Source organism: Pandoraea sp. PE-S2R-1 (genome assembly GCF_002179865.1).
Lineage (GTDB): Bacteria > Pseudomonadota > Gammaproteobacteria > Burkholderiales > Burkholderiaceae > Pandoraea.
This window is the reverse complement of record NZ_NGUR01000017.1, coordinates 284324-340855: the sequence shown is the minus strand read 5'-3', so window position 1 is coordinate 340855 and position 56532 is coordinate 284324. Positions and strand designations below refer to the sequence as shown.

Genomic DNA, 56532 nt, shown 5'->3' with positions numbered 1-56532 from the left:
ACGACCTGAATAGTCGGGTAGTCGACTTCCGGCAGTGCCGAGATCGGCAACAGCCGGTAGGCGACAAAACCGGCGAGCAGAATCGCCAGCATCAGCAGCGATGTGGCAACCGGTCGGAGAATAAACGGGCGGGACGGATTCATTGGCAGCGTCGGGGGAGCATCTCTATGGGCGGCGTGCGAGCGGGCACCGGCATTGGCGCGGTGCCCGCGTATTCGATCAGCGGTTTCAGCAGGGTCGGCAAGGGCAGCAGGCTCACGCGCGCCGCACCTTACTGCCCCGGACGGCGATGGCTGCCATTGCTATTGCGCTTCTCGCCCGGCTGGCGCGGTGCGGTGGCCGCCGCACGGCTCTCCGCCGTGATCACTTCGACCTTGGCGCCGTCGCGCAGCTTGTCCATGCCATCGATCACGAGCTTCTCGCCCGGCTCGACACCCGACTCGACCGCGACGTTGGTGCCATCGGTCGGTCCGAGCTTCACCGTCTTGAGCTTGACGGTCTGGTCGGCCTGCACGGCATACACGAAGCTGCCCTGCGTGCCGCGCTGTACCGCCGCGCTCGGCACGAGCGTTGCATCCTTGAGCGTGTCGACCAGCATCTTCACGTTGACGAACTGGTTCGGGAACAGCATGCCTTCGGTATTGGCAAACGCGGCCTTGAGCTTCACGGTGCCCGTCGTCGTATCGATCTGGTTGTCGATGGAAGCGAGCTTGCCGCTGGCCAGCTTGATCTTGCCCGCCCGGTCGAATGCCTCGACCGGCAACGCCTCACCGGCACGCGTGCGCTTGACCACGCGCGGCAGGTTGTCTTCGGGAATCGTGTACACGACCGTGATCGGCGTGACTTCGTTGATGATCACGATGCCGTTGGTATCGGATGCGTGAATGATGTTGCCCGGGTCCACCTGACGCAGGCCGGCCAGCCCCGAGACCGGCGCGGTGACGCTGGCGTAGTTCAATTGCAGGCGGGCGTTGTCCAACTGGCCCTGATCGGACTTGACCGTGCCTTCATATTGTTTGACGAGCGCGCGCTGGGTATCCACGGTCTGCGAGGCAATCGAGTCCTGCTTGAGCAGCGTCTCGTAGCGGGCCAGATCGAGCTGCGCATTCTTGAGCAGCGCCTGATCGTGGGCGAGCTGGCCCTCCTGCTGGGTCACCACCACCTGGAACGGCCGCGGGTCGATCTCGGCGAGCAACTGGCCTTCCTTGACCATGTCGCCTTCCTTGAAGTGCACCTTCATCAACTGACCGTCCACGCGCGAATGCACGATGACGCTGCGCGTCGGGGTCACGGTGCCCAGGCCATTGAGGAACACGGGCAGGTCGCCCTTCTTCGCGTCCACCGCCGTCACCGGCGTGGCCGGCATGCCCCCCGCGCCTGCCATACCGGCGGGCGGGCCGCCGCGACGGCCGCCCTGCTGGGCCGGTCCTTGGGCGTTCTGAGCCTGCAAGCGGTAGTAAACACCGCCCGCGATCAACACCAGAATTAACCCGATCACGCCCGGCACGAGCCAGCGGCGCTTGCGCGAGGCCGGTGGGGTTGCCCCCATGTCGCGGCGCGCCCCGGCTGCGGGGGACGTGGGCGGCACTGACGAACGACCGGAATCGTTCGGTTGGTCGGAACCGTGGGGACCGTGCTCGGTCATGACTTCCTCGTTACAACGGAGTGTTTAGCGGATTCGTCCGGTGCGGACGACGTTTATTTTTTCTGATTGCTGCGGCGCGGCAAGCTGGCCCGGCGGGGTTCCCCGCCCCTATGCCTCGCCGAAATCGGTGGATCAGCATAGCAGACGGACGTGACACCTTTGTGGGGCAGGACCAAAAAGCGCTTTATGCCGTAAGGGACCCGGTACACGGGAGATGGTTCGCGGTCCGGCGATGCTTCGCAGACCTGCTTATTCCCGCGTGCCGCGCCTCGCAGTGCCTGACCGCAGCGTTCTCCTCGCCCACTTGCGAAAGGCCTGCAAGGCGAGAAAGTGCGGTTGGGTGTGCATGGAAGTGGTGATGCGCAGACAGTGCGAAGCTTAAATGATGTTCGCGGAAGTGCGCGGATTTCGTGCGCTGACGGCGCAGGCTCTATTATTACGCATGATTACAGGTGACCAACACTGTAATGCCCGGAAACAAAACGCGTGCAAAGCCGCACGGGGAGGCCACTATCATGACGACACAACCTGTCAGAACGAATATGAAGATTCTTGTTGTCGACGACGATCCCGATCTGCGTGACCTGCTGCGTGAATATCTCAGCCGTCACGGCTTCTCTGTTGCTGTCATGCACGATGGCGACGGGCTGGCTGCGCGCCTCGAACGAGAGCGCCCTGCGCTGATCGTGCTCGACCTGATGATGCCGAAGGTCGACGGGCTGACGGCGCTGCGTGATCTGCGCGCACGCAACGACGACGTGCCGGTCATTCTGCTCACGGCACGCAGCGACGAGATCGACCGCATCGTCGGGCTCGAGATCGGCGCCGACGACTATCTCGGCAAGCCGTTCAGCCCGCGCGAGTTGCTCGCCCGTATCAACGCGGTACTGCGCCGGCGCAAGTCGCCCGATGCTGCGGTGCCAGAGCAGCGCGAGAACTACACGTTCGGTCCGTTCGTACTCGACTTCCGCAGCCGCACGCTCACGCGCGATGCGCAGTTGCTCACGCTCTCCGACGGTGAGTACGGGTTGCTGCGCCTGCTGGTCAATCACGCCATGCAGGTGCTTTCGCGTGAACGCATCATCGAATTGCTTTACGGCGCGGACAGCGACGTGAACGATCGCGGCATCGACGTGCAGATCTGGCGCTTGCGCCGCCTGCTCGACGAAGACGCTCAGAGCCCGCGCTTTATCCAGACCGTGCGCGGGCGCGGTTACATCTTTGTACCCGACGGCCAGCGGGCCGATATGGCAGCCGGCTGATGCGCCGGGGCCCGGGTCGGTTGTTATACCGGCGTCATACGCTTTTTTTCGAAGCCTTTCGTTGGAAGGGCTTCGCTCACCGGTCTGGCAAGGACTCCGGCAATGCTGGCAATGCTGTTAACCCCGGGCCATATGCGGAGCCCCGCATGAAAGGCCGTTTCGACACGCTGTTTGGCCGTCTGGCGCTGCTTATCATTGCCGCGCTGGTCATCAGCCATTTCTCTTATCTGACGATCCTGCGCAGCGATCACGACGATACGCGCGTACAGAACGCCGCCGAGCAGATGGCGTTCATCATCAAGGCGGCCGCCGAAGTCCATGACGGTCACTCGGAGCTCATGCTGCCGGATCTCGTGCAGGTGGTGCCGGCCACGTTTGCCCATGGCGACGTGTTCGAGCCGCCCAGCAAGACCCAGCGCCTGACCACGGAACTGGCGCGCCGCCTGCCGGCCGGCACCCAGTTGCGGGTCGAGCGCACGCCGCCGCCGCGTATCTGGGCGCGTCTGCCGGGTCGCGATTACTGGATTGCCACGCCCGTGCTGTCGGTGCGCAACCCGCCCGGCACCGCCACGATACTGCCGGGTCTGGCGGCCGTCCTCGGTATCACGGTCATCTTTGCGCTCTTTGCCGCCTGGCAATTGCAGCGCCCCGTGCGCGATATGGCGGCGGCAGCCGAACAACTGGCCACCCATCGCATCCGCACGCCGGTGAAGGAGCGCGGTCCGTTGGAAGTTCGCCAGCTCACCGAGCGCTTCAACCGCATGAGTCACGACATCGTGCAGACCGATCGCGAGCGCAATACGATGCTCGCCGGGATTGCCCACGATCTGAAAACACCGCTCGCCCGGCTGAGGCTGCGCGCCGAGATGATCGACGACACCCAGATGAGCGAGGGCATCACGCGCGACGCCGAATCGATGACGCGCATCGTCGATCAGTTCCTGCTGTTTGCACGGGGCATCGAGTCGGATAGCGCCGCGTCGCCGGTGGAAGCCCGCATGCAGTCGCTGATTCAGCCGTTTCTCGATCAGGGCTATGCGATCGAGCTGGATCTTCAGGCTGGCCCGAGCTTCAAGCTCAAGCAGACCTATCTCGAACGTATCGTCAACAACCTGCTCGACAATGCCGTGACTTACGGACGCGCGCCGATGGCGATCCGCACGTCGCAAGACGCGAGCGGCTGGCAACTGGTCATCGAAGATAGCGGGCCCGGCATTCCCAATGAAGACATCAACCGGATCATTCGCCCCTTCGTGCGGCTGGACCCGGCGCGCGGCGGCAATGCGCACTGCGGGCTGGGGCTGGCCATCGTCGACAAGCTGACGCAGCAACTCGGCGGGCGGGTCTCGTTCAGCAATCGCCCGACGGGCGGGCTGCGCGTCACGTTGATGTTCCCGCCGGACGATCCGGGGGCGGCTTAATGTTGCGTAATGTTGTAACGCCCCGCAAGATTCTCCCCGCGCACTGATTTCCCGTTTGAAACACCCATGAAAAAACCCGCCGTCCAGCACTGGACGGCGGGTTTTATTCATTACGGGCACTGCATCACATCAAGCCACAGCCAGGCGATCCGGGATGGGGGGCAATACAACTACTGGGCTGCTGCTTTACTGCTCTCAGGGACACGTTGGAGATGGCTCAGCGCGATGTTTCTTGTAAGACACCGCAATGACGCTTCGCCCCGCCTTCCCTGGCATGTGACCGGCAATGCCAGTCCGGCAATAACGCCGGCGACTTTACTTGATCAGGAACTTCTCTTTGTTCTTGCCAATCCACTTGGGTGCGCGACCGCGACCCGACCACGTTTCGCCGGTTGCCGGATTCGCATACTTGGCAGCGAGCGGCGCGCGTGCGGCGCGGCGACGGCCATCGGTCGTGGCAAGGCCCAGGTCCTTGGCGGTCAACTCGTACTCTTGAATCTTCTGCTTGAGTTCTGCAATGACTTGCGAAACTTCCTTGGCACGAGCTTCGTCCGCTTGCTTTTCAAGCTTCTCGATCTGCGCGCGAATTTCCTTATAGTTTGCCATCTGGCGTGTCCTTACATTGTTAAAATGGATCGCCACTTAAAATAGCACGAGTTTTAACAAATTGAAAACAGCATTTCCGAAGAATGAGTCTGTGCCAGCACAAATCGCATTGAATCTCCCAAGCACAACTTCAGAATATGCACAGAATCAGGGCATGAATCCCAGAATTTCCCCAGCATTCCTCCCTTCATTACCCCCCGCTAATGTGGGTCATTGCCACGCAATCTGGTGAAAATAGCGAAGCGAGTCGTCAGGACTCCGCATTGCCTGAGCCACAGCGCAACATTCGGCAAGACTTCGTAAGGATTCGCAACAAAACCCCATCGACCGCAACACACACCGGCTTCCCCCATAAAACGCAATCCAAAATATACGATCACAAATATTTAAGAGTATGCCGATTAGTCTGTTATCCAAAACACTACTGACATTCGGGGAATTCACATCGGTGTAGCGCAATTTCCGGATAAGCACTACGGTGAATTCGCGCAAGCGATTGGTTCAGATTCAGGCCACGCATGATGGGTGACATGAAAACGGGCTGTGTTCGTTCAACGGAATGAACGCCCGTGCAATATCGGTGGATAGCTTCCATGAATTGCGCAACAACCAATGCTGCGTCGCGCCATCAATAAATCGGGACGGAAATTCTTTCGTTAACGTATACGTCAATTCGCTATTGCGCATCCATGCATCAATGTCATTTCCCCGGCCGAGCCGGTTTCCGTAAGATGAGAATTGCCGTGAATGCCAATTGACCGCAGGAATTCTCCGGAACGCCCATCAGGTAAGGCTCGGCGCCGATTTCGAGGGTCGGCCTTTTCGCGTTTAGAATTAAGCAAATGACGAATTCGCGTCCTTGGTAACTTCGCAACGGATTTCCGCCGCTTTCATTGATTCGCTCGATTCGCATGACGACTTCACCCTCCGCACCGGCGCTGCCCGAGCGCCACGACACGACGCCGGTCACGCTCACGACCGCACGGACCGTACTCCGCCCTTGGCGGACTGACGATTTGGCTGCGTTTGCCGCCCTGAATGCCGACCGGGCAGTCATGCGTCACTTCCCGACGACGCTCGACCGCGCCCAGAGCGATGCCGTCGCACAGCGCCTGCGCAACCATATGGAAACGCACGGCTTCGGCCCGTGGGCGCTCGAGATTCCGGGAGTAACGCCTTTTGCAGGGTTTGTGGGGCTCATGCGCGTCGGATTCGACGCGCCATTCGTCCCTGCCGTGGAAATCGGCTGGCGGCTCGCCCGCCCATGGTGGTCGAACGGCTACGCCAGCGAAGCGGCCCGCGCGGCCGCCCGTTTCGCGTTTGACGTGCTGCAACTCGACGAACTGGTGTCGTTCACCGTACCGGCCAATGTGCGCTCGCGCGGCGTCATGACACGCATCGGCATGCGGCACTGCCCCGACGAGGATTTCCTGCATCCGCTGATTCCACCGGGCCACCGGCTGCGCCGTCACGTGCTGTACCGCCTGAATGCCGGCGAACTGCTTCAAGCCATGCCGCCCGCGTCAACCTGACGTGGCGAGCGCAATCGATCACATCACTCGCGGCTGCCGTATACGCCAAGCAAGCGGTATTTGCCGTCAATTGGCGGCGCACAAGCGATCGGCGTCGTCTTAGCGATTGAAGGCAACGCATGCGTTATGGGACAATCCATCTCTTTGCGCCAGCCGTCCCCCCCATCGTGTCGCGCGCCGTCATTATTCCGCTCATCATCGCTTGCGCCCTGTTCATGGAGAACATCGACGCAACGGTGATCACCACCTCGCTGCCTGCCATGGCACGCGACCTGCACCAGGACCCGATCTCACTGAAGATGGCACTCACGGCCTACGTCGTGGGGCTGGGTATCTTCATTCCGATCTGCGGCTGGGTCTCCGACCGTTTCGGCGCACGAAACGTTTTCCGCACCGCCATCGGCATCTTCATGGCCGGGTCGATCCTGTGTGCGCTGTCGTTCTCGCTGCCGACCTTCGTCTTTGCGCGCTTCCTGCAAGGCGTGGGCGGCGCGATGATGGTGCCGGTCGGCCGGCTCGTCATCTTCCGCGCGGTGCCCAAGCACGATCTGGTCAAGGCGATCGGCTACCTGACGATGCCTGCGCTGCTAGGCCCGGTCATCGGCCCGCCGCTGGGCGGCGCGATCACCGCCTATCTGCACTGGCGCTGGATTTTCTTCATCAATATTCCGGTCAGCCTGCTGGGGATTTATCTCGCGGGCAAGTACATCGATAACGACCGGGGCGGCGACGCCGGCAAGCTCGATACGGTCGGTTTCGTACTGTCGGCGCTCGGCAGCGGCCTGTTGATGCTGGGGCTCGCCATGATCGGCGAACATCAGGTGCCCGACAGCGTCGTCATCGTCATGTGTGTGCTGGGTGCCGTCTTCCTCTATGGCTACTGGTGGCACGCCAATCGCACCGAGACGCCGCTGCTCGATTTCCGGCTGCTGCGCATTCCCACCTTCCACGCGAGTGTGGTCGGGGGCTCGCTGTTTCGCATCGGTCTGGGCGCCGTGCCGTTTCTGCTGCCGCTGGCGTTGCAGGAAGGGCTGCATATGGACCCGTTCGAGTCCGGCATGATTACCTGCGCCTCAGCGTTCGGCGCGATTTTCATGAAGGCCATTGCGCAGCGCGTGCTGGCACGCTTCGGTTTCCGGCGAGTGCTGATCGTCAATGCCGCGTTCGCTGGACTGGCGCTCGCGTCGTACGGTCTTTTCACGCACAACACGCCGGTGCTTGTGATGTTGGGCGTGGTGGCGTTCGGCGGCTTCTTCCCGTCGTTGCAGTTCACCTGCCTGAATTCGATCGTATACGCCGACATTGCGAGCGGTGACGCGAGCCGGGCGACGAGCCTCGCGAGCGTGATTCAGCAGTTGTCGCTGGGGCTGGGCGTGACGATTGCCGGGATGGTCTTGCAGGCGAGCAGCCGGCTCGCGGGGCACGAGCAACTGACGGCCAGCGATTTCCTGCCCGCGTTTCTCGTGATCGGGCTGTTCTCGTGGCTCTCGATTCCGGTCACCCGCCGCCTGCCCGCCGATGCGGGGACCGAACTGGCAAGACGGCACTGACGTTCGCGGACCGGACACGGACGCCCATCCACCCGGTCAGCCCTTGGTCGATCCCATCGATGCCGCGTGTTTGTCTGCCCGTGCGGGCAACATCGCGTGAATCGCCATACCGGCGAGCATTGCCAAGACGAACGTCAGCCCCTTGCCTGAGCCCGCGCCAAGCAACACGAGCGCCGGCCCCGGGCAGATGCCGGCGATCCCCCATCCGATACCGAACAGCAGCGCGCCGAACACCAGACGCTTGTCGATGCCGTGCAGGCTCGGCCATGCGCGCGGCTCGCCCGTCCACGCCATCGGCTGCGCACGCGCCAGTCGGAAGCCGGCCAGACCGACGGCAATGGCACCGCCCATGACAAACGCGAGCGACGGGTCCCAGCGCCCGGCGATATCGAGAAACCCGAGCACCTTCGCCGGGTTGGCCATGCCGGCGAGAATCAGGCCGAGGCCGAAAATCAGCCCGCCAACGAACGCCAGTGCAAACTTCTTCATGCGGCACCTCCGACATGCAGCACATGGCGCACGACGAACACCGTGAGGAAGCCCGTCACCATGAAACACAGCGTGGCGGCCAGCGATCGCCACGACAGTCGCGACAAGCCGCAAACCCCATGGCCGCTCGTGCAGCCCGAGCCGAGCCGTGTGCCGAAGCCGACCAGCAAGCCCGCCCCTATCAGCATGGCGAAACTCGCGTCGATTTGCGCTTCCGGCACGACCGCCAACAGGCGATACGCCCAAGGGGCAACCATCAGCCCGGCGATGAACGCCAGCCGCCAGCCGACGTCACCCGCGCGCGGGCGCAACAAGCCACCGACGATGCCGGAGATGCCGGCGATGCGGCCATTGGCGAGCATGAGCCAGACGGCAGCCACGCCGATCAGCACGCCACCGGCCAGCGCCGTCCACGGCGTGAAGTGAAGGGTATCGAGGGTCATGGGCGGTCGATCCAACAGAGAAAACACAGACGACGGGCAGTGAGAAGGCGCACGGCGAAGGCCTTACCGGTTCATCGCGTCACGGTTTAGGGCAGAACTGATCGTAGAGACAAGACAGCACGGCAAGTACGGTAGCGTCGCCCACCGCGTAATAGATACGCTTGCCGTCGCGGCGCGTGGTGACGAGTTGTTCGGTGCGCAGTACGGCGAGTTGTTGCGACAAGGTCGGCTGCCGGATATCGAGCTGCGATTCCAACTCGCCCACCGATCGTTCGCCCTGCGTGAGCTGACACAGAATCAGCAGCCGATCCTCGTTGGCCAACGCGCGCAGCAGCTTGGTCGCATCGCGCGCGGCCGTGCGCAAGCGCGCCACGTCCAGCGGCGCACCCGTGCCTGTGCCATCCGGATTCACGGATGTCGGCGGTGTCGCGGCAGCCGAAGCACCGAAGGCATCAGAGGCATGGGAGACGTCAGCGATGTTGGCGTGCAGGGGTGACGAAGTGGCACGTGGCATGGCAGGATCGAGGCAATTCGAGGGCGGACGCCGCGCGACGCTATGTCACGCATATCGCGTACACTTTACTCGTTTATAATATATCAATCGATAAACCTTTGCAGGAGCCCGGCCATGTCAGCCACCGCAGCCCACATCGAAGCCTTCTTCGACACCGGCACCTCGACGGTGACCTATGTCGTATTCGATGCGCCGGGCGGTCGCGCGGCGATCATCGACCCCGTGCTGGACTACGACCCGAAGGCGGGCCGCACGCACACGGGTTCCGCAGAGCGCGTGCTTGATTTTCTGAAGGCACAGCAACTGACGGTCGACTGGATTTTGGAAACGCACGCGCACGCCGACCACCTGTCGTCGGCGCGTTGGCTCAAGGAGCGCGTGGGCGGGCGCATCGCCATCGGCGGGCATATCCGCGACGTGCAACATGTTTTCAAGAAGCTGTTCCATCTCGGGGCCGACGTGCCGCCCGATGGCTCGCAGTTCGATCACCTGTTCGACGATGGTGAGACGTTCGCCATCGGCAATCTGCAAGCCGAAGCGATGTTCGTCCCCGGCCATACGCCGGCCGATATGGCATACCGCGTCGGTGATGCGGTGTTTGTCGGCGACACGCTCTTCATGCCCGACGTCGGCACGGCGCGCTGCGATTTCCCCGGTGGCAATGCGCACACGCTCTATCGTTCGATCCGCCGACTGCTGTCGCTGCCTGAAGCCACGCGTCTGTATATGTGCCACGACTATCCGCCGGCGAGCCGCGCGGCGAACTGGCAAACGACGGTCGGCGAACAGCGTCGCGCGAACATCCATGTGCACGACGGCATCGACGAAGACGCCTTCGTCGCGATGCGTGAAGCCCGCGACCGGACGCTCGACATGCCCACACTGATCCTGCCCGCCGTGCAGGTCAACATTCGTGCCGGTGACATGCCCGCGCCCGAGTCCAACGGCACGCGCTATCTGAAGATTCCGATCAACGCGCTGTAACTCGCCCTGTAATTCATGCGCTTAACGCGGCTGGCGCGGCAAGCTGCGACGCCAGCGCCTGGCGCGCCTGCGTGACCCAATCGGGCTCACCCCGGCGCGCGGGCAACAAGTGAAACTCTGCGTCGGGCAGCTTGGGCAAGCGCCGCCGGCTCACCAGCTTCTCGATCCGCATGAGCGACGGCCCCGCCGCCGACGCGTTCAGACACGCCACCCCGAGTCCCGCACTCAACGCCAGTTGCAACCCCGCCACCCCGGACGCCACGTGCGCAATCGTGTACGGCACGTGATGCGTGTCGAGCCATTGCGTGGTGAAGCGATGCAGCGCGCAAGTGTCCGGCAGGACGAGCAGCGGTAACGGCGCGTCGGGATCGAGCACAAAATCGGGGGCGGCCACCCAGTCGAGCGACTCGCGAGACAGCGCGAGCGTACCGGCAACGCCATCGCGGCCGAGCGACTTGCCAAGGATGCGCATCGACACGCCGATATCGAACTCCCCCGTGTCGTAACCCGTTTCGATGACACCGCTCTTGAGAATCGTCACGTGGATGCGCAGCGCCGGGTACACCACCCCGAGATGCCGGAGCATGCGTGCGACTTCGCCGGGGCGGAAGTAGTCGGTAATGGCCAGCCGCAGTTCGCCCGACAGCGAAAAACCCCGCACGTCGTGCCACGCCTGCTCGCTGTGTGCGAGCAACTGCCGCGCGTGCCCCAGCAAGCGGTCGCCCGCCGCCGTCGGCGCCACGCCGAGCTTGCCGCGCGTGAACAGCGACACGCCAGCGCGGGCCTCCAGCTTGCGAATCTGTTCGCTCACCGATGACTGCGAGAGAAAGACCAGCGGTGCCGCCGCCGACAGGCTGCCGGCATCCGCGACCGCGACAAAGGTGCGCAACTGATCGAAATCGAATCCCGGCGCCATCATCTCACCCATTTGATAAACCGATGGATCACATCGTAAATTCCCGCTTTTCCGATGTCAACCGAGACCCTAGACTGAAGTCACGCTTTTCAGACGCCCGGACGGCGCCAACCTAAGGGCCAACCCCGGCGCCGACACTTTCGTCACCACTTCAGGAGTCTCGTCATGCCCCATCTCGTTCTGCAACTCTCCGGCACGCCCAACGACAAGCTCACCCGCGATGCCGTGCGCGCCGTCTCGCAACTCACTGTCGACGTGCTTCACAAGGCACCCGAGGTGATCGCCGTCACCGTCGACTACATTCCGCACGAGCGCTGGTTCATTGGTGGCGCACCGCTCGCCGAGCAGGGGAAAAACGCCTTCCATCTGGATATCAGCGTGACCGACGAGACGAATACGAAAGCCGAGAAAGCGCAGTACATCGCACAGGTGTTCGAGACGCTGTCGGGCTTGCTCGGCAACGTGCACGCGTGCTCGTACATTCACGTGATCGACGCACGCGCCGCCGCATATGGCTACGGTGGCCGCACGCAGGAATTCCGGCATCAGCACACCGCGAAATAAGTGGCGGCTAACATTCACCATCCGTTCACCATCGTGTCGACCGGCGGGAAATCCCGACTGCCCGCCGGTTTCGTAAAAACACGTGAAAGCCGCTGCTCATGCGGCTTTTCGGCCAACAGAACGAAACAATTCCAACACTTTCTTACGACTATTTGCTTCGTTATTCGCCACTTCACCTCGTACGATGAAAGCGCATTCAAAGACATCGCTTTCAAGGGGGCGAATATGAAAAAACTGACTCTTACCATCGCGCTCGTTGCCGCCACGCTTGGCGGTATTGCAGTGGCACCCGCGCAAGCTCAGGTGGGTGTTTCGATCAGCATCGGCGCACCGCCGCCGCCGCGTTACGAAGTGGTGCCGGCGCCGCGTCCCGGCTATGCATGGGCACCGGGCTTCTGGGATTGGGACGGCCATCGCCACGTATGGGTGGGCGGTCACTGGGAACGTGCACGTCCGGGCTACGCCTATCGTGCACCGGTCTGGCATCAGGGCCCGCACGGCTGGGCGCTCGATCGCGGCGGCTGGGACCATGGTCCGGGACCGGATCGTCATGATGACCACGACCGCGATCACGACCATCGTTATGACCACCACGGCTGATCTTCCGGCAGTACGGCGAGCGTGACCATCGGCACGCTCGTATCATTGCCAATCAGCATGAAACACCCCGCACGCCGGCGCTTATCTGCGCCGGCGTTTTGCTAAGAAAAATCGATTGGTTGGGCCCGCATGCGCGCCCCGTTATCGTGTGAAACCCGCTCGCCACTATCCGTGACGAGTTACCGCCGAACCCTGTCCGGAATATCCCCGGCGGTATCGAGTGAAGGTTTTACGCGTCTTAAAAAACGGAGCCCATCAGGCCATGCAAAACAACAATCGCACACCACGCGCCAATCACACCCAGCACACCCAACGCCACCGTCGCGGCCGCACCTCGGTCTTCGCCGCCGCCCTCCTCTCTGCCGTTGCCCTGCTGCCGCTCGCAGCACATGCCGACAAGCTCGACGACATCAAGAAGGCCGGCGTGCTGCGCGTCGCGACGTTCGACAGCAACCCGCCGTTCGGCTACGTCGATGCGAAGTCGCACAAGATCATCGGTCTGGATGTCGACTACGCCAAGGCCATCGCCGACAAGCTGGGCGTGAAGCTCGAACTGCAACCGACGAACCCCGCCAACCGCATTCCGTTCCTGACGTCGAAGAAGGTCGACCTCGTGCTCGCCAACTTCACGATCACGGATGAGCGCGCCAAGCAGGTCGATTTCAGCATCCCGTACTTCTCGTCGGGCCAGCAGTTTCTTGCGAAGAAGGGCACGCTCTCGTCGGCGGATCAACTGAGCAAGCTGCGCGTCGGCGCCGACAAGGGCACCACCAACGAAATCACACTGCGCGAGAAATACCCGAGCACGACCATCGTGGCCTTCGACGACACGCCGTTCGCCTTCGCCGCCCTGCGTGCGGGCACCGTACAGGCGATTACGCAGGACGGCCCGAAGCTGGTCGGCCTGCTCGCCAACGTGCCCGACAAGCAGAACTACGAAATCCCGGCGTTCACGATCTCGAACGACTACATGGGCGTGGGCGTGCCCAAGGGTGAAGAGCGTCTGACAGCGTTCGTGAACGACACGCTGCGTGGTCTGGAAAAAGACGGCACCGCCGTCAACATCTACAACCGCTGGTTCGGCCCGCAAACGTCGCAGCCGCTGCCGCGTCTGTTCAAGATCGGCGACAAGGTCTGAGTCTGATACCGCCAGCCATACCGGCGGTGACCCCGCAGTGACCCGCCCGCCAGCCGGGGTACAGGAGGATGCGTCCTCGTGTACCCCGGCGTTTTTGCTTGGACATCCCCTGTCATGATCGATTGGCTCGCCCCGAAATACCTCAGTTGGCTGATGCACGGCTTCGTCGTCACCGTCGCGTTGGCGGCCGTGGTGAGCGCCGCCGCCACATGGCTCGGCTTCGGGCTCGCGCTGGCACGCAACTCGCAAAGCGCGCTGTTTTCACGCCCTGCGGCGGCATTTGTCGCGCTCATGCGCAACACGCCGCTGCTGGTGCAATTGTTCTTCTGGTACTTCGGCGTTGCCGCGCTGTTGCCTGCGAGCGCCGTGGCATGGCTCTCTCAACCCCACGCGTGGCATCTGGTGCTGTTCGACGTTCGCTGGCCCGCGCTTGAGACGCTTGCCGGTTTCGTCGGCCTCACGCTTTACACCACCGCGTTCATCGGCGAGGAAATTCGCGCCGGACTACGTGGCGTGCCGGCCGGTCAGACGCACGCGGCCGCAGCGCTCGGGCTGAGCCGATATGCCGTCTTTCGACACGTGGTGTTGCCGCAAGCGGTGCGCATTGCGCTGCCGCCGCTGTTCGGCCAGTACATGAATGTGGTGAAGAACTCGTCGCTCACGATGGCCATCGGACTCGCCGAACTGTCGTATGCGTCGCGTCAGGTCGAGACCGAGACGTTCAAGACGTTTCAGGCGTTCGGCATTGCCACCCTGCTCTACGTTGGCGCGATTGCCCTGATCGAAGCGGTCAGCCTCGCGACCACGCACCGCCATGCGGCGGCTCCTTCGCGCTGATCATGAACTTCTCTGCCGTTATCGATAACCTGCCCTACTTGCTGTGGGGCACCTTTCCCGATGGCCCGCTCGCGGGTGCCGCCCTCACGCTGGTGCTCGCCAGTACGAGCGCAGTGGCGTCGGGCCTGCTCGGTCTTGCGGGTGGCATTGCGCTGGCGATGCTCACCGGACCGTCGCGCTGGCTGCTCACGCTGGTCATCGGCTTCTTCCGCGCGATTCCCGTGCTGATGCTGATCTTCTGGACGTATTTCCTGCTGCCGATTCTCTTCGGCGTGGACGTGCCCGGACTCGCCACTGTCGCGTGTGCTCTCTCGCTCATCGGCGGTGCGTATCTCTCGCATACGGTCTACGCCGGTATTCGCGGCGTGGGTACGGCACAGTGGCAGGCCGGCATGTCGCTCGGCCTCACGCGCGTGCAGACGCTGCGGCACGTGGTGCTGCCGCAGGCGCTGCGCATGATGGCGCCATCGTTCGTGAATCAGTGGATTTCGCTCGTGAAAGACACCTCGCTCGCCTACATCGTCGGCGTGGCCGAGCTGTCGTTTCTGGCGACGCAGGTCAACAGCCGGTTGATGGTGTATCCGGCGGAGGTGTTTGCTTTTGTTGCGCTGATCTACTTCGTGATGTGCAGCGCGCTGGAATGGCTTTGCGGGAAGGCGTTCCGTCAATCGGCGCCAACGCGGGGCAGCGGGCAAGCGGAACAAGCTGACCCAACGCAAACGCCCCGGCGCGGCTGGCCACGCATCAGGACGATGCGTGGGTTCAGCTTGCCGGGGCGTTGGCGGACTAACAAGGCTACTGGCGCGTCGGAAGCGGTCGGTAATCCATCTGAATTACCCCCGGCTGCCGGGCGCCGCGTCGACTTCAGTCACGATTGGCCTGGATAACCGTGAGCGCCGTCATGTTGATGATGCGTCGCACGGTCGAGCTCGAAGTCAGCACGTTGACCGGTGCGCCCACCCCCAGCAGGAACGGACCCACGGCGACATTGCTGCCCGCGCCCGTCTTGAGCAGGTTGTAGGCGATGTTGCCCGAGTCCACGTTCGGGCACACCAGCAGGTTGGCGGCACCCTTCAGACGCGAATGCGGCAGGATGCGGCTGCGCAGACCTTCGTCGAGGGCGCAATCGCCGTGCATTTCGCCGTCGATTTCCAGATCGGGCGCCTGTGCCGACACCAGATCCAGCACGCGGCGCATCTTGGTGCCCGAGGCGGCACTTCCCGAGCCGAAGTTCGAACGCGAGAGCAGCGCGACCTTCGGGTTGAGGTTCAACCACGACATCTGCTTGGCAGCGGCGATCGTGAATTCGGCGATTTGCTCGGCCGTCGGGTCGTCGTTGACGTGCGTGTCCACGAGTGCCACGGTGCGCTTGTCGAGCAGCAGGATGTTCATCGCCGCGTAGGTATTCGCGCCCGCCTGCTTGCCGATCACTTCATCGACGAAGCGCAGGTGGTCGTGATACGCGCCCACGGTGCCGCAAATCATGCCGTCGGCGTCGCCCAGACGCACCATCATCGCGCCGATCAGCGTGAGACGGCGGCGCATTTCCACGCGCGCCATTTCCTTCGTAATGCCGTCGCGGCAGCGCAGTTCCCAGTAGCTGGTCCAGTACTGGTGGAAGCGTTCGTCGTAGTACGGGTTGGTCACTTCGACGTCTTCGCCCAGACGCAGGCGCAGACCGAACTTCTCGATGCGGGCCAGCAGCACTTCCGGGCGGCCGACCAGAATCGGGCGGGCCAGCTTCTCGTCGACGATCACCTGAACCGCGCGCAGCACGCGCTCTTCTTCCCCTTCCGCGAACACGATGCGAGCCTTGCCGCCGTCGCGCACGAGTTGCTTGGCCGCCGAGAAGATCGGCTTCATGAACGCGCCCGAGTGGTACACGAACTGTTGCAGCTGGTCGGCGTAGGCGTCGAAGTCGGCGATCGGACGCGTCGCCACACCGTCTTCCATGGCAGCACGGGCCACGGCCGGCGCGATACGCACGATCAGGCGCGAGTCGAACGGCTTCGGAATCAGGTATTCCGGGCCAAACGAGAGGTCATAAGCGCCGTAGGCGGTCGCCACGGAATCGTTCGGCTCTTCCTGCGCCAGCGCGGCAATCGCGTTGACCGCCGCAATTTCCATATTGCGCGTGATGGTGGTCGCACCCACGTCGAGCGCACCGCGGAAGATGTACGGGAAGCACAGAACGTTGTTGACCTGATTCGGGAAGTCCGAACGGCCGGTGGCGAGCACCACGTCGTCGCGGGCAGCGCGGGCGTCTTCGGGGAAGATTTCCGGCGTCGGGTTGGCGAGCGCCAGAATCAGCGGGCGCGGGCCCATGGTCTTCAACATTTCCGGCTTGAGCACGCCACCAGCCGACAGGCCGAGGAACACGTCGGCACCATCGATCACTTCGGCCAGCGTGCGCTTGTCGGTCTTTTGCGCGAAGCGGGCCTTGTCCGGGTCCATGCCGACCGCGCGGCCTTCATAGACGACGCCGTCGATGTCGGTGGCCCACACGTTCTCGATGGGCAGGCCGAGGTCGACCATGAGGTCCAGACATGCCAAGGCAGCCGCACCGGCGCCCGAGGTCACGACCTTCACTTCCTTGATGTCTTTGCCCACGACCTTCAGGCCGTTGATGAACGCGGCCGAAACGGTAATGGCGGTGCCGTGCTGATCGTCGTGGAAGACCGGAATCTTCATGCGTTCGCGCAGCTTGCGCTCGACGGTGAAGCATTCGGGGGCCTTGATGTCTTCAAGGTTGATGCCGCCGAAGGTGGCTTCGAGGCTGGCGATGATCTCGACGAGCTTGTCCGGGTCGCTTTCGGTGATTTCGATGTCGAAGACGTCGATACCGGCAAATTTCTTGAAGAGGACGGCCTTGCCTTCCATCACCGGCTTGGAGGCGAGTGCGCCGATGTTGCCCAGACCCAGCACGGCGGAGCCGTTGGTGATCACGCCCACGAGGTTGCCGCGCGCGGTGTAGTTGAACGCCTTGGCGGGGTCGGCGGCAATTTCCTGACACGGGATGGCAACGCCCGGGGTGTAGGCGAGCGCCAGGTCACGCTGCGTGACGAGCGGCTTGCTGGCCGTCACGGAGATCTTGCCCGGGGTGGGGAACTGGTGATATTCCAGGGCTGCCTGGTGATCGTTGTTGTTGCTCATGGGCGTGTCGTCCTCGTTGGATGTCATCTCTCTCGTGCACCGCCCGGCCGTTCTTCGAGACGGTTGCCGCCCGGTGCACCTGATTGCGAAGCCATTCTAGGCAGCCGCTATTGCGAGGCGATTCTGAATTACTATGGGGCCATCATATTTTCGTTATGAGCGTACTTTCCCTGCCATGCCGGGGATGCCGTGGATATCCGGACGGCGGGACGCTCGCAGGATTTGGGGATTCAGGGGGTAGGAGTGGTGCCTTTCGATACGGGCGAGGTGGTGCGGCGTCTGACGACGCGGCTCAAGATGCGCCATCTGGTGCTGTTGTTGCAGATTCAGCAGCATGGTTCGCTCACGCGCGTGGCCGAGCATATGGCGACGAGCCAGCCGGCCGTGACCAGCGCGCTGGCCGAGCTGGAAAGCATGCTTGGCGGCCCGCTGTTCGACCGCACCCCACGCGGCATGACGCCCACGCCGCTGGGCGAAGTGGTACTCGCCCGGGCGCAGGCGATGGTCCACGATCTCGACCATCTGACGCGCGACATCGAGGCGGTGATGGCCGGGCATGCCGCGCGCCTGCATGTGGGCGTGATTCCCTATATTTCTGGCAAGACGCTCGCTGCCGCGATTCAGCAGACGCTCGCGCAGATGCCGCAACGGCTCACCGTCACGCTGCACGAAGGCACAAGTGAAGCGCTCATGGCGCAGTTGCGCGATCACACGCTGGACGTGGTGATCGGGCGCGCCGCCGCCAGTGTCGACCTGACGCAGGTGCAATTCGAGGTGCTCATGCACCAGATGCCCCGCGTCGTGGCCAGCCGCCGGTTGGCCGCCCGGCTGGGCCGCAGCGCCCCGGTTTGGGCACAACTCGCCGAGCTGGATTGGGTCATGGGCGCCCCCAATACGCCGATGCGCGATCAATTGGCCGACTTGTTCCTGCATGCCGGCGTGGTGCCGCCGGTGCCTGTGGTGGAGAGCTTTTCGTCCCGCCTGACGGGTGAACTGCTCGCCAGCAGCGAGCGCGCCGTGTCGCTGCTGCCGGCCGACATCGCCGAGGAACTGGTACGCGTTGCAGGCGTGGCAGTCGTGCCATGGTCGCTCACGTGGACGTTGCCGCCCGTGGCGATGTTCACCCGCCGGGAAAATCCGCGCGAGACCCATCAGCGGTTTACGCAGGCGTTGCGGGCCCAGTATCAGGCGATGACGGGATCGGTGTGAGCGTGGCGCGGCGGTAGCAACCGTAAGGCGTGGAAAGGGTTTCCCGTCGAAAAACCCGGCAAATTCGCGAAATAACCGCCTTTTGGCATGTTTGTTCGTCGATTGCGATTCGAGCGTCAGACGTAAGGTAACGGCATGAATGATGCCACCCCCTTCGCCCAGTCGCCTCACCAGATTTTTCTCGCTCCCGCCCTGCTGCCGACGCAGGTCGGCCCGGCCGGGTTGCGTTTCGACTTCAACGACGGCGCACGGGTCGTCATCCCCGATTTCGGACAACCGTTGCCGTGGCGCGTGCGGGTCTTCGACACGCGCGACGATGCCACGCTCGTCGAAACCGAGTTGTCCTCGGGGGTTGTGCGCAGCCCCGCGAAGTACTTCGTGCCGTACGGCATCACCATCTGGCTCAACAACGTCGTCGTGTTCGAGCATCGTTACGACGCCCGCGATCAGGACGTGCTCGTCCAGTTCGCGGTGGCCGCCCTCGGCGATGTGCTCGGCTGGCTGCCCTATGCGCTGCGCTTCGCGCGGGAACATGGTTGCCGTCTCGCGTGTGTGGTGACACCTGCGGTCGCGTCGCTGTTTCGCGACACGTATCCCGAGGTGGATTTCGTGGCACAAGAGAACGTCGAGCGCCGCAAGTATTACGCGACCTACAACATCGGACTCTTCTTCGACGACGGGGAGCTGACACAGCAACCGCGCGACTTTCGCGAGACGGGGTTGCATCGGACGGCGGCACATATTCTGGGTGTGGATGACACGGAAACCCCTGCCCGTCTTGGCTTGCCGGATACGTCGCGTCCGTTGGCGGTGCCGTACGTGTGCATCGCCGTGCAGAGTACGGCGCAGTGCAAATACTGGAATCGTCCGGACGGCTGGGAGACGGTAGTCGCGGGGCTACGCGCGCGTGGGCTTCGCGTGATCTGCATCGATCAGAAGCCGCGTCATGGCAAGGGCGACTTCTGGCAGACCATTCCCGAGGGTGCGGAAGATGCGACAGGCGATCTGCCGCTCACGGAGCGCGCACGCTGGCTGATGCACGCGAACGCATTCATCGGGCTATCGAGCGGCTTGTCATGGCTGGCATGGACGGCAGGCACGCCAACGGTGCTGGTGTCGGGTTTCACGCTGCCGCACAACGAGTTCGCCACGCGGTATCGCGTGATTGCGGAGAACGTTTGCACCGGCTGCTGGCACGACCCCACGCTGCGTTATCGGCACGACGACTTCCACTGGTGCCCGCGCCATCACGGCACGTCGCGCGCCTTCGAATGCACTCGCGAGATCACGCCGGAACAGGTGCTGGCGGCGGTGGATCGGATACCGGGGATTGCGGTGAAAGGGGTGTGACTTTGTAGATCAGAAATCGAGTGCTTCGAGATCGGCACTCGTCAGATCGCGCACCCGCCGGGTTTGCTCCCGCAGTTTCAATGCAGTCAATGCGGGGTCCGATTCAGCGTATAGATCCTGGAGTGTTGCGCCGGGGGCGATGGCGTCCAGATAGCGCAGGATTTGCCCGAACGCGAGACCCGGGTCGCCGTGCTCAATGCGATGGATGGTGTTGCGCGAAAGTCCCGCACGCGCCGCTACGTCGGTCTGCTTGAACTGACGCGCCGTGCGCAACCGGGCAAGGAGTTGGCCCAGACGCGTGGCTTCGGCCTGCAATGCCGAGGATATCGATTTGCTTTGGGATATTTTCATGATCGTGAAATCAGGCGTTAAAGCACTAATGTTTGATTTTACGATCATGCGGATTTACGTAGATATCACTCCGGCCGGCGCCGGAATGCCCACCAGCCGGCGGCCGCCGTGCCGGTCGCGACGATGGCGACCAGTACCCAGAACCCATGCGGATGCTCGGCCAGCGGGATACCGCCGACGTTCATGCCGAAAAAACCCGCCACGATGTTGATCGGCAATGCCAGCACCGTCACCACCGTCAGCGTGTAAATCGTGCGGTCCGTGCGCTCGCTGACCATCGCCGCAATTTCTTCCTGCAACAACTTGATGCGCTCGAGCAGCGCCGACAAGTCGTTGAGCACCACCGCAAACTCTTCCGTCGCCTGACGGAATTCCTGCACGTCTTCAGCATGCCCCCACACCGGCGGGCGGCTCAACAATCGGAAGAGCGCCGCCGGCTCCGGTGCCAGCAAGCGTTGCAGCCGCACCAGCACCCGCCGCAGCGAACCCAGATCGGCCCGGTTGCTCTCGATGCGCTGCTGCAACAGCCGGTCTTCCACGGTATCCACACGACGGCTGGTCTCGCGCACGATACGCTCCAGCACGTCCGCCTGATCGCGCAGCAAGTGCACCAGCAACGCCAGCGGCGAGCGAAACGCCTCGCCACGTTTGACCGACGCGCGCAGCTTGTCGATCGATCGCAACGGCTTGACCCGCCCGGTCACCAGCAGCCGCGCATTGGCCGCCACCCGCAACGTGGAAATCTCGGACTGCGCGATGTCGAACGCGAAGATCACATCGTTGATAACCGCCAGCAACCAGTCGTCGGAATGCTCGATGCGTGTGGAGCGCGACCCTTCGGTCAGCGCGTCGAAGAACTCTTCCGGCAGGCTCATGTGCTGTTGCAGCCACTTCTCGCATGCGGCATGCGCGAAGTTGAAATGCAGCCACAGGAACCCGTCGGCGGGCTCGCCGCGTGCGAGCTTCGCCAGCCACGCCAGCGCCTCGCCGGAATCGACCGGCTCAGGCAATGCGCCCTCGGTGAAGTGATAGCCGTAGATCAAACCCGCCTGATCGCAGCCATAAGCATGATGAGCAAGGTCGGCAAACATGCGCACTGTCGGAGTCAAACGTGGGGAAGCCGGTAATGTTGTGACGGCCGGTAAAGGCCAGCACGTCGGGAAAGCCGCGCCAGAATGTGGCGGGACCGGCCATCATGACAATGTCATATGTCTTTTATGTGACAGTCATAAACCCGTTGCAAGCGCGGTGTGCCCCGGTGCGCCGCCCTCGCCAGCGCCATGCGGGTGTCATAGAATCGTCGCATACTCAGTTGCTCAATCCGCCACGCGGGGGTTTTCTCCGCCCCGTACCGAGATCGTCGCCATGACAAAATTCGACTCCGATGCCGACCACGACGCCTCGCTCGCGCGTCGCCTCCAGGATGACCTGATCGACAGCTACGACGAAGAAATCGAGATGGAAATCGACGATCTTCGCCTGCCCGGCCTGAACGATCTGACCGACACCGCACGCAGCGAACGCCTGCAATATTTCCGCGAGCTCTTTCGCCTGCAAGGCGAACTCGTCAAGCTGCAAGACTGGGTGATTCGCAGCCGCCACCGCCTCGTGGTGATCTTCGAAGGCCGCGATGCCGCCGGCAAAGGCGGCGCCATCAAGCGCATTACGCAACGCCTGAACCCGCGTGTGTGCCGCGTCGCCGCCCTGCCCGCCCCCAACGACCGCGAACGCACGCAATGGTATTTCCAACGCTACGTGCAGCACCTGCCCGCTGCCGGCGAAATGGTGCTGTTCGACCGTAGCTGGTACAACCGCGCAGGCGTCGAGCACGTGATGGGCTTCTGCACGGATGACGAGTACGAAGAGTTTTTCCGCTCGGTGCCCGAGTTCGAGAAGATGCTGGTGCGCAGCGGCGTGCAGATCGTCAAATACTGGTTCTCGATTTCAGACGAAGAGCAGGAAGCCCGCTTTCTCGCCCGCATTCAAGACCCGCTCAAGCAGTGGAAGCTCAGCCCGATGGATCTGGAAAGCCGTCGCCGCTGGGAGAGCTACACGCGCGCCAAGGAAGTCATGCTGGAGCGCACCCATATTCCCGAAGCGCCGTGGTGGGTGGTGCAGGCCGACGACAAGAAGCGCGCTCGCCTGAACTGCATTCATCACCTGCTCGCACAAGTGCCCTACCACGACGTGGAACGCACGCCCGTGCTGCTGCCCGAGCGCGCCCGCAGCGAAGACTACATGCGCCACCCGGTGCCCGACACGATGATCGTGCCGGAGATTTATTGAGATTTATCGGGAGAAAGGTTGGCGTGGAACGCGCCAACCGGCTGCGGCCGTGTGACACAAACTCACCACGGCCGCAGTCGAAAATACCGTCGGGAAATTAATGCGAAGTCAGCGGTGCCGGTGCATGGGTGATCGGCAAGCACAACGTGACGCGCAAACCGCCATCCGGTGACGTCGCCAGACGCACCGAGCCGCCCAGCCCTTCGACCAGACGCCCCACCAGCGACAAGCCAAGGCCGCAATGGCCTTCGCCGCCGCGCGAAGCATCGAGCCGCACGAACGGCCGCATCGCCAGCGCCACCTGATCTTCCGGAATCCCCCCGCCGCAGTCGGTCACTTCGATGTAGCCGACATCACCCTCGCGCCACGTCGCCAGCCGCACCGGCGGCTCGCCGTGCTCCAGCGCGTTGTCGACAAGATTCGACATCACGCGATCGAGCAACGTCCGCGGCAACTTGAAATCGGCGCCCGCGCGCAAGTCGCAGGTGAACAACGCCAGATCAGCGCACGACGCGCCCGCCGTACCGCTCACCCCAGCAACGCCGTCAGCCCCATCACTACCTTCACCGCCCTCGCCATCGACATACGCGAGCGCTTCGACAACCATGTCCGTCGTCATGAGCGCCGGGACGGCAGCGTCACACGCGTCTTCGGCCGGAAATTGCTCGCGCAGAAACGCGTCGACACCGACGAGCGGGCTCGTGTCGGCCTCGTCGCGGGCATAGGCGAGAAATTGCTGAACGATGTGATTGATGGAGGCGATGTCGCGCACGAAGCCATCGCGCGAGCCTTCGTTGTCGATCAGATCGGCGCGCAGACGCAGACGCGTGAGCGGCGACTTCAGATCGTGCGCAATCCCGGCGAGCATGATCGCCTGATTGTCTTCCGCCTCGGCCAGACGCTTGGCCATGTCGTTGAACGCGTGCGCCAGGTCACGCAACTCGTGCGGCCCTTGTTCGGGCAGCAACGCCGGGCGGCGTCCCCGGGCGATCACCCGGGCGGCTTGCGCCACGCGCGCAATAGGACGCTGCATCTGCCACGCCATCAACAATGCCAGCAATACCGCCCCAATCAGAATACCGACCGTCTCGCGCACGAAGGGCGGCATCGGCGGCAAATCAAGCGGAATGACAATCCATTGATCGTGGTTCGGCAGCAAGACCCACAAGCTGCTGCGCTTCGGCTCTTCACGCACATGCAACTGCGTGCCGGGCGGCAGCTTCGAGAGCAGTTCGTTACGCAGGTGCGAGGCACGCCCGTCTTCCGACGGATCGGCAAACACGGGGGCCTGCGCAAGCGGCACGCGCCGCAACCCGCGCGGCGGTGCAAGGCTGCCCGGGTCGACGGCTCGCTGATCGACGCTCTGGATGGCGATGAGCAAGCCGCGCGCGAAGCCGTCGACTTGCTGGCGAGGCCGCTGATAGAACACCAGCGCGCTCCACACGATATGCATCACCAGCAAGACGCCGATACCCAGCAATGCCATGCGCCCGAACAGCGTGTCGCGCAGCCGCCAACGCAGTTTCACGCCATCGACTCCCGCCAGCCACGCACCGCACGCTTGACCGCTGGCGCCACCGCTGCGACCGCCGCCACCGGCGGCACCGCAAGCGAGCGGCCATCGTCAGCGCCACCGGCGTCATGCTCGCGCGCGTCCGACGCCGCATCGGCCGACAACTCGCCACCGGGCACAAACACGTAGCCTTTGCCGCGAATCGTCTGGATGTAACGCGGCTCGGACGGATCGGTTTCGATCAGGCGGCGCAGACGCCACACCGGCACGTCGAGACTGCGATCGCGGAACGAGATGCCGTCGCCGTACAGCATGGCGTGCAGCTTCACACGCGGCAGCACTTGCATCGGATGTTGCGTGAACGCCTTGAGCATCGCGAATTCCGTGTCGCGCAGCGGCAGACGCTCGCCCTCGCGCTGCAAGGTGCGCAGCGTGAAATCGAGTTCGAACGGACCGAAGCGGTACGGCGCGCGCGCATCGGGGGCACTGGCCGCCACCGGGCCACGCCGGCGCAGGACCGCATGAATGCGTGCGAGCAATTCGCGCGGATCGAACGGTTTGGCGAGGTAATCGTCGGCCCCCAACTCCAGACCGAGGGCCCGATCGAGCGGCCCGCCGCGTGCCGAGAGCATGATCACGGGAATATCTTCCCCGGCCGCGCGCAAGTCCTGCAAGGCACGCAGGCCGTCACGCTCGGGCATCATGATGTCGAGCAGAATCACCGACGGACGCTCGAGTTCGAGCCGGCGCAGCAACGACGCGCCGTTGTGAAGCACCGAGACCTGCATACCGTTGGCATGCAGCAGCTCACGCAGCAGGTCGCGCACGACGGGATCGTCGTCGACCAGAAGAACATGCAGACTCATGAAGGAATTCTCGCTAATTTAGGCTCGGCCCAGCTCACGCAGGGAGGCCGAACTCTGGACTGCCGCTACGGCAGGGTCTTGCGTCGTAGCCTGTACCGACTGCACCGGCTCGGAGGCAGCAGATTCGCGCACCCCGGAGAGCGATCGCAGCGCATTCGTGAAACGGTCGGGCGATGACGAAGCGCGGCGTGTGCCGACGGTAGCGGCGGTGCCCTGCCCCGGCAAACGCCAGGCCCGATGTAGCGCCGCACCCGGCGCGCCAATGCCTGAGGACATGGTTTGTGCTCCCACGGTGTCGAGATACGCTGAAGTTTGCGCGCCCGTCCAGCCACCCGTTGGCCGAAGCATCCAATAAAATGGCATCCAATCCTTATTTCAGAAAGGATTGGTAAGGCAGCCTGATGCGCAGCCCAGCCGTTCGCAACCACCACTCGACTGAAAAATGCAGAGTTGAGCGACGTTGCGAGCGATAGCGCGAAATTATAGTCATCTTGGCGCATACACGCTGGTTTCACGTGTTGCAGCATTTACCCCGTATGTCTCGTGGGAGGTCGTATGCGCCGTCCAATCTTCACATTGTGCAAACACGCCGCCACGGGGCTGGCCTTGGGGATTGCCATCGCCGCGACGGCCAGCGCCGCCCCAGCGGCCTTGCCGGGCGTGGCTTCCGGCGCAGCGACAGGCCCGTCGGCCGCAAGCGCCCATGACGATCTGCGCAATTTCGGCAACGATCCGTTTCTCCACATTTCCTCTGCGGTGGCCGACTGTCCGGTGCCGTTAGGCCCGTTCATGCGCGAATCCGACTGGATAGCCGATGCCCACCACCGCATCGAGAAAGGCAATCACTGCTGGTTCGAGGGACGCTGCCGCCTCTCCAATAGCTACCGCTACGATGTCGAGATTGCCGAGAGCGCGCAGCGACGGCTGTCTTCGATCGCCGCCGACATCCCGTGGAAAACGCAGACCTCGCTCTGGCTCACTTTCCAGCGGCGCATCATCGTGATGCAGGGCTGCATGGCGCCGGGCTTTCCGCTCGCCAAATTCATCAAGGCGCTCGGCCAGACGGCCGATGTCGAGGCCGTGGTCGATCAGGTCGTCATCCGCCGCCCCGGGGCACCGTTGCCCGCGCTGACCTACCCCACACCGGATCACCCGTCGTTGCCCATCGGTGCGCATCCCTTGCCGTGAGGCACATAACCCAGCCGAATTCGACCGAAAACGACATAAATCCACCGCCGGTCAATTCTGTTCACAAAGTCGCAACAACTGAAAACAGTTTGTCCCGCCCCCTTTGATTAGGATCGCCACATGTCTGCACAACGGTGCGGACGCGGTGCTTATTTCCTGATCAATGACGCTCTCACGCAAGTTTCGCCTCACCCCTCGCCGCAAGACCGCCGCGGCTGTCTTTCTCGCGCTGTGTGCCATCGCGGCGTGGCAATGGCCGCAGGCAAAACCGCCGGCCTATCTCAGCGCCAAGGTCACCCGCAGCAGTTTGGAAGATGCCGTGCTCGCGACGGGCGTGCTTCAGCCGATCAAGCAAGTGGAAGTCGGCTCGCAGGCCAACGGGCAGTTGCGCTCGCTGAAGGTCGTGCTCGGCGACAAGGTCACCAAGGGACAATTGCTCGCGGAGATCGATCCGACACTCAGCGAGAACGATCTTCGCGAAGTGACCGCAGGGCTCACGACGCTCGCCGCCGACCGGCGCGCCAAGGCCATTCGCCATGCGCAAGCCGAGCGCGAACTCGCACGCCAGCGGCAAATGGCCCGCGAGGATGCCACCTCGCCGCGCGACTTTGAAAAGGCGCGCACCGACTATGAAGCACTGAGCGCTGAACTGGCCGCGCTGGACTCGCAAATCAGCCAGCAGAACGTCAAGGTCGACAAGGCCCGCACCAACCTGTCGTATACGCGCATCACCGCGCCGATCTCGGGCAGCGTGACGCTGATCAGCACACAGGAAGGTCAGACCGTCACCGCGATCTATCAGATCCCGACGATTCTCAAGATCGCCGACCTGTCGAAGATGACCGTCAAGGCACAAGTCTCCGAAGCGGACGTGGTGCGCATTCGCGAAGGTCAGCCGGTGTATTTCACGATTCTGGGAGCGCCCCAGACGCGCTATGAAGGCAAGCTGCGCGTGATTCAACCTTCGCCCGAAAAGATCAACAACGCGATCTTCTTCAATGCCCTTTTTGACGTGCCGAACCCGAACGGTGTGCTGCGCCCCGATATGACGGCGCAAGTCTCGATCGTGCGCGAGCGCATCTCGAACGCACTGACGTTCCCGTCGGTCGCGCTCGGCGAGCAACGTGCGGATGGCCGTTACAAGGTGCGCGTACTCGACGCCAAAGATCACGCACAACCCCGCTGGGTCAAGGTCGGTCTCGACAATCGCCTGATGGCGCAAGCGCTCGACGGGCTCGCAGAAGGCGATCGCGTGGTGACCGCCGACCCGACCGATGTGCCCCCGCCCGGCAGCGGTGACACCGGAGGCGGCCTGCTGTGACGCGCGCGCTCCCACCGTCCGATGCAATGCTTCCGGCGTCCGATATGCCCGACGACGTGCGCGACGGCACGTCCGTCTGCGTCCCGCTGTTGCGCTTGTCCGGTGTGGCGCGCTCGTTTGGCGAGGGCGTCGGTGCCGTGACCGTTTTGCGCGACGTCGAACTGGTCATCCAGCGTGGCGAGATGGTGGCCATCATGGGGCCGTCGGGCTCCGGAAAATCCACGCTGATGAACGTGCTCGGGTGTCTCGACCGGGCCAGCAGCGGATGCTACGAAATCGATGGCCGCGATGTGGCCTCGCTCTCCGACGACGACCTCGCCGCGCTGCGCCGCGAGCACTTCGGCTTCATTTTTCAGCGCTATCACCTGATGGGCCACCTCACGGCGCAGGGCAATGTCGAAGTGCCCGCCGTGTATGCCGGCACCACGAAGACGGCGCGAGCGCAACGTTCTGCGGCACTGCTCGGGCGACTGGGCCTCGGCGGACATCTGTCACACCGCCCGTCGCAAATGTCCGGCGGCCAACAGCAACGCGTGAGTATTGCGCGCGCGCTGATGAACGGCGGCGACATCATCCTCGCGGACGAACCCACTGGGGCGCTCGACAGCCGCAGCGGTCTGGAAGTCATGCAGATCCTGTGCGAACTGCACGCACGCGGGCACACGATCATTCTGGTCACGCACGACCCCGGGGTCGCCGCGTGGGCACAACGCGTCATCGAGATTGCCGATGGCCGCATCGTGCGCGATCGCGTGAACGAGACGCCACGTACGGCAGAACTTGCCGCGCTGACGCGTGAACGGACGCAGACGCAGACGCAAATACAAGCACAAACGCAGACAGAGACAAAAGAAGACACTCGCGCTAGTCAGATCGATCACACCCGTGCAGCAGAGGCCCCGACGCCCGATGACATCGCCATACAGAAACCCCCGGCAGTCGAAGTGCGTCGTCGCTGGCTCGCCGGCTGGCCGAAGTTCTCGGAGAGCCTGTCGATGGCGTGGCACGCGCTCGCTTCGCACCGGTTGCGCACGGGACTCACGATGCTCGGCATCGTCATCGGCATCACGTCGGTGGTCTCGCTCTCCGCCATTGGCGAGGGCACCAAACGGCGCGTGCTCAACGATATCGGCAGCATCGCGCCGAACACGATCACGGTGCTACGCGGCAGAGACTTCAATGACGACAAGGCCGCCGAGATTCGCACGCTGCTGCCACGCGACGCCGAACTTCTCGCCGCGCAGCCGTACACCGACAGCGTGTCGCCGCAGGTGAACGCACGCACGGTACGTGTGCGCTTCGGACGCATCGATACCGACGCCCAAGTGCACGGCGAAGGCGCGAATTTCTTGCGGGCCAACGGGCTGAAGCTCGCGCGTGGGCGTGGCTTCGATACCGGCGAGGTCGAACGTCAGGCGCAGGTGGCCGTCATTGGCGAGAACGCGCTGCGCAAGCTGATGCCGAACGGCGGTGACCCGATCGGTCAGATCGTGCTGGCGGGCTCGTTACCGCTGCGGGTGATCGGTGTAGTGCGCGACCGTTCGTCGATGTTCGTCAGTCGCTCGCTCAACCTCTATGTGCCGTGGACCACCGCCGCCAGCCGTCTTGCGGGTCAGCAGCATCTGGAAGCGATTACGGTGCGTATTCTCGATGGCCACCCGCCGTCAGCGGCCGAAGCGGGCATCGTGCGCGTGCTCACACGAGCGCACGGCAACAAGGATTTCTTCACGTTCAACATGGACACGGTCGTGAAGTCGATCTCTCGCACCAGTCAGATGCTCACGCTGCTGCTCTCGTTCGTCGCGCTGATTTCGCTCGTCGTGGGCGGCATCGGTGTGGCGAACATCATGCTGGTGTCGGTCACGGAGCGCACACGCGAGATCGGCATTCGCCGCGCCATCGGTGCGCGGCGACAGGACATCCTGCGCCAGTTTCTGATCGAGGCGGTGCTGGTCTGCCTGATGGGCGGTGCCGTCGGCGTGGTGCTGTCGTACGCCATCGGCCAACTCGTCGCGTTCGTGGTGCCGCAGGTGGCCGTCGTGTTCTCAGTCAACACCTTCGCGGCGGCCGTGTTGTGCGCCAGTGTCATCGGCGTCGCGAGTGGCTGGTGGCCGTCGCGCAGTGCGGCACGGCTCGATCCGGTCGATGCGCTGGCCCGTGAATGAATTGCCCCCCAACCGTCCCGCTGCGCCCCCCCCTCAGGCACGGGATGGATTTATACCCCGCGCGCGATTCGGTGTCGCGCGCGGGGGTCTTTTTGACGATTCGATGACCTGCTCTCTGTTACGTTTCCCGACGGCTTTGTCGTCGCGCCCCCGTCTGCCCGTGCTGTCTGTTCTGAGCCTCGCCTTGCTGCTCGCCGGGTGCGGTCTGATGCGTACCGATTACGCGCGTCCGGTGCTGCCAGTGCCCGCGCAATACCGCACGCCCCTCGATGGCGCCACGGCCTCTGTGGCGAGTGATGCATTGCGTTCTGCCTCACCGAAAACCGACGCACAAAGCGACACGCCCTTCGCCATCGATCCGTGGTGGCACGGCTTCGGTGAGCCGGGTCTCAACACACTCGTGACTCGCGCGTTGGCGGGCAATCCGGGGCTGGCGCTCAAATCGCTTCAGGCGGATCGCGATGCGCTTCAGGCTGGACTGACCGGCGCGAACCGCTGGCCGCAACTCTCCGCCTCAATTGCGGGGGCTAAGTCGCGTTCGCTCGACGGTGGCAACGCGGCCATTGCCGCGATTGGGCAGACGCAGACGACCTCCGGCACCAACGCGAGCATCAGTTACGAAGTGGATCTGTGGAACAAGCTCGCCGCGCAACGCGATGCGGGCAACTGGCAAGCCGCTGCCAGCGCATGGGATCGCCGCGCTGCGGCACTCACCCTGTCGAGCGATGTCGCGTCGCTGTACTGGCGTCTCGCCTATCTGAACGACAACGTGCGCAGCGCGAAGGACGATCTGGCTTCCGCCGACAAGGTCGTCGCACTAGTCGACGCGAGACGCCGCGCCGGGGCCGTGTCAGCGCTTGACCCGGTGCAGGCGCAGCAGGATCGCGACACCGTCGCTGGCGCATTGGCCGACTGGGAACGTCTGCGCGATCTTGCCCGGCATGCACTGGCGAATGCGCTCGGCGAGCCCGCTCAGACCCGTTTTACCGAACGCGAGTCGCTGGCAGACACGACGTTGCCCGAGGTGGCGCCGGGCTTGCCCGCTGAATTGCTCGCCCGCCGCCCCGATCTGGCGGCGGCCGAAACCCGCGTGCGGGCGCGACTGGCCGACGTCGATGCGGCGCGTCTGTCGTTCTACCCGTCGCTCACGCTCACGGGGTCGACGAGTACGGCCAGCGACTCGCTGTCGCGCTTGCTCGCCAATCCGGTCGGCACGCTCGCCGCCACGATTGCCATGCCGTTCCTGCAAATTCAGACGGCACGCTTCACGACGGCACTCGCCCGCAATGACTTCGAACAATCGACCGTCGTGTTTCGCAGCACGCTGCTCACGGCACTCAAGGAAGTGGAAGATGCGCTCTCGACGCGCGAACGCACGTCGGTGCAATACGAGGCGTTGGCGCGGGCGGCAGCGCTCGCGCAACGCGCTTCGGCATTGTCGGGTGCGCGTTATCGTGCTGGTGACATCGACTTGCAGACGTGGCTCGATGCACAACGGCTTGCGCGGCAGGCACGCCGGAACGCCGCGCAATCGCGCCTCGATCAGATCGATGCCACGCTCACGCTAATCAAGGCATTGGGGGGATCGGCGAGCGGCGACGTGTGATGGTGCCCTTCATCAACAACATCGGCGACAACGTCAGCGGCAACATCGGCCGCAGCATCGGCGGCAATGTGCACGGCAACGTCAACGTGGCGCCACAGGCGGATAAGGCTCGCCAAGATCCCAACGCGACTGCCAGTGTGCGGCGTACTGGCGTGCGATGTCGGGCATATTTCGAATGACGATCACGTTCTCGGAATTGCTCGTCTCGGCAGACGGCGCGAAGTTGAACGAGCCAGTTTCCACCGTATTGCCATCGACGATGATGGTCTTGTCGTGATGGATATTGAAGTGGTCGTTGGTGCGCAGTGCCACGCCCTGCCCCGTCACGAAGTCCATCGCCGCCTTGCTGGCTTTGCCGGTATTGCGCTTCTTGTCGATCACTACGCGAACATCCACGCCGCGTTTTTTCGCATCGACCAGCGCCTGCATGATGTCAGGTGCCTGAAACGAATAAGCGAGCATCTGGATGCTGTGCTTTGCGCTGCCGATGGTCTCGAGCACCAGCGTGCGTGCCGAGCCCTCCGGCGAAAACCCCACGCGAATATCGGATTCGGCATGCGCGGCCGACAGTGGCGCAACGCCCGGCAATGCGAGCAGCGCCACGAGTACGAAGTTTCGAAATGTCGTCATGTTTCAAGTGTCGCCAGCAGCGCCGCCACGTCGGGATACGTCAACCGATAACCGAGTTCACGTTTCAGCCGCGTGTTGTCCAGCCGGCGCGATTCCGACATGAACGACAACAGCGTCGGCGGCAGCTCGCGCACCGCCGCTTCGCGCGAGATGCGTGGCGGACGGGCCAGACCGAGCGCATCGGCCACCCGGTCGAAGTACTCGCCCATGCGCCATTCGGTGTCGTCGCTCGCATGCACCACACGCTGCGGCTTGCCGCGCCACATCGCCCGGATCAGAATCGCGGCCAGATCGTCCGCATGGATATGGTTGGTGTACACGTCGTCCGATTCGCGCAATGCGGGCGTGCCACGCTCAAGACGCGCCGTCGGCAGCCGGTCGGCGGCGTAGATCCCGGGAATTCGGACGATGGACGCGCGCCAGCGCACCCGGGCCCGCTCCGCCTGCCGCCAACTGGGGCGCACACCCGCCACGCTCGTCGCGCTGCCCGGCGAAAGCGTGCGTGGCGGCCCGGCCGCCCACTCGCGCCGCGCATTTCGGGCATGCGCGGAGGGCCGCCCAAGCGCGCGCAACGTGCGCTCGGCATCCACGCGCCGCTGCCCGCGCGGCGAGCGCGCCTGCGGCGTACGCGTCTCATCGACCCGCGCCCCGCCGCAATCTCCATACACCCCGCTGGTACTGGCGTAGACGAGGATGCGACGCGAAGCGCGTGCGCCCCCCTCGGGTACAATATTGGGCTTCGAGGGCCGCAAAAGTGCGGCCCGCAAACGGCGCGTGCGCAGGTCCTTCGTGCCGCTGCCGGCAACACCGTCGGGCGGCGCCAGATGCAGCACACGCGGCGCCAGATGGGCGATACGCGCGAGACTCGCGCGGTCGTCCAGATTGGCGGCGACAGGCACCGCACCGGCGGCACGCAGGACGGCATGACGCGCATCGCTGGACGTCACGGCGTAGACGCGAAAACGTTTGACGAGGGCCGGCAGCGCACGCATGCCGACATCGCCGCAGCCCACGACCAGAAGGCGTGGGCGACCGAGGGATTTGGACGGATTTTTCATTTTTCGGATTGTAGTATGGCTTACAACGTTACCCTCGTGCCGAGCGGGCGCGAGTTCCAGGTCGAAGACGGCGAGGCACTGCTCTCGGCCGCGCTACGTCAGGGCATCGGCCTGCCCTACGGCTGCAAGAACGGTGGCTGCGGGTCATGCAAGGCGAAGCTCGTCGAGGGCACCGTCGAGCACGGCGCACACTCGGCGACTGCGCTCACCAAGGACGAGGAAACGCGCGGTTTCGCACTGCTGTGCTGCGCGCACGCCAAGAGCGACGTTGTCGTCGAGAGCCGCGAAGTCAAGGGCATCGGCGACATTCCGGTCAAACGCCTGCCGTGCCGCGTGAATGCGCTGACGCGCCTCGCCGACGACGTCATCGTCATGCGCCTGCAACTGCCGGCCAACGAGCGCTTTCAGTACCTCGCCGGCCAGTACATCGAATTCATCCTGAAAGACGGCCGCCGCCGCAGCTATTCGATGGCCACCGCGCCGCACGAAGAAGGCTTCATCGATCTGCACCTGCGCCATATGCCCGGCGGCGTGTTCACCGATCACGTCTTCAACACGATGAAGGAGCGTGAAATCCTGCGCTTCGAAGGCCCGCTCGGCACATTCTTCCTGCGCGAAGATTCCGAGAAGCCCATCGTGCTGCTCGCCTCGGGCACCGGCTTCGCGCCGATCAAGGCCATCGTCGAGCACGCCGTGCACAAGGGCCTGAATCGCCCGATGACGCTGTACTGGGGCGCCCGCCAGTTGAAGGACATCTACCTGCGCGATCTGGTCGAACAATGGACGCGCGAGATTCCGGGCTTCTCCTTCGTACCGGTACTCTCCGAAGCCGCACCGGAAGACCAGTGGCAAGGCCGCACGGGTTTCGTGCACCGCGCCGTGGTCGAAGACCTGCCGGATCTGTCGGGCTACGAGGTGTACGCCTGCGGGGCGCCGGTGATGGTCGAATCGGCACGCCGCGACTTCATTGCCCACCACCACCTGCCGGAAGATGCGTTCTTTGCCGACGCCTTCACCACCGAGGCCGACAACCCGGGGAGCGGCAACTGATCGACGGGCGCGCGTCATTTGGGGGGATAGGGACAGATGCATGAACGCGACAGTTCACGCATTCCCTTTGACAAGCGCCGCATCATCGCCTTATTCTTGCCGACATGAACCTGATTGCCATCGCCTCGATCCGACGTCGCCGTACGCTGCCCCTCCCGGGATGCCGCGCGGCGCGCTATGGACTGCGATAACAAGCGAGTTCTCAAGCACAGCAAAGCCACGGGCACACCCCGTGGCTTTTTTTATTCCTCGTCTCTTTACCTTTCGTCCTTCGGAGACCGTTATGTCGCTTGCTTCCCAATCCGCCGCATCGTCATCGTCAACTTCGTCGACCTCAAAGACTTCGTCTGACGCGAAGTTTGCCGAGTTCGCCACTCACGCCCTGTTGCCGATCACCTCGCGCCCGGATCTCGTGTTCACCCACGGCAAAGGCGCGTGGCTGTATGACCACGACGGCAAGCGATATCTCGATTTCATTCAGGGCTGGGCCGTGAACAGCCTCGGCCACTGCCATCCGGTCATGCGCGACGCGCTGGCCACGCAGGCCTCGCAACTGCTGAACCCGAGCCCGGCGTACTACAACCTGCCGATGATCGAGCTGGCCGATCTGCTCGCGCGCCTGTCGGGGCTGGGCAAGGTATTCTTCGCGAACAGCGGCGCCGAAGCCAACGAGAGCGCCATCAAGCTCGCCCGCAAGTGGGGCCAGTTGCATCCGAACCCGGCCGGTGGCGCGCGCTTTGAAATCATCACGTTCAAGAACGGTTTCCACGGCCGCACGATCGCTACGATGTCGGCCAGCGGCAAGCCGGGCTGGGACACGATTTTCGCGCCGCAGGTGCCGGGCTTCCCGAAGGCCGATCTCAACGACATCGCTTCGGTCGAGGCACTCATCGGCCCCGATACCGTCGCCGTGATGCTCGAACCGATTCAGGGCGAAGCGGGCGTGGTGCCCGCCACCGAGGCGTTTCTCAAGGAACTGCGTGCGCTCACGAAGGCGCGCGGCCTGCTCCTGATCGTTGACGAAGTGCAGACAGGCTGCGGCCGGACGGGCACGCTCTTCGCTCACCAGCAGGCAGGCATCACGCCCGACATCATGACGCTCGGCAAGGGCATCGGCGGCGGCGTGCCGTTGGCGGCCATGCTCTGCGGCGACGAGTTCGCCGTCTTCCAGCCGGGCGATCAGGGCGGCACGTATAACGGTAATCCGCTCATGTGTGCCGTGGGCCTCGCAGTGATGCGCACGGTCAGCGCCCCGGGTTTCCTCGAATTCGTGCGGGCACAGGCCGATTACCTGAGCGCCGGGCTGGAGCACCTGTCGTCGCGCTACGGCGGTCAGGGCGAGCGTGGCGCCGGCCTGCTGCGCGCGCTGCTGCTCGGGCGCGACATCGGCCCGCAACTGGTGGAAGCGGCGCGCGACATGGGGCCGGACGGCCTGCTGCTCAATTCGGCCCGCCCGAACCTGCTGCGCTTCATGCCGGCGCTCAACGTGAGCCGCGACGAAATCGATCAGATGCTGTCCCTGCTCGACTCGCTGCTCGCCAAGCACGCGTAAGACCCGTCGCCACGTTCCCAGATTCTCAGAGGAGAGACCCACGATGAACGACATGAGCCAGGCGCACGCGACGCCACCGGCCGACGCCATCGTCGAAATATCGCCCGATCCGGCCAGACTGGATATCGGCTTCATTCACAAGGCACTGTCGACGCAGACGCATTGGGCGAAAGACATTCCGCGTGACACGCTCACGCGCGCGATTTCGCACTCGCTGTGCTTTGGCGCGTACGCCACGCACGTCGAAGGCGGGCCGGTGCAGCAGGTCGGCTTTGCACGCGTGATTACCGATCGCGCCACGTTCGCTTATCTGGCGGATGTGTTCGTCGATCCGTCGATGCGCGGCCTGGGCATCGGCAAGCGCCTGTGCGAGAACGTGCTCGCGCACCCGGCGTTGCAGAACCTGCGGCGCTTTCTGCTCGCCACCACCGACGCGGCAAGCCTCTATGCGCGTTACGGCTTCGAGCCGCTGGGCGAACCCAACAAGATGATGCAGATTCACCGGCCGGATATTTATACCGGCAGGGAGAATGCATCGTGATCGCGCTGGCTACCGACATCCATATCCGCACGTTCGACGATACCGATACCGACGCGGTGATCGCGCTCTGGCGGGAGGCATTTCCCGAGTACAACCGCGCGGACAAGCCGCATCGCGAGCCGCGCCGCTCGATCGCCAATAAGGTGGCGATGCACGACGGCCTGTTCTTCGTCGCCGTGCGCGATCGCAAGATTGTCGGCACCGTGATGGCCGGTTACGACGGGCATCGCGGCTGGGTGTATTCGCTCGCGGTCGCGACGACGCTGCGTCGGCGCGGTGTCGCCAGTGCGTTGCTGCGTCACGCAGAAAATGCACTGACCGAGCGCGGCTGTCTGAAGCTCAACTTGCAGGTGCTCACGCAGTCGCGCGACGCCCTCGCCTTCTACGCGGCGCACGGCTATGCCGCTGACGATGTGGTGAGTCTGGGCAAGCGTCTGCCGCTCACGGCCGGAGCGGGAGCGTTGCTGTAAATGTTGGAATCGCTGTAAGTGCTGGCGTCGCCGCTATGAAAAAAGAGCGCCGGGGTTTCCTCCGGCGCTCTTTTTCCTTTCAGCAGCGTATCGATGCGAACCGACTCGCCCAGACTTACTCGCCAAGATACGCGGCGCGCACCTTCGGATCGTCGAGCATGTCTTTCGCGTTACCGGTCATGGTGACGAGCCCGCTGTCCATCACATAGCCACGGTTTGCGGCCTGCAACGCGAGCCGCGCGTTCTGCTCAACGAGCAGCACCGTCACACCTTCACTCGACACCGTACGAACCACCTCGAAGATCTTGTCGACCATGATCGGCGAGAGGCCCATCGACGGCTCGTCGAGCAGCAGCAACTTCGGTTGGCTCATCAGCGCGCGTGCCATCGCGAGCATCTGCTGTTCACCACCCGAGAGCGTGCCGGCGAGTTGGTCTTTGCGCTCCTTCAGACGCGGGAAGATACCGAACATCTTGTCGGTGTCGTTCTTGATCCCGGCCGTGTCGTTGCGCAGATACGCCCCCATCTGCATGTTCTCGAGGATGGTCATGCGCGTGAAGATGCCACGGCCTTCCGGCACCATCGCCAGCCCCTGCTTGAGCAGATCGAACGCCTTTACGCCGCGAATCGACTTGCCCAGATACTCGATATCACCATCGGCCCACGGCAACAGGCCAGTGATGGCCTTCATCGTGGTCGTCTTGCCCGCACCGTTCGCGCCAATTAGCGTGACCAGTTCGCCCGGCTCGATGCTCAGGTCGATCCCCTTGACCGCCTTGATCCCGCCGTACGCGACTTTCAGGCCCTTGATCGTCAACATTGCGCTCATCAATGGCCTCCTGCACCGAGATACGCTTCAATCACCGCGGGATTTTTCTGCACATCCTGCGGCAAACCTTCGGCAATCACCTTGCCGTAATCCAGCACCGTCATGCGGTTGCACAAGCCCATCACCAGCTTCACGTCGTGCTCGATGAGCAGGATCGTGCGGCCGTCGCTGCGAATCTTGTCGAGCAAGCCGCGCAACTCGATCTTCTCGGTCGCGTTCATGCCGGCAGCCGGCTCATCGAGTGCGAGCAGCTTCGGATCGGTGGCAAGCGCACGCGCAATCTCCAGACGGCGCTGGTGGCCGTACGAGAGGTTGGCCGCCGTGTAGTTGGCGTACTTCGCCACGCCCACGTATTCGAGCAACTCCATCGCGCGGTCACGGATGGCACGCTCTTCGGCCTTCGCCCCCGGATACCGGAGGATGGCGCCGATCACGCCCATCTTCGTGCGCACGTGGCGCCCGACCATCACGTTCTCGACGACGGTCATGCCGCCGAACAGACGAATGTTCTGGAACGTGCGGGCAATGCCCGCGCGCGCCACTTCATGCACGGCGGTCGGCTTGTAGGCGCTGCCGTCGAGCGTGAATTCGCCGGAATCGGGCGTGTAGAGCCCGGTGATGACGTTGAAGAAAGTGGTCTTGCCGGCACCGTTCGGGCCGATCAGTCCATAAATTTGTCCCGGCTTGATTTCCAGGCCCACATCGGTGAGGGCCTGAAGACCGCCGAAGCGTTTGTTCACGCCCTTGACGGACAGCAGAATTTGTTCGCTCATAGTCAGATCATCTCCCTCGGCTTACAGAGTCCGTTCTTCCGGACGCGGCGACGGCCACAGGCCGGCCGGACGGTACAGCATGATCAGGATCATGGCCAGACCGTACAACAACTGCCGGATCACTTCGGGATCGACGATGACGCTGCCGAACAACTTCATTTGCAACGGGCCCATGGTCGAGCGCAGGATCTCGGGGAACGCCGAGAGCAGCACACCGCCCAGAATCACGCCCGGAATGTGCCCCATGCCGCCGAGCACCACCATCGAGAGCACGACGATCGACTCCCAGAAGGTGAACGACTCGGGCGAGACGAAGCCCTGGAACGCCGAGAACATGCCGCCGGCCACACCGCCGAACGACGCGCCCATGGCAAACGCGAGCAGCTTGATGTTGCGCGTGTTGATGCCCATCGCCTTGGCGGCGATTTCGTCTTCACGAATGGCCACCCATGCCCGTCCGATGCGCGAGTGCTGCAATCGCACGCAGATGAACGCGATGATCAGCGCCAGGAACACGAACAGGTAGTAATACATGTACACCGAGCTGACCTGTACCCCGAAGAAGTTGTGCGCCTTCGAAAAATCGAAGCCGAACAGCGACGCGGGCTGGATCGCGGTGATCCCCTTCGGGCCGTTGGTGATGTTCACCGGACGGTCGAGGTTGTTCATGAAAATGCGGATGATTTCGCCGAAACCCAACGTGACGATGGCCAGGTAGTCACCCCGCAGACGCAGTGTCGGCGCCCCCAGCAAGATGCCGAATATCGCCGCTACCGCCGCCCCGATCGGTATGGTGAACCACACCGGCACGTGCAGTCCGTTCGGGAACAGATGCCCGATCCACTCGAACTGCGTCGACAAGTGCGGCGAGCTGAGAAACGCGGTGACGTACGCGCCCACGGCATAGAACGCGATGTAGCCCAAATCGAGCAGGCCGGCGAAGCCCACCACGATGTTCAGGCCCAGCGCGAGCATGATGTAGAGCAGCGCGAAGTCGAGCACGCGCACCCAGTAGTTGCCACCGGCGTAGCCCACGAGTACCGGCGCGAAGATGGCCGCAAGCAGGAAAAAGGCGAGGCCGCGATAGGCCTTGCGTGTGGCGGCGGCGGCTGAAATTTGCGTGGCCGCGCCCGACGAAGTTTGCACAGGTTGATTCATTGTGTTTGTCCTCGCCGCTTATGCACGATCTGCCACGCGTTCGCCCAACAACCCGGACGGACGGAACACGAGCACCACGATCAGGACGACGAACGCGAACACGTCCTGATAGTTACTGCCGAAAACACCACCGGTGAGGTCACCGATGTAACCGGCACCCAGCGCTTCGATCAGGCCGAGCAGCACGCCGCCGACCATGGCGCCTTGCAGGTTGCCGATGCCCCCGAGCACGGCGGCGGTGAACGCCTTCATGCCGGGAATGAAACCCATGTAGAAGTGGACGTTTCCGTAGTTCGACGCCATCATCACGCCCGCGAGTGCCGCCAGTCCGCCGCCCAGCGCGAAGGTCGCCGAGATCACGAAGTTGGGGTTCACGCCCATGAGACCCGCCACGTTGCGGTTCTCCGCAGTGGCGCGCATGGCACGGCCGAGCTTGGTACGGTTCACGAGCTGCGTGAGGCCGAACATCACGAGGAACGCGACGACGACGATCACGATACCGGTGCCGCTGGTCACGGCGCCCGGATGGTTGCCGCGCTCCGGGATAACCGTCAAGGCGTCGGTAGGCAGCAGTTGCGGGAACGACAGCGGGTTGCGCGACCAGATCAGCATGGCGATCGTCTGCAACAGCAGCGACACGCCGATGGCGGTGATCAGCGGCGCCAGACGCGGTGCGTTGCGCAGCGGCCGGTAAGCAACCCGTTCGATCACGAAGTTGGTCAACGCGCACACGGGCACACACACCGCCGTGGCGATGGCCAGCATAAGCACCGGATTCATGTTCGGTGCGATCTTCATCAACAAGTTAATGGTGGACAGCGCGACCATCGCGCCGATCATCATCACGTCGGCGTGGGCAAAGTTGATGATGCCCAAGATGCCGTAGACCATGGTGTAGCCCAGCGCAATGATCGCGTACACGCTACCAAGCACGAGGCCGTTCAAGATTTGTTGGATAAAAATATCCATGAAGCTAACTCCTTGTTCCCCGAAAACGGGCTCCCAGCGCGCTTCACCGATAGGCGTCGCAGGGGTGGCTGAGAGAACTGCGGGTGTTGAGGCTGATCCTGGTTCAGGAGGGGGGGCCGTGCCCGTCATGCAGGCACGGCTTCGTTCCGCAGATGAAGAAACGGCACCGAAAGGGTAGGCAACGGTGCCGTTTCATGGCGCTAGCGCCCGGGAGTTACATCTTCACCACGTCAAGCACGCTCTTCTTCTTGTTCTGATAGTTGTAGAGCGTAATCACCGGTTCCTTCATGTCGCCCTTGCTGTCGAATGCGATGTGGCCAATGACACCCTTGTAGTCGGTGGCCGGCATGGCCGCCAGGATCTTGGCCGGATCGGTCGAGTTGGCACGCTTCATCGCGTCGACGATCACATTGACAGCGTCATACGTGAACGGGGCGTAGATCTGGATCGGCTGGTTGAAGCGAGCTTCATAACGCTTGGAGAAGTCGTCGCCGCCTTCCATCTTCGACAGCGCCATACCCGCTTCCGAGCAGACGATGTTGTCGATGGCGTCGCCGGCCAGTTCGGCCACCTTGTCGGTACACACGCCGTCGCCGGCCAGCACCTTGGAGCCAATGCCCAGTTCCTTCGACTGCTTGGCGAACGGGCCGCCGGTCGCATCCATACCGCCGTACATGATGATGTCCGGCTTCTCACCCTTGATCTTGGTCAGAATGGCGCGGAAGTCCGTGGCCTTGTCGTTGGTCGCGTCGTGCGAGAGCACCTTCAGGCCGTTGGCCTTGGCGGTCTTCTCGAACTCGTCGGCCAAGCCCTTGCCGTAGGCGGTCGCGTCGTCGACGATGGCCACCGACTTGGCACCCAGCGTCTTCGTTGCGTAGTTGGCCAGTGCCGGACCCTGCTGAGCGTCCGTCGCCACCACACGATAGGCCGTCTTGAAGCCCTGTTGGGTGTAGGCCGGGTTGGTTGCCGACGGGGAGATCTGCACGATGCCCGCATCGCTATAGATCTTGGAGGCCGGGATCGTCGTGCCCGAATTCAAGTGGCCCACCACTGCGACGACTTTCTCGTCGACCAGTTTCTGTGCAACCTGGGTAGCGGTTTTCGGATCGGCCGCATCGTCTTCAGCCACCAGTTCCAGCTTGACCGGCTTGCCGTCGATGGTCAGACCGGCCTTGTTGGCTTCCTCAACGGCGAGGCGTGCACCATTTTCGTTATCTTTGCCCAAGTGAGCAATTTGGCCCGTCAACGGTGCAACGTGACCAATCTTGATAACAACCGCATCGCCGCCCCCGCTGGCGGCAGTCGTCGCGGCAGGTGCAGAAGCGGCACCCGAATCGGCCTGCTTTTCTTCCTTCTGACCGCATGCCGCCAACAGCGTCACTGCGGCGACTACGGGCAGTACCTTCGCGAACTTGAGTTGCATGTGATTATCTCCTGATTGTCGGCGGTTTAATAAAACGCCAATAACGCCAATTCAATGTTTCGTATGCGAAACGCGCGCATTGTAACTCCATTCTTTGCGGCTGCGACGCCCGCCGCCACAGGGTTTTCCATAATGGAGGCCTAAGGTTTATACCGACTTGTGCAACCCTATTTTTTCAAAAGTGCAACCCCGCTTTCGATCAAGGTTTTACAGACCTGCGCGAATTCGCTCAGGCGGCTCCATGGTGCATACAATGCACCAAATATGGGATTCATCACCATAGTTATTTATAAAGCAAATTACGTGCCCGGTCGATTTGGAACGAATACTCTAATTAAGTGAATATATAAATAATTAGATAATTGAAAACCGAATGGCGTTATTTGGTATTAATTCATTAAGCGATGAATTGCGGAAATCACGCACGTGGTTTTAATGGCCGATACGGCGAAATTCGCCAAATCGCCATTGCGGGGATTCCGCAAAAACGTACGCAGAATTGCGTAGCTGTCGCGTGGGGTTTGACTTGAATTTGGGTGCGTTTATTGACGGCCGCCAAGGGCATGGGGAGCGGCTTGCGGGGGCGCGAGGAAGGCTTGCGGGAGGCTTACCGAGGGGCGGCGGGAGGGGTGTGTGAGTGGGGACGGGAAACGAAAAAGCCGGGGCGCGCATGATGCGGCACCCCGGCTTTCGTGACTGCGGGCCGTCGTGCTGACGACGTCCCGCAGACGATCATGCTGACAACGTAAAACTTACTCGGTCACCGGCGTCAGGCCCTTCGGCAGCGGGAACGCGATGTTCTCCTCGACGCCTTCGAGCACCTTGACCTGATTCACGCCGAGTTCGCGCAGGCGCGCGACGATCGACTGCGCCAGCACTTCCGGCGCCGAAGCGCCTGCCGTCACACCGATACGACGTTTGCCATCGAACCACTCGGGCTTGAGCTGCGCCGGCGAGTCGATCATGTAGGCCGGCACACCCATCTTCTCGGCCACTTCGCGCAGACGATTCGAATTGGAGCTGTTCGGGCTGCCCACCACCACCACGACATCGCATTGCGGGGCCATGAACTTCACGGCGTCCTGACGATTTTGCGTCGCGTAGCAGATGTCCTGCTTCTTCGGCTCGGTGATCAGCGGGAAACGCTTCTTGAGCGCGTTGATCACTTCGGCGGCGTCATCGACCGACAGCGTCGTCTGCGTCACGAAAGCCAGTTTCGTTTCGTCGGCGACTTGCAGTGCGAGCACGTCTTCGATGGTCTCGACGAGGAACATGCCCTCGCCCGACTGCCCCATCGTGCCTTCGACTTCCGGGTGGCCCTTGTGGCCGATCATGATGATCTCGTGCCCCTGGCCGCGCATCTTCGCGACTTCGACGTGCACCTTGGTCACGAGCGGACAGGTGGCGTCGAAAATGCGCAGACCGCGCTCCTGCGCTTCGGCACGCACGGCTTGCGACACGCCGTGAGCGCTGAAGATCAACGTGTTGCCCGAGGGCACGTCGGTCAGCTCTTCGACGAAAATCGCGCCTTTCTTGCGCAGGTTCTCGACGACATAGGCGTTATGTACGATCTCGTGACGAACATAGATCGGGGCACCATACATGGACAGCGCGCGCTCGACGATCTCGATTGCACGGTCGACGCCCGCGCAAAAACCGCGCGGCTGGGCCAGCAGAATTTCCGCGTCCGACAGGGTCGGCGCAACGACTTGGGTGGCGCTCATTTCGATTCCTACAGAATGCCGATAATCTGGACTTCGAACACAATCGGCTGTCCAGCCAAAGGATGGTTGAAGTCGAACAATGCCCAGCCGTCACCCAACTCGCGCAGGATGCCCGCATAGCGGCCACCGCTCGGCGCATTGAATTCGACCAGATCACCCACGGTATATTCTTCGCCGAAATTGCTGTTCTCTTGCAGCGTCTTCATCGTGACACGTTGCAGCAACTCGGGATTGCGCGGGCCGAAGGCCTGCTCCGGGGCAAGTTCGATACTACGGCGCTCCCCCACATTCATGCCCAGCAGCGCCTGTTCGAGCGTCGGCGCCATCTGGCCGCCGCCCAGTTGCAGCGTGGCCGGCGTGCCTTCGAAAGTGTTGACGATATCCGCGCCGTCAGGGGCGCCAATCCGGTAGTGCAGCGTCAGATAGGAATCGTCCTGAACCACGGGGGGTGCGACAGAATTCATGGGGGTCTCACAGCAAGGTCAAGCTAATATTGTAAATGACGACGCGTTGCGCGTCCGGCTCCCCCTACGCGCAGTCCGGAATTTTACCTCCAGCGGCTGTATTTCTCTTTAGTGACATCGCGACGATTCATGCGCGCGGCGGTGTCTGCGCCTGGAGTCGTCATGTCCATCGCCCAATGGCCGCTCGCCGAGCGGCCCCGCGAAAAAATGCTTGCCCGTGGGGCTAACGCCCTTTCCGATGCCGAATTGCTCGCCATTTTCCTGCGCACCGGCTCGCGCGGACGCAATGCCGTCGATCTCGGCCGCGACCTGCTCGCGGGTAGCGGCGGCTCATTGACCCGCCTGCTCGCCTCGCCGTTCGAGACGCTACGGCAGATTCCCGGCCTCGGTCAGGCCAAGTTCGTCCAGTTTCAAGCCGCACTAGAAATGGCCCGCCGCATGCTGGGCGAGCGCCTGGAGGCCGGCGACGTGCTTGATACACCGGCACGCGTGCGCGATTACCTTCGCCTGACGCTGCGCGATCACTCGCGCGAACGCTTTGTCTGCCTGTTTCTGGATGCCGGCCATCGGCTGGTGAGTGCCCGCATCATGTTTGAAGGCACCCTCACTCAGACCTGCGCCTACCCTCGCGAAATCGTGCGCGCCGCACTCGACGTCAATGCGGCTGTAGTGATTGTCGCCCACAATCATCCGTCGGGTATCGCCCTGCCAAGCCCGGCAGATCTAGCGCTCACACGGCTGCTCGGGGATGCGCTGACCCTGCTGGAGATACGGTTGCTCGATCATTTCATCGTCGCCGGCGATAGCGTGTACTCGCTCGCCGAGCAGGGCGAGTTGTGATCTGCACAACAATTTAGCAAGCAGTTCGCGTTCGCGGGCCGCTTGCGCTATAATCCGTCCCTTCCCGAATCTCCGACAGGCGCTTCCCACCATGGGCTCGCGTCCTACATCGCCCAAAAGCGATTGATTTGTCTGGGATTTTTGTGGTATCATCGCGGTCTGTCTTTTCGACTCACCACTTTTTTTTACACAGAATTCTGGGTTAGGAGTGCTTCATGGCACGCGTATGTCAAGTGACCGGGAAAGCGCCGATGGTCGGCAACAACGTTTCCCACGCCAACAACAAAACCAAGCGCCGTTTTCTCCCGAACTTGCAAAATCGCCGGTTCTGGGTTGAGAGCGAAAACCGTTGGGTGCGCCTGCGTATCTCGAACGCTGGCCTGCGCCTGATCGACAAGAACGGCATCGATTCCGTTCTCGCCGACCTGCGTTCGCGCAAGGCCATCTAAGTTTTAGGAGCTCATCATGGCAAAAGGCGCTCGCGACAAGATCAAGTTGGAATCGACCGCTGGTACCGGTCATTTCTACACGACTACCAAAAACAAGCGTACCAAACCGGAAAAGATGGAAATCAGCAAGTTTGATCCGGTCGCTCGTAAGCACGTGCCGTACAAGGAAACCAAGATCAAATAAGATCAACAGGTTTTCTCGCAGCAGTTCGCTGTTGCGTTCAATGCCCCGCCTCTGGCGGGGTTTTTCATTTGGGCGTCCCGAAATTCACCAAGCTACGCGTTGCGTAGTCATCCCCCCTCCGATTTTGCCGATGTGCGCATAGGGTCATGTGCCACGCGCGTATCGACTCGCTATACTGGCTCACTTCCCATCATGCGAATCACGTCACCAAGATGACGTCGATTACGGAGACAGCCCGTATCATGAATTTCGATGTCGTCATCGTCGGCAGTGGACTCGCCGGTCAATCCGTCGCCCTTCATCTGGCCAACACCTGCCGGGTCGCACTGGTCGCAAAACGCCCGATGCCCGAAGGCGCCAGCGACTGGGCGCAAGGCGGCATCGCCGCCGTGCTCGATTCGGCCGACAGCGTCGACGAACATGTGGCCGATACCCTGATTGCCGGCGCCGGGTTGTGCGACGAGGCCGCTACGCGCTTTATCGTCGAACATAGCCGCGAAGCGATCGAATGGCTGATCGGTCAGGGCGTGCCGTTCACGCGTGACGAAGGCGCCGAACTCGGTTTTCACCTCACACGCGAAGGCGGTCACAGCCATCGCCGCATCATTCATGCGGCCGATGCTACCGGCCACGCGGTGATTACCACCCTCACCGAACGGGTGCGCCAACACCCCAATATCACGCTGCTTGAAAACCACTTCGCCGTCGATCTGATCACTTCAGACCGCGCCGACGCCGCGCCGACCGTCGGCCGCCATTGCCAGGGACTTTACGTTCAGGATATGGCCACCGGCGCGGTCCACGCGATGACCGCCCGTCATACGGTGCTGGCCACCGGCGGTGCGGGGAAGGTTTATCTCTACACGACGAATCCCGACACCGCGACGGGAGACGGTATCGCCATGGCCTGGCGCGCCGGTTGCCGGATCGCGAACATGGAATTCATCCAGTTTCATCCGACCTGCCTCTACCACCCGTACGCGAAGTCGTTTCTGATCAGCGAAGCGGTGCGCGGCGAAGGTGGCCGGCTGGTGCTTCCGGACGGGACTCGCTTCATGCCGCAGCATGATCCGCGCGCCGAATTGGCGCCGCGTGACATCGTGGCGCGCGCTATCGACTTCGAGATGAAGAAGCACGGACTCGATTGCGTGTATCTCGATATCAGCCATCAAAGTCCCGAATTCCTGCAAGAACACTTCCCGACGATTCTCGCGCGCTGCGCCGAACTCGGTATCGACATCACGAAACAACCGATTCCGGTGGTGCCCGCCGCGCATTACACCTGTGGCGGTGTCGTCACGGATATGAACGGCCGCACCGATTTGCCGGGACTTTATGCCGTGGGCGAAGCGACTTACACCGGCCTGCATGGTGCCAATCGTCTGGCCAGCAACTCGCTGCTGGAGTGCATCGTGTTGGGCAAGGCCGCCGCGGAAGATATTCAGCGTGATGAGGTGTCGCTGCCCGGCATTACCGACGTGCCTGCATGGGACGAGAGCCGCGTGGCCGATGCGGATGAAGAAGTCGTGGTCGCCCACAACTGGGATGAATTGCGCCGGATGATGTGGAATTACGTTGGCATCGTGCGCACAAGCAAGCGCTTGGAGCGTGCGCAGCATCGTATCGCTCTGCTGCGTGAGGAAATTACCGAGTACTACGCCAACTTCCGCGTGAGCCGCGATCTGCTTGAACTACGGAATCTGGTCGATGTGGCGTCGTTGATCGTGGATAGCGCGCTATCACGCCACGAAAGCCGCGGGCTTCACTACTCCCGCGACTTCCCCGATACGCTACCCAAGGCGTTACCGACCGTCCTTTCGCCGGTACTGCCTCGCAAGCGCTGACCCGCCGCCCCGTCCCGTGACGGGGCTTAGCCCACCGTCTCGAGAATGCGCATCGAGAAGTCGGTGGCGCGCACATCCTTGGTGAGACCACCGACGGAAATGCGGTCGACACCGGTCTCGGCAATCGCGCGCAGCGTTTCCAGACCAATGCCGCCCGACGCTTCCAGCACGGCACGGCCATCGGTCACACGCGCCGCTTCACGCATCATTTCCAGCGTGAAGTTATCGAGCAGGATCGACTTGGCGCCGCACTCCAGCGCAGTCTCCAGCTCTTCAAGCGACTCCACTTCGATCTGTACCGAAGCGCCATCGGCCAGCCGATCGGCGTTCGCGAGCACCTGACGAATGCCGCCCGCCGCCGCGATGTGGTTTTCCTTGATGAGAATGCCGTCGTACAGCGCGAGACGCTGATTCACCCCACCGCCGACAAGCACGGCAAACTTCTGCGCCAGACGCAAACCCGGCATCGTCTTGCGCGTATCGAGCACGCGCGCCTTGGTGCCTTCGACGATGTCCGCGTACCGGCGCACGGCAGTCGCCACGCCCGAGAGCATCTGAAGGAAATTCATCGACGTGCGCTCGCCCGTGAGCAACGCCCGCGCGGGGCCATGGATGTCGCACACCGTCGAATCGGGCGTCATGGGCTCGCCTTCGCGGTAATGCCACTGAACGCGAACCGACGCATCGATGCTGCGCATGCACGCCTCAAACCATTGCACGCCACACAGCACGGCAGCTTCACGCACGATGATGCGCGCGTGCGCCATCTCGTCGGCGGGGACCAACAAACCCGTCAGGTCGCCCGCGCCGATGTCTTCGGCCAACGCGTCGCGCACATTGCGCAAGAGTGCGGTCTGGAGGGGTTCGCCGAACGTGGCGAACTCGGCAGAGAGTGCCTCGGTGGTGCTCAGGGATACGGATTGCGTCATTATGCGGGGCCTACACCGGCAAACAGCGCGCCATCGCGCGCGAAATCGCCGCTAGCGCGCACGTTCTTCTTGCGCGCTTCGGCGAACGACAACATACGGTCGATACACGTGTGGGCTCGCTGGCCAATCTCCGCGTCGACATGAATTTCGTTCTGACCCGACTCGAGAACGTCGGCCAGATTTTGCAGGCTGTTCATCGCCATCCACGGGCAATGCGCACAGCTCTTGCAGGTGGCGCTGTTACCGGCCGTCGGCGCTTCGATGAAACGCTTGCCGGGTGCCGCCGCCCGCATCTTGTGGAGAATGCCGTTGTCGGTCGCCACGATGAACTCGGTTGCGTCCATCGTCTGCGCGGCTGCAATCATTTGCGAGGTGGAACCGACCACGTCGGCCAACTCGACCACCGCCGCCGGCGATTCCGGATGCACGAGCACCTTCGCATTCGGATGCTCGCGGCGCAGCAGCTCAAGCTCGGTCGCCTTGAATTCGTCGTGCACAAGGCATGCGCCCTGCCACATCAACATGTCGGCGCCAGTCTGCTTTTGCACGTAACTGCCGAGGTGGCGATCCGGCGCCCACAGAATCTTCTTACCTTGCGCGTGCAGATGCGCCACGATTTCCAGCCCGATCGACGACGTCACCATCCAGTCGGCACGCGCCTTCACGGCTGCGCTGGTGTTCGCATAAACAACGACGGTACGGTCAGGATGCGCATCGCAGAATGCCGCAAATTCGTCAGCCGGACAGCCCAGATCGAGCGAACAGGTCGCGTCCAGATCGGGCATCAGAATGCGTTTCTCGGGGCTGAGAATTTTCGATGTCTCGCCCATGAAGCGCACACCAGCCACCACCAGCGTCTTGGCGGAATGATCGCGGCCGAAGCGCGCCATTTCGAGCGAGTCGGACACGCAGCCGCCCGTCTCTTCGGCGAGATCCTGCAAGTCGGCATCGACGTAGTAATGCGCCACCAGCACGGCATCTTGCTCGACGAGCAGACGCTTGATACGCGCTTTGAGCGCCGTGCGCTGCTCCTGCGACGGCGCATCCGGGACGCGTGCCCAAGCGTGGGCAACGCACAGGGCGCCGCTCGGTGCGGGGCGCTCGAATTCTACGGATTTGAGTGAGGCATTCATTTTCGCTGGGTCTGTGGGGACCGGAATGACAAAACCCCGCCGTAGCGGGGTTTCGATTATGCGACAAAAACGAAATTCTGGCTGATTCGCCTTACGCGTAACGGCGCAGTCGCGTCGCGAATTCTTGCAACGCGTGAATCCCGCTTTGTTCGGCACGATGGCACCAGTTCTGCAACTGGCTCAGCAACTGCTCGCGCGAGGCGTTCGAACGTTCCCAGATACCGGCCAGTTCGCTGCGCAGTTCGTAGTACGTCTGCACCGACTTGCTGTGTGCGAAGATTTCGCCGAGTTGTTGCTTCTGCGGCTCTTGCAGCGAAGCTTCGTCGTGATGCAGCCACTTGCGGGCACCGCGCAACAACTGATACTCGCCGACCTGACGCTTTTCCTTGAAACGCGCCAGCTCTTCGCTATAGGCACGCTTGAAGGTCTTGGCGTAGCGCTCCATGACTTCGTAGCGGTTCGAGAGCACGGCCTGCAACGTATCGTCGTCGCACGTGGCCTTGTTCTTCGCGAGCTTCGGCGTCGGCGCGATCTTCTTCACCTTGGCCAGACCCACGGCCGACAGAATGCGGATGTAGAGCCAGCCGATGTCGAACTCGTACCACTTGTTCGACAGCTTGGCCGATGTGGCATACGTGTGGTGGTTGTTGTGCAGCTCTTCGCCGCCGATGATGATGCCCCACGGCAGCAGGTTCGTCGACGCGTCGGCGCAGTTGAAATTACGGTAGCCCCAGTAGTGGCCCAGACCGTTGATCACACCTGCCGCCCAGAACGGAATCCACACCATCTGCACCGCCCACACGGTCAAACCGATGGCGCCGAACAGCGAGATGTTGATGATCATCATCACGCTGATACCGAGAATCGGAAAGCGCTTGTAGATGTTGTTCTCGATCCAGTCGTTCGGCGTGCCGTGACTGAATTTACGCATCGTTTCTTCGTTCTTCGCTTCGGCACGATACAACTCGGCGCCTTCGGCGAGCACCTTCCACAGGCCACGCGTCTGCGGGCTATGCGGATCTTCCGGCGTTTCGCACTTGGCGTGGTGCTTGCGGTGAATCGCGGCCCATTCGCTCGTGATCATGCCCGTGGTCATCCACAGCCACAGACGGAAGAAATGGGCGACAACCGGGTGCACGTCGAGCGCGCGGTGCGCCTGGCAACGGTGCAGATAGATCGTCACGCCGGCAATCGTCACATGGGTGACGATCAACGTGAAGAAGAAGATCTTCCAGCCGCTCCAGTCGAGCAGGCCGGTCGAGAGAAATCCAAGGAGACTGTCCAGCAAAATATCACTCCAAACTAATCAATACGGTGGCAATGGCGGCAAAGTTGCCGCGCCTTGTCTTGTCGGGCCATGCGGAGGGCCAGCCACCGCGTCCGGTCTCGTTCTTGCGCTCGCTTGACGCTTTGATTCGCAGGAACTCCGCAAGTTGCGTAAATTCCTCGGGGCGAGTGAGCGCTAAACGTGCCAGTGAACGTCTGGTTTTTTATGGTTTGGGGGGCATTTTACCTGACGGACTGTTCCCCGTGTGTAACGTCCCCGCCACGCATTTTGTCGCAGGTCAAGGCGCCGACGTAGAAAAAACCGTCTACGGGGTCGGCTTTTTGCCCTCGACAGCCTGTGTTTGCGCCAGTTCCGGCGTTCCCGGGGGCAAATTGACCCGGCTGACGGCATCCGCCGGCCCGCCCGCAGGCACACCGTCGGCCCAGTCGTTCAGAATCCGTATTTCGCGCTGCGCATACGGAATTTCAATACCGTGCTCGCGAAATGTGCGCCAAATCCGCAAATTTATCTGCGAACGGATCGATCCGCTGCCTAAAGCGGGGTCTTGTACCCAAAACCCCATTTCGAGGTCCATGCCGTCGGCCCCAAAGTTCAGTAGCAACGCCGACGGCGGCGGGTCCGTCAGTACGCGGGGAATCCCCTCAGCAGCTTTCAGCATCAGCGACATGGCCAGTTCTACGTCGGCGCTGTAGGCCACCTGCACGTTCACTTTGGCGCGCCCGCGCGTCTCGGTGAACGAGTGGTTCTGCACCACGTCCGTCACGAGCTTCTCGTTTGGTACCAGCGCTTCCACCCCATCAAGCCCACGAACGACCGTATATCGCGTATTGATCTGGGAAACAGTGCCGTGATACGGCGCTACGGTGATCAGGTCGCCCAGCCGCACCGAGCGGTCGAGAAGGATGATGAAGCCCGACACCAGGTTCGACGCGATCTTCTGCAAGCCAAACCCCAGCCCCACCCCGAGCGCCCCGCCGAACACGCCGAGCACGGTGATATCGATGCCCACGAACGACAGCGTGGCCAGCACGGCAATCAGCGTGAGCACGCCCTTGACCAGCCGCGACATCACCACCTTGAGGTTGCCGTCGAGCGTGGTGGTGCGCATGATCCGGTCTTCGATCAGCGAACCCACCCACATCGCCAACACCAGCGTCACGCCGATCCAGAGGATGCCCGAGAGCATCGAGAGCAGCGTCAGATGGCTGGAACCGACGGCAAAACGCACGCTGGCCAGCCAGTTCAGAATATCGTCGTGCACGCCCAGCACGTAAGCCAGCATCGACAGCCAGGCGAACGTGGTGAACACCCGCTCGAATACCTTCAACAGCCCGTAGGCATGGGGTGACGAGGCGAACAGGCGGCGCGCGAAGTAGAACGCCAGATAGATCAGTGCCGTCCCGAAAAGCGGCACTTCGGCGAGGCGCAACAGCGACACGCGCATGTACTCTTGCAGTACCACGCGCGTGAGCGCCACGCAAAGCCAGCCGAACATGGGGAAAAACGAGCGTCGCAGGCTCGACGAACCGGCCCGGCGCGACGGTGCCACGGTCTCGAAATGGCGATCGAGGCGGCCGATCATCCAGCGCCGCAGGACGAGTGCCACGCCGAGCGCGACCGCCAGTGCCACGATCTGCCAGATGATTTGCGGGTCGCCGAAGTCGCGTACGACGTCGCGCACCAACTTCGCGAAAGCCGGACTTTCCTGCATCGCCATTTCTCTTTTTTCCCTTCTTAGCTAACGCCCGCAAGCATGTGCCGGGTCACGCCGTGACTCGCGGCACTCGCTCATTCACCCATCGGCCGGCCGCCCGGCTTACTCCGCCGAGGCTTCCGGCGCTTCCGGTGCTGCAACTTCAGCAACTTCCGTGACTTCCGGTGCTGCCTTGGGTGCCTTCGGTGCCTTTTCAGCCGCACGGCGCTCGAACACGGCGGCAAAGAACCCGTCCGTAGCGTGGCGGTTCGGCAGCAGTTCCAGATACTTGCCCGTGTCGAGCGCAATCTTCTGCGACGCCAGCAACTCGTTGGCCGGCACCAGCGCAAAGTCCGGGTGCGCCGCCGCAAACGCCTCGGCGATCGCGTTGTTTTCTTCGTTCAGCAGGCTGCACGTGGCGTAGACCAAACGGCCGCCCGGCTTCACCAGCCGCGCAGCACTCGCCAGAATCGATGCCTGCTTTTGCGTCAGCTCGGACACCGATTGCGGCGACTGGCGCCACTTCAAGTCCGGATTACGGCGCAGCGTACCCAACCCGCTGCACGGCGCATCGACCAGCACGCGGTCGATCTTGCCCGCCAGACGCTTGATCTTGCTGTCGTTCTCGCTGTCGATCATCACAGGATAGACGTTCGACAACCCGCTGCGCGCCAGCCGCGGCTTGAGTTTCGCCAGCCGCTTGTCCGAGACATCGAACGCATAGAGACGCCCGGTCGAGCGCATTTGCGCACCGATGGCGAGGGTCTTGCCACCGGCCCCTGCGCAGAAGTCGACAATCATCTCGCCACGGCGCGGTGCGACCAACTGACACAGCAACTGGCTGCCCTCGTCCTGCACTTCGATGGTGCCCGAGATGAACAGCGGGTGCTTTTGCAGCGCGGGCTTGCCGGCCAGACGGATGCCGTTCGGCGCAAACGGCGTCGGCTCAGCCGAGAACCCGTCAGCGCGCAGTTGCGCGAGCACGTCGTCGCGATTTCCCTTGATCAGGTTCACGCGGCAATCGAGCGGCGCGGGCTGATTCAGCGCGGCGGCCAGCGGTTCGAGTTCTGCGGCGTCAAAGCGCTTCGCGAGACGCTCGTACAGCCAGTCCGGCAAATTGGTGCGCACACGCGTGGAAAGGCTCGCCGGATCGATCTGACCGACGTGTTCCAGCCACGTGACTTCGTCAGGCGTGGCGACCAGTTGCACAGACGTCAAGCCGCGCGTGAAGGCCAGACCCAGCAGCGCCAGACGGCGCTCCAGCGGGCCCGAACCACTGCCGGCGTGCTGACCGAATTCGAGCTTGCGGCGCAGGATCGCGAAAACGGTTTCGGCCAGTACACCGCGCTCGCGGTGGCCCAGCTTGGCGTTGGCGCGGAAATACGTGCTCACCAGCATGTCGGCCGGGCCGGTGAACGTGAGCACGCTGCCGAGCAGGCGCTGCGTATGTTCGAAAAGCGCGGGCGACAGATGGTCGCCTCGCATGCGGGCGGTCTCGGCGGGCGGGGCTTCCGGGCGGCGATCGTTGCGGGTGCGGTCGTAGCGGTCGGGGCGCACGTAGCGCTCCTTCGTCTCGGACGACTTGCCGCCTGAGCGGTTACCGGATTGATTTGCGCCATCGCGGCGCTGTGTCGGACGGGTGCTCATGCGTTCTCACCAAAAAGCCATTGCGGATCGGGCGTGCCATCGGCGGCGGGTTTGACTGTCACGCGGCCATCGGCCACGACCAGACGGTCTTCCACGAACCACCGCACAGCGCGCGGATAAATGATGTGTTCCAGCGGAAGAATACGCTCGGCCAGTGCCTCGGGCGTGTCTCCGGCGATGACCGGCACGGCCGCTTGCAGCACGAACGGGCCGTGATCGAGCTCGGCCGTCACGAAGTGCACGGTCGCGCCGACGATCTTGCAGCCGGCTTCCAGCGCCCGTGCGTGGGTCTGCAAGCCCGGAAACGCGGGCAGCAGCGACGGATGGATATTCACGAGGCGTCCGGCGTACCGCTCGGTGAATTCAGGCGTCAGAATGCGCATGAAACCGGCAAGCACGACCAGATCGGGTTGGAGGCGGTCGATTTCGGCGGCGAGTTCGCCGTCGAAAACTTCGCGGGTCTTGCCGCGGCTGGGGACGACGGCGGTGGCGATGCCGTTCTCGCGGGCAAAGGCGAGGCCCTCGGCCTCGTCGCGGTTGGCGATGACAGCAGCCACGCGGGCTGGCCAGCCTTCCTCAGTACAGGCACGGACGATGGCCTCCATATTGCTGCCACGTCCGGAAATCAGGATGACAATGTTCTTCATCGCCGGATTTTATCATTGGCGCGCCGCACCAGACACGCGATCCGCGCCGCGAAGGCGCCGAAGCGTTTATAATTCAACGTTCTGCGGCGCCGCAATGTCGGATCGGCCGTCCTGTCAGGCACCCCGGGCCCGCCCCGCCGCCGCAGGCCGGCAGTCCCGGGCAGCGCCGCGCAGCTTACCCACCAACGTTCATCAACGTCCTGTACTGACGCTTCCTTATCGTGCGAGTCTTCCGGGGTCTACCCAACGCGCAAAGCAAAGCGCCCTGTGTGCTGACGATCGGCAATTTCGACGGCGTGCACCTCGGCCATCAGGCCCTGCTCGCGCGCGTGCGCGCCGCAGCGGCTGCGCGCGGCCTGCCGGTATGCGTGATGACGTTCGAGCCCCATCCCCGCGAATACTTCTCCCCTGACAAGGCGCCCGCGCGCATCTCGAACTTGCGCGACAAGTTCGAAGCACTGCGCGCGCACGGCGTCGACCGGCTGGTGGTCGAACACTTCAACGCCCATTTCGCCGGTCAGTCGCCCGAAGACTTCGTTCGCAACATCATTGTGGACGGCCTGCATACGCGCTGGCTGCTCGTCGGCGACGACTTCCGCTTCGGCGCCAAACGCGCCGGCGATATCGAGTACCTGCGCGAAGCGGGCCGCCAGCACGACTTCGTCGTCCAGCAAATGCCGACGATCGCCCATGACGGCGTGCGCATCTCCAGCTCGGAAGTGCGTGCCGCGCTCGCCGACGGCAACTTCGAGCGCGCCCATGCGCTGCTCGGTCGCCCGTACGCGATCTCCGGCCACGTCGTGCATGGCATGAAGCTCGGGCGCAAGCTCGGCTTCCCGACGCTCAACATTCGTATCGCACACAAACACCCGGCCCTCGCGGGCATTTTCGTCGTGCAGGTGCATGGGCTGGCCGCCACGCCGCTGCCCGCCGTGGCGAGCCTCGGCCTGCGCCCGACCGTCGACGATTCGGGGCGTGTGCTGCTGGAAGTGCATCTGCTGGACTTCGCGGGCGATTGCTACGGCAAACTCGTGCGCGTGGAATTTTTGCAGAAGCTGCGAGACGAAGCCAAATTCGACGGTCTGGCCGAACTCGAAGCCGCCATCGCGCAGGACACGCGCGAGGCACGTGCCTATTTCGCCCATGCGCTCGACGCCAACGGCCCGAGCGCACGACGCGACTTCGCCACCTCGGCCACTGACCGAATTAGTTGATCTTCGCCCGCGTGCTCCGGCGCTTCGCGTCGCGCGCGCGGCCCGCTGCCGCCTCTGGCATACGTCGTCGCCAAGCGTCCTACCGGCCCCGCCGGCCGGCACGCGACGCACACGGCACCAGCGCCCCACACCGATTTCCAAAAATTCGTAGCGAAGCACCATGAGCGAAAAGAAAGCCCCGAGCAAGTACCCCGTCAATCTGCTGGATACGCCGTTCCCGATGCGCGGCGATCTGCCCAAGCGCGAGCCGCAATGGGTCAAGCAATGGCAGGACAAGAAGATCTACGACAAGATCCGCAAAGCCAGCAAGGGCCGGCCGAAGTTCATCCTGCATGACGGCCCGCCGTATGCCAACGGTGACATCCACCTTGGCCACGCGGTCAACAAGATCCTGAAGGACATGATCGTCAAGGCGCGCAGCCTTGCCGGTTTCGACGCCGCGTATGTGCCGGGCTGGGACTGCCACGGCATGCCGATCGAAATCCAGATCGAAAAGCAGTTCGGCAAGCACCTT

55 protein-coding genes (2 of these 55 only partly in view) are annotated in these 56532 nt (G+C 63.0%); 27 read left to right on the top strand and 28 right to left on the bottom strand.

Annotated features, from left to right (window positions below; genetic code table 11):
- On the bottom strand, nt 1–143 hold the beginning of the coding sequence (locus CDV44_RS25560) for an MdtB/MuxB family multidrug efflux RND transporter permease subunit (RefSeq protein ID WP_087691423.1). 3019 nt of this gene lie to the left of the window's left edge; the window shows 143 of its 3162 coding nt (coding positions 1–143); its start codon is at nt 141–143; the stop codon falls past the left edge of the window.
- 128 nt (nt 144–271) lie between these two features.
- A complete protein-coding gene (locus CDV44_RS25555) occupies nt 272–1645 on the bottom strand; it encodes an MdtA/MuxA family multidrug efflux RND transporter periplasmic adaptor subunit (RefSeq protein WP_087691422.1) in 1374 nt (457 codons plus the stop codon).
- A gap of 515 nt (nt 1646–2160) precedes the next feature.
- Here CDV44_RS25555 and CDV44_RS25550 point away from each other — a divergent pair.
- On the top strand, nt 2161–2907 hold the full coding sequence (locus tag CDV44_RS25550) for a response regulator (RefSeq protein WP_058375757.1): 747 nt from the start codon (nt 2161–2163) through the stop codon (nt 2905–2907).
- Between the two features lie 146 nt (nt 2908–3053).
- Nucleotides 3054–4328, top strand: coding sequence for an ATP-binding protein (locus CDV44_RS25545; protein ID WP_087691421.1), 1275 nt, complete (start codon nt 3054–3056; stop codon nt 4326–4328).
- 315 nt (nt 4329–4643) lie between these two features.
- On the opposite strand, the gene CDV44_RS25540 is transcribed toward CDV44_RS25545, so the two are convergent.
- Nucleotides 4644–4934: an H-NS family nucleoid-associated regulatory protein gene (locus CDV44_RS25540; protein ID WP_087691420.1), complete on the bottom strand. Its 291-nt coding sequence runs from the start codon at nt 4932–4934 to the stop codon at nt 4644–4646.
- Nucleotides 4935–5845: 911 nt separating this feature from the next.
- On the opposite strand from CDV44_RS25540, the gene CDV44_RS25535 reads away from it, so the two are divergent.
- Nucleotides 5846–6466, top strand: coding sequence for a GNAT family N-acetyltransferase (locus tag CDV44_RS25535; RefSeq protein WP_087691542.1), 621 nt, complete (start codon nt 5846–5848; stop codon nt 6464–6466).
- Nucleotides 6467–6585: 119 nt separating this feature from the next.
- Nucleotides 6586–8016: an MFS transporter gene (locus CDV44_RS25530; protein ID WP_256388479.1), complete on the top strand. Its 1431-nt coding sequence runs from the start codon at nt 6586–6588 to the stop codon at nt 8014–8016.
- 36 nt (nt 8017–8052) lie between these two features.
- On the opposite strand, the gene CDV44_RS25525 is transcribed toward CDV44_RS25530, so the two are convergent.
- The 3 genes from CDV44_RS25525 to CDV44_RS25515 all read right to left on the bottom strand — a co-directional run bounded on the left by CDV44_RS25525 (nt 8053) and on the right by CDV44_RS25515 (nt 9312).
- A complete protein-coding gene (locus tag CDV44_RS25525; protein WP_087691419.1) occupies nt 8053–8505 on the bottom strand; it encodes a DUF6691 family protein in 453 nt (150 codons plus the stop codon).
- Nucleotides 8502–8948 (bottom strand): YeeE/YedE family protein, encoded by a 447-nt coding sequence (locus tag CDV44_RS25520; RefSeq protein ID WP_087691418.1) that lies wholly within the window; start codon nt 8946–8948, stop codon nt 8502–8504. Before CDV44_RS25520 ends, CDV44_RS25525 begins: the two co-directional genes overlap by 4 nt.
- Before the next feature lie 79 nt (nt 8949–9027).
- Entirely contained in the window at nt 9028–9312 is a 285-nt protein-coding gene (locus tag CDV44_RS25515; protein ID WP_249277734.1) for a helix-turn-helix transcriptional regulator, read from the bottom strand.
- Between the two features lie 264 nt (nt 9313–9576).
- Between CDV44_RS25515 and CDV44_RS25510 the strand changes: the two genes are divergently transcribed.
- A complete protein-coding gene (locus CDV44_RS25510) occupies nt 9577–10446 on the top strand; it encodes an MBL fold metallo-hydrolase (protein ID WP_087691417.1) in 870 nt (289 codons plus the stop codon).
- Nucleotides 10447–10459: 13 nt separating this feature from the next.
- Here the strand turns inward: CDV44_RS25510 and CDV44_RS25505 are convergent, their stop codons facing one another.
- Nucleotides 10460–11374, bottom strand: coding sequence for a LysR family transcriptional regulator (locus CDV44_RS25505; protein ID WP_087691416.1), 915 nt, complete (start codon nt 11372–11374; stop codon nt 10460–10462).
- Nucleotides 11375–11527: 153 nt separating this feature from the next.
- Between CDV44_RS25505 and CDV44_RS25500 the strand changes: the two genes are divergently transcribed.
- The 5 genes from CDV44_RS25500 (at nt 11528) to CDV44_RS25480 (ending at nt 15388) form a co-directional block, all read left to right on the top strand.
- Nucleotides 11528–11926 carry a 4-oxalocrotonate tautomerase family protein gene (locus CDV44_RS25500; protein ID WP_087691415.1) on the top strand — a complete coding sequence of 133 codons (399 nt, stop codon included), beginning with the start codon at nt 11528–11530 and terminating at the stop codon, nt 11924–11926.
- Between the two features lie 225 nt (nt 11927–12151).
- Complete coding sequence (locus CDV44_RS25495; protein ID WP_087691539.1) at nt 12152–12526, top strand: YXWGXW repeat-containing protein; 375 nt, start codon at nt 12152–12154, stop codon at nt 12524–12526.
- 262 nt (nt 12527–12788) lie between these two features.
- Nucleotides 12789–13664 (top strand): ABC transporter substrate-binding protein, encoded by an 876-nt coding sequence (locus CDV44_RS25490; protein ID WP_087691414.1) that lies wholly within the window; start codon nt 12789–12791, stop codon nt 13662–13664.
- A 114-nt stretch (nt 13665–13778) separates the two neighbouring features.
- On the top strand, nt 13779–14501 hold the full coding sequence (locus tag CDV44_RS25485) for an amino acid ABC transporter permease (protein ID WP_087691413.1): 723 nt from the start codon (nt 13779–13781) through the stop codon (nt 14499–14501).
- A gap of 2 nt (nt 14502–14503) precedes the next feature.
- Nucleotides 14504–15388 (top strand): amino acid ABC transporter permease, encoded by an 885-nt coding sequence (locus CDV44_RS25480; protein ID WP_087691412.1) that lies wholly within the window; start codon nt 14504–14506, stop codon nt 15386–15388.
- Here the strand turns inward: CDV44_RS25480 and CDV44_RS25475 are convergent.
- Entirely contained in the window at nt 15366–17654 is a 2289-nt protein-coding gene (locus CDV44_RS25475) for an NADP-dependent malic enzyme (RefSeq protein WP_058379836.1), read from the bottom strand. The two genes, CDV44_RS25480 and CDV44_RS25475, sit on opposite strands and share 23 nt — an antisense overlap.
- Nucleotides 17655–17900: 246 nt before the next feature.
- On the opposite strand from CDV44_RS25475, the gene CDV44_RS25470 reads away from it, so the two are divergent.
- Both CDV44_RS25470 and CDV44_RS25465 read left to right on the top strand, forming a co-directional pair.
- Complete coding sequence (locus CDV44_RS25470; protein WP_058379837.1) at nt 17901–18863, top strand: LysR family transcriptional regulator; 963 nt, start codon at nt 17901–17903, stop codon at nt 18861–18863.
- 135 nt (nt 18864–18998) lie between these two features.
- Nucleotides 18999–20213 (top strand): autotransporter strand-loop-strand O-heptosyltransferase, encoded by a 1215-nt coding sequence (locus tag CDV44_RS25465; protein ID WP_087691411.1) that lies wholly within the window; start codon nt 18999–19001, stop codon nt 20211–20213.
- A 9-nt stretch (nt 20214–20222) separates the two neighbouring features.
- Here CDV44_RS25465 and CDV44_RS25460 read toward each other — a convergent pair whose 3' ends face one another.
- Both CDV44_RS25460 and CDV44_RS25455 read right to left on the bottom strand, forming a co-directional pair.
- A complete protein-coding gene (locus tag CDV44_RS25460) occupies nt 20223–20564 on the bottom strand; it encodes a helix-turn-helix domain-containing protein (protein WP_087691410.1) in 342 nt (113 codons plus the stop codon).
- A gap of 65 nt (nt 20565–20629) precedes the next feature.
- Nucleotides 20630–21655 carry a transporter gene (locus CDV44_RS25455; protein WP_087691409.1) on the bottom strand — a complete coding sequence of 342 codons (1026 nt, stop codon included), beginning with the start codon at nt 21653–21655 and terminating at the stop codon, nt 20630–20632.
- 274 nt (nt 21656–21929) lie between these two features.
- Between CDV44_RS25455 and ppk2 the strand changes: the two genes are divergently transcribed.
- A complete protein-coding gene (gene ppk2 / locus CDV44_RS25450; protein ID WP_058375770.1) occupies nt 21930–22850 on the top strand; it encodes a polyphosphate kinase 2 in 921 nt (306 codons plus the stop codon).
- A 97-nt stretch (nt 22851–22947) separates the two neighbouring features.
- Here ppk2 and CDV44_RS25445 read toward each other — a convergent pair whose 3' ends face one another.
- The 3 genes from CDV44_RS25445 to CDV44_RS27875 are packed head-to-tail and all read right to left on the bottom strand — an operon-like array spanning nt 22948 to nt 25505.
- The gene (locus CDV44_RS25445; RefSeq protein WP_249277714.1) at nt 22948–24378 is read right to left on the bottom strand and encodes an ATP-binding protein; all 1431 of its coding nucleotides are present in this window, start codon (nt 24376–24378) and stop codon (nt 22948–22950) included.
- The gene (locus CDV44_RS25440) at nt 24375–25229 is read right to left on the bottom strand and encodes a response regulator (RefSeq protein ID WP_087691408.1); all 855 of its coding nucleotides are present in this window, start codon (nt 25227–25229) and stop codon (nt 24375–24377) included. Before CDV44_RS25440 ends, CDV44_RS25445 begins: the two co-directional genes overlap by 4 nt.
- 18 nt (nt 25230–25247) lie before the next feature.
- Entirely contained in the window at nt 25248–25505 is a 258-nt protein-coding gene (locus tag CDV44_RS27875) for a hypothetical protein (RefSeq protein WP_140413338.1), read from the bottom strand.
- Nucleotides 25506–25784: 279 nt separating this feature from the next.
- Between CDV44_RS27875 and CDV44_RS25435 the strand changes: the two genes are divergently transcribed.
- The 4 genes from CDV44_RS25435 (at nt 25785) to CDV44_RS25420 (ending at nt 31509) form a co-directional block, all read left to right on the top strand.
- Nucleotides 25785–26417, top strand: a complete 633-nt coding sequence (locus tag CDV44_RS25435; protein WP_176399051.1) for a hypothetical protein — start codon at nt 25785–25787, stop codon at nt 26415–26417.
- 163 nt (nt 26418–26580) lie between these two features.
- Entirely contained in the window at nt 26581–27738 is a 1158-nt protein-coding gene (macA, locus tag CDV44_RS25430; protein ID WP_087691407.1) for a macrolide transporter subunit MacA, read from the top strand.
- Nucleotides 27739–27782: 44 nt separating this feature from the next.
- Entirely contained in the window at nt 27783–29903 is a 2121-nt protein-coding gene (locus CDV44_RS25425; protein WP_087691406.1) for a MacB family efflux pump subunit, read from the top strand.
- A gap of 160 nt (nt 29904–30063) precedes the next feature.
- Entirely contained in the window at nt 30064–31509 is a 1446-nt protein-coding gene (locus CDV44_RS25420; protein WP_170936103.1) for an efflux transporter outer membrane subunit, read from the top strand.
- 81 nt (nt 31510–31590) lie between these two features.
- On the opposite strand, the gene CDV44_RS25415 is transcribed toward CDV44_RS25420, so the two are convergent.
- Both CDV44_RS25415 and CDV44_RS25410 read right to left on the bottom strand, forming a co-directional pair.
- Nucleotides 31591–32139: a phospholipase D family protein gene (locus CDV44_RS25415; protein ID WP_087691404.1), complete on the bottom strand. Its 549-nt coding sequence runs from the start codon at nt 32137–32139 to the stop codon at nt 31591–31593.
- A complete protein-coding gene (locus CDV44_RS25410) occupies nt 32136–33131 on the bottom strand; it encodes an SDR family NAD(P)-dependent oxidoreductase (protein ID WP_249277713.1) in 996 nt (331 codons plus the stop codon). Before CDV44_RS25410 ends, CDV44_RS25415 begins: the two co-directional genes overlap by 4 nt.
- Nucleotides 33132–33212: 81 nt before the next feature.
- Here CDV44_RS25410 and CDV44_RS25405 point away from each other — a divergent pair, with 81 nt between their 5' ends.
- The 4 genes from CDV44_RS25405 to CDV44_RS25390 all read left to right on the top strand — a co-directional run bounded on the left by CDV44_RS25405 (nt 33213) and on the right by CDV44_RS25390 (nt 36810).
- Complete coding sequence (locus tag CDV44_RS25405; RefSeq protein WP_087691402.1) at nt 33213–34247, top strand: CDP-6-deoxy-delta-3,4-glucoseen reductase; 1035 nt, start codon at nt 33213–33215, stop codon at nt 34245–34247.
- 283 nt (nt 34248–34530) lie between these two features.
- Nucleotides 34531–35799, top strand: coding sequence for an acetylornithine transaminase (locus CDV44_RS25400; RefSeq protein WP_087691401.1), 1269 nt, complete (start codon nt 34531–34533; stop codon nt 35797–35799).
- Nucleotides 35800–35842: 43 nt separating this feature from the next.
- Nucleotides 35843–36340, top strand: a complete 498-nt coding sequence (locus CDV44_RS25395; RefSeq protein WP_087691400.1) for a GNAT family N-acetyltransferase — start codon at nt 35843–35845, stop codon at nt 36338–36340.
- Nucleotides 36340–36810, top strand: coding sequence for a GNAT family acetyltransferase (locus CDV44_RS25390; RefSeq protein WP_087691537.1), 471 nt, complete (start codon nt 36340–36342; stop codon nt 36808–36810). The genes CDV44_RS25395 and CDV44_RS25390 overlap by 1 nt, the downstream gene beginning before the upstream one ends.
- A 115-nt stretch (nt 36811–36925) precedes the next feature.
- Here the strand turns inward: CDV44_RS25390 and CDV44_RS25385 are convergent, their stop codons facing one another.
- The 7 genes from CDV44_RS25385 to CDV44_RS25355 form a co-directional block, all read right to left on the bottom strand.
- Nucleotides 36926–37639: an ABC transporter ATP-binding protein gene (locus CDV44_RS25385; RefSeq protein WP_058375778.1), complete on the bottom strand. Its 714-nt coding sequence runs from the start codon at nt 37637–37639 to the stop codon at nt 36926–36928.
- A complete protein-coding gene (locus CDV44_RS25380) occupies nt 37639–38412 on the bottom strand; it encodes an ABC transporter ATP-binding protein (RefSeq protein ID WP_058375779.1) in 774 nt (257 codons plus the stop codon). The genes CDV44_RS25385 and CDV44_RS25380 overlap by 1 nt, the downstream gene beginning before the upstream one ends.
- Before the next feature lie 21 nt (nt 38413–38433).
- On the bottom strand, nt 38434–39570 hold the full coding sequence (locus CDV44_RS25375) for an ABC transporter ATP-binding protein (RefSeq protein ID WP_249277712.1): 1137 nt from the start codon (nt 39568–39570) through the stop codon (nt 38434–38436).
- An 18-nt stretch (nt 39571–39588) separates the two neighbouring features.
- Nucleotides 39589–40539, bottom strand: coding sequence for a branched-chain amino acid ABC transporter permease (locus CDV44_RS25370; RefSeq protein WP_087691399.1), 951 nt, complete (start codon nt 40537–40539; stop codon nt 39589–39591).
- A gap of 214 nt (nt 40540–40753) precedes the next feature.
- Nucleotides 40754–41962: a branched-chain amino acid ABC transporter substrate-binding protein gene (locus CDV44_RS25365; RefSeq protein ID WP_058375781.1), complete on the bottom strand. Its 1209-nt coding sequence runs from the start codon at nt 41960–41962 to the stop codon at nt 40754–40756.
- A 752-nt stretch (nt 41963–42714) separates the two neighbouring features.
- Entirely contained in the window at nt 42715–43686 is a 972-nt protein-coding gene (ispH, locus tag CDV44_RS25360) for a 4-hydroxy-3-methylbut-2-enyl diphosphate reductase (protein WP_087691398.1), read from the bottom strand.
- A gap of 8 nt (nt 43687–43694) precedes the next feature.
- Complete coding sequence (locus CDV44_RS25355) at nt 43695–44150, bottom strand: peptidylprolyl isomerase (RefSeq protein WP_058375783.1); 456 nt, start codon at nt 44148–44150, stop codon at nt 43695–43697.
- A gap of 162 nt (nt 44151–44312) precedes the next feature.
- Between CDV44_RS25355 and radC the strand changes: the two genes are divergently transcribed.
- From radC to nadB, 4 genes are all read left to right on the top strand, one after another.
- Nucleotides 44313–44990, top strand: coding sequence for a DNA repair protein RadC (radC, locus tag CDV44_RS25350; RefSeq protein ID WP_087691397.1), 678 nt, complete (start codon nt 44313–44315; stop codon nt 44988–44990).
- Nucleotides 44991–45205: 215 nt separating this feature from the next.
- Complete coding sequence (gene rpmB / locus CDV44_RS25345) at nt 45206–45439, top strand: 50S ribosomal protein L28 (RefSeq protein ID WP_058375785.1); 234 nt, start codon at nt 45206–45208, stop codon at nt 45437–45439.
- 16 nt (nt 45440–45455) lie between these two features.
- Complete coding sequence (gene rpmG / locus CDV44_RS25340; protein WP_058375786.1) at nt 45456–45623, top strand: 50S ribosomal protein L33; 168 nt, start codon at nt 45456–45458, stop codon at nt 45621–45623.
- Between the two features lie 242 nt (nt 45624–45865).
- Nucleotides 45866–47467 carry an L-aspartate oxidase gene (gene nadB / locus CDV44_RS25335; protein WP_087691535.1) on the top strand — a complete coding sequence of 534 codons (1602 nt, stop codon included), beginning with the start codon at nt 45866–45868 and terminating at the stop codon, nt 47465–47467.
- Between the two features lie 26 nt (nt 47468–47493).
- Here the strand turns inward: nadB and nadC are convergent, their stop codons facing one another.
- From nadC to purN, 6 genes are all read right to left on the bottom strand, one after another.
- Nucleotides 47494–48396, bottom strand: a complete 903-nt coding sequence (nadC, locus tag CDV44_RS25330; RefSeq protein ID WP_087691396.1) for a carboxylating nicotinate-nucleotide diphosphorylase — start codon at nt 48394–48396, stop codon at nt 47494–47496.
- On the bottom strand, nt 48396–49529 hold the full coding sequence (nadA, locus tag CDV44_RS25325) for a quinolinate synthase NadA (RefSeq protein ID WP_087691395.1): 1134 nt from the start codon (nt 49527–49529) through the stop codon (nt 48396–48398). Before nadA ends, nadC begins: the two co-directional genes overlap by 1 nt.
- 91 nt (nt 49530–49620) lie before the next feature.
- Nucleotides 49621–50817, bottom strand: coding sequence for an acyl-CoA desaturase (locus CDV44_RS25320; protein ID WP_087691394.1), 1197 nt, complete (start codon nt 50815–50817; stop codon nt 49621–49623).
- 304 nt (nt 50818–51121) lie between these two features.
- A complete protein-coding gene (locus CDV44_RS25315) occupies nt 51122–52534 on the bottom strand; it encodes a mechanosensitive ion channel family protein (protein WP_087691393.1) in 1413 nt (470 codons plus the stop codon).
- A gap of 99 nt (nt 52535–52633) precedes the next feature.
- On the bottom strand, nt 52634–53995 hold the full coding sequence (locus tag CDV44_RS25310) for an RsmB/NOP family class I SAM-dependent RNA methyltransferase (RefSeq protein WP_087691534.1): 1362 nt from the start codon (nt 53993–53995) through the stop codon (nt 52634–52636).
- Between the two features lie 158 nt (nt 53996–54153).
- A complete protein-coding gene (gene purN / locus CDV44_RS25305; RefSeq protein WP_087691392.1) occupies nt 54154–54804 on the bottom strand; it encodes a phosphoribosylglycinamide formyltransferase in 651 nt (216 codons plus the stop codon).
- A 221-nt stretch (nt 54805–55025) separates the two neighbouring features.
- Between purN and CDV44_RS25300 the strand changes: the two genes are divergently transcribed.
- Nucleotides 55026–56018 carry a bifunctional riboflavin kinase/FAD synthetase gene (locus tag CDV44_RS25300; protein WP_087691391.1) on the top strand — a complete coding sequence of 331 codons (993 nt, stop codon included), beginning with the start codon at nt 55026–55028 and terminating at the stop codon, nt 56016–56018.
- 160 nt (nt 56019–56178) lie between these two features.
- Nucleotides 56179–56532, top strand: the beginning of a protein-coding gene (gene ileS, locus CDV44_RS25295) for an isoleucine--tRNA ligase (protein ID WP_087691390.1). Its footprint extends 2484 nt past the window's final position; 354 of the gene's 2838 nt are visible here — the first part of the coding sequence; it begins with the start codon at nt 56179–56181; its stop codon lies beyond the right edge, outside the window.

What these genes read in the sequence shown, in the direction of transcription:
- CDV44_RS25555 (WP_087691422.1), bottom strand. Translation starts at nt 1,645, where the DNA reads ATGACCGAGCACGGTCCCCACGGTTCCGACCAACCGAACGATTCCGGT.
- CDV44_RS25550 (WP_058375757.1), top strand. Translation starts at nt 2,161, where the DNA reads ATGACGACACAACCTGTCAGAACGAATATGAAGATTCTTGTTGTCGAC.
- CDV44_RS25545 (WP_087691421.1), top strand. Translation starts at nt 3,054, where the DNA reads ATGAAAGGCCGTTTCGACACGCTGTTTGGCCGTCTGGCGCTGCTTATC.
- CDV44_RS25540 (WP_087691420.1), bottom strand. Translation starts at nt 4,934, where the DNA reads ATGGCAAACTATAAGGAAATTCGCGCGCAGATCGAGAAGCTTGAAAAG.
- CDV44_RS25535 (WP_087691542.1), top strand. Translation starts at nt 5,846, where the DNA reads ATGACGACTTCACCCTCCGCACCGGCGCTGCCCGAGCGCCACGACACG.
- CDV44_RS25530 (WP_256388479.1), top strand. Translation starts at nt 6,586, where the DNA reads ATGCGTTATGGGACAATCCATCTCTTTGCGCCAGCCGTCCCCCCCATC.
- CDV44_RS25525 (WP_087691419.1), bottom strand. Translation starts at nt 8,505, where the DNA reads ATGAAGAAGTTTGCACTGGCGTTCGTTGGCGGGCTGATTTTCGGCCTC.
- CDV44_RS25520 (WP_087691418.1), bottom strand. Translation starts at nt 8,948, where the DNA reads ATGACCCTCGATACCCTTCACTTCACGCCGTGGACGGCGCTGGCCGGT.
- CDV44_RS25510 (WP_087691417.1), top strand. Translation starts at nt 9,577, where the DNA reads ATGTCAGCCACCGCAGCCCACATCGAAGCCTTCTTCGACACCGGCACC.
- CDV44_RS25505 (WP_087691416.1), bottom strand. Translation starts at nt 11,374, where the DNA reads ATGGGTGAGATGATGGCGCCGGGATTCGATTTCGATCAGTTGCGCACC.
- CDV44_RS25500 (WP_087691415.1), top strand. Translation starts at nt 11,528, where the DNA reads ATGCCCCATCTCGTTCTGCAACTCTCCGGCACGCCCAACGACAAGCTC.
- CDV44_RS25495 (WP_087691539.1), top strand. Translation starts at nt 12,152, where the DNA reads ATGAAAAAACTGACTCTTACCATCGCGCTCGTTGCCGCCACGCTTGGC.
- CDV44_RS25490 (WP_087691414.1), top strand. Translation starts at nt 12,789, where the DNA reads ATGCAAAACAACAATCGCACACCACGCGCCAATCACACCCAGCACACC.
- CDV44_RS25485 (WP_087691413.1), top strand. Translation starts at nt 13,779, where the DNA reads ATGATCGATTGGCTCGCCCCGAAATACCTCAGTTGGCTGATGCACGGC.
- CDV44_RS25480 (WP_087691412.1), top strand. Translation starts at nt 14,504, where the DNA reads ATGAACTTCTCTGCCGTTATCGATAACCTGCCCTACTTGCTGTGGGGC.
- CDV44_RS25475 (WP_058379836.1), bottom strand. Translation starts at nt 17,654, where the DNA reads ATGAGCAACAACAACGATCACCAGGCAGCCCTGGAATATCACCAGTTC.
- CDV44_RS25465 (WP_087691411.1), top strand. Translation starts at nt 18,999, where the DNA reads ATGAATGATGCCACCCCCTTCGCCCAGTCGCCTCACCAGATTTTTCTC.
- CDV44_RS25460 (WP_087691410.1), bottom strand. Translation starts at nt 20,564, where the DNA reads ATGAAAATATCCCAAAGCAAATCGATATCCTCGGCATTGCAGGCCGAA.
- CDV44_RS25455 (WP_087691409.1), bottom strand. Translation starts at nt 21,655, where the DNA reads ATGTTTGCCGACCTTGCTCATCATGCTTATGGCTGCGATCAGGCGGGT.
- ppk2 (WP_058375770.1), top strand. Translation starts at nt 21,930, where the DNA reads ATGACAAAATTCGACTCCGATGCCGACCACGACGCCTCGCTCGCGCGT.
- CDV44_RS25440 (WP_087691408.1), bottom strand. Translation starts at nt 25,229, where the DNA reads ATGAGTCTGCATGTTCTTCTGGTCGACGACGATCCCGTCGTGCGCGAC.
- CDV44_RS27875 (WP_140413338.1), bottom strand. Translation starts at nt 25,505, where the DNA reads ATGTCCTCAGGCATTGGCGCGCCGGGTGCGGCGCTACATCGGGCCTGG.
- CDV44_RS25435 (WP_176399051.1), top strand. Translation starts at nt 25,785, where the DNA reads ATGCGCCGTCCAATCTTCACATTGTGCAAACACGCCGCCACGGGGCTG.
- macA (WP_087691407.1), top strand. Translation starts at nt 26,581, where the DNA reads ATGACGCTCTCACGCAAGTTTCGCCTCACCCCTCGCCGCAAGACCGCC.
- CDV44_RS25425 (WP_087691406.1), top strand. Translation starts at nt 27,783, where the DNA reads ATGCCCGACGACGTGCGCGACGGCACGTCCGTCTGCGTCCCGCTGTTG.
- CDV44_RS25415 (WP_087691404.1), bottom strand. Translation starts at nt 32,139, where the DNA reads ATGACGACATTTCGAAACTTCGTACTCGTGGCGCTGCTCGCATTGCCG.
- CDV44_RS25410 (WP_249277713.1), bottom strand. Translation starts at nt 33,131, where the DNA reads ATGCGTGCGCTGCCGGCCCTCGTCAAACGTTTTCGCGTCTACGCCGTG.
- CDV44_RS25405 (WP_087691402.1), top strand. Translation starts at nt 33,213, where the DNA reads ATGGCTTACAACGTTACCCTCGTGCCGAGCGGGCGCGAGTTCCAGGTC.
- CDV44_RS25400 (WP_087691401.1), top strand. Translation starts at nt 34,531, where the DNA reads ATGTCGCTTGCTTCCCAATCCGCCGCATCGTCATCGTCAACTTCGTCG.
- CDV44_RS25395 (WP_087691400.1), top strand. Translation starts at nt 35,843, where the DNA reads ATGAACGACATGAGCCAGGCGCACGCGACGCCACCGGCCGACGCCATC.
- CDV44_RS25385 (WP_058375778.1), bottom strand. Translation starts at nt 37,639, where the DNA reads ATGAGCGCAATGTTGACGATCAAGGGCCTGAAAGTCGCGTACGGCGGG.
- CDV44_RS25380 (WP_058375779.1), bottom strand. Translation starts at nt 38,412, where the DNA reads ATGAGCGAACAAATTCTGCTGTCCGTCAAGGGCGTGAACAAACGCTTC.
- CDV44_RS25375 (WP_249277712.1), bottom strand. Translation starts at nt 39,570, where the DNA reads ATGAATCAACCTGTGCAAACTTCGTCGGGCGCGGCCACGCAAATTTCA.
- CDV44_RS25370 (WP_087691399.1), bottom strand. Translation starts at nt 40,539, where the DNA reads ATGGATATTTTTATCCAACAAATCTTGAACGGCCTCGTGCTTGGTAGC.
- CDV44_RS25365 (WP_058375781.1), bottom strand. Translation starts at nt 41,962, where the DNA reads ATGCAACTCAAGTTCGCGAAGGTACTGCCCGTAGTCGCCGCAGTGACG.
- ispH (WP_087691398.1), bottom strand. Translation starts at nt 43,686, where the DNA reads ATGAGCGCCACCCAAGTCGTTGCGCCGACCCTGTCGGACGCGGAAATT.
- CDV44_RS25355 (WP_058375783.1), bottom strand. Translation starts at nt 44,150, where the DNA reads ATGAATTCTGTCGCACCCCCCGTGGTTCAGGACGATTCCTATCTGACG.
- radC (WP_087691397.1), top strand. Translation starts at nt 44,313, where the DNA reads ATGTCCATCGCCCAATGGCCGCTCGCCGAGCGGCCCCGCGAAAAAATG.
- rpmB (WP_058375785.1), top strand. Translation starts at nt 45,206, where the DNA reads ATGGCACGCGTATGTCAAGTGACCGGGAAAGCGCCGATGGTCGGCAAC.
- rpmG (WP_058375786.1), top strand. Translation starts at nt 45,456, where the DNA reads ATGGCAAAAGGCGCTCGCGACAAGATCAAGTTGGAATCGACCGCTGGT.
- nadB (WP_087691535.1), top strand. Translation starts at nt 45,866, where the DNA reads ATGAATTTCGATGTCGTCATCGTCGGCAGTGGACTCGCCGGTCAATCC.
- nadC (WP_087691396.1), bottom strand. Translation starts at nt 48,396, where the DNA reads ATGACGCAATCCGTATCCCTGAGCACCACCGAGGCACTCTCTGCCGAG.
- nadA (WP_087691395.1), bottom strand. Translation starts at nt 49,529, where the DNA reads ATGAATGCCTCACTCAAATCCGTAGAATTCGAGCGCCCCGCACCGAGC.
- CDV44_RS25315 (WP_087691393.1), bottom strand. Translation starts at nt 52,534, where the DNA reads ATGGCGATGCAGGAAAGTCCGGCTTTCGCGAAGTTGGTGCGCGACGTC.
- CDV44_RS25310 (WP_087691534.1), bottom strand. Translation starts at nt 53,995, where the DNA reads ATGCGAGGCGACCATCTGTCGCCCGCGCTTTTCGAACATACGCAGCGC.
- purN (WP_087691392.1), bottom strand. Translation starts at nt 54,804, where the DNA reads ATGAAGAACATTGTCATCCTGATTTCCGGACGTGGCAGCAATATGGAG.